Annotated in this window: 58 protein-coding genes and 3 pseudogenes; 26 read left to right on the top strand and 35 right to left on the bottom strand. The window is 64.1% G+C overall.

All coding sequences use genetic code 11. From position 1 onward, the window contains the following. Positions 1–105, bottom strand: a pseudogene (locus tag HYH07_RS36480) (transcriptional regulator); the annotation flags it as partial. A 525-nt stretch (positions 106–630) separates the two neighbouring features. On the opposite strand from HYH07_RS36480, the gene rpsF reads away from it, so the two are divergent. The 4 genes from rpsF (at position 631) to rplI (ending at position 3,119) form a co-directional block, all read left to right on the top strand. Then, the gene (gene rpsF, locus HYH07_RS32820; protein ID WP_092234635.1) at positions 631–1,125 is read left to right on the top strand and encodes a 30S ribosomal protein S6; all 495 of its coding nucleotides are present in this window, start codon (positions 631–633) and stop codon (positions 1,123–1,125) included. 5 nt (positions 1,126–1,130) lie between these two features. Next, entirely contained in the window at positions 1,131–1,370 is a 240-nt protein-coding gene (gene rpsR / locus HYH07_RS32815; RefSeq protein ID WP_007592020.1) for a 30S ribosomal protein S18, read from the top strand. A 128-nt stretch (positions 1,371–1,498) separates the two neighbouring features. Beyond that, a complete protein-coding gene (locus tag HYH07_RS32810) occupies positions 1,499–2,473 on the top strand; it encodes a DUF2232 domain-containing protein (RefSeq protein ID WP_220006343.1) in 975 nt (324 codons plus the stop codon). A gap of 46 nt (positions 2,474–2,519) precedes the next feature. After that, entirely contained in the window at positions 2,520–3,119 is a 600-nt protein-coding gene (gene rplI / locus HYH07_RS32805) for a 50S ribosomal protein L9 (protein WP_220006342.1), read from the top strand. Positions 3,120–3,235: 116 nt separating this feature from the next. On the opposite strand, the gene HYH07_RS32800 is transcribed toward rplI, so the two are convergent. Next, entirely contained in the window at positions 3,236–4,240 is a 1,005-nt protein-coding gene (locus tag HYH07_RS32800; protein ID WP_220006341.1) for a hypothetical protein, read from the bottom strand. A gap of 277 nt (positions 4,241–4,517) precedes the next feature. Between HYH07_RS32800 and HYH07_RS32795 the strand changes: the two genes are divergently transcribed. Next, positions 4,518–5,768, top strand: coding sequence for a cyclopropane-fatty-acyl-phospholipid synthase family protein (locus HYH07_RS32795; protein ID WP_220006340.1), 1,251 nt, complete (start codon positions 4,518–4,520; stop codon positions 5,766–5,768). Between the two features lie 3 nt (positions 5,769–5,771). On the opposite strand, the gene HYH07_RS32790 is transcribed toward HYH07_RS32795, so the two are convergent. Beyond that, the gene (locus tag HYH07_RS32790) at positions 5,772–5,978 is read right to left on the bottom strand and encodes a transcriptional regulator (RefSeq protein WP_220006339.1); all 207 of its coding nucleotides are present in this window, start codon (positions 5,976–5,978) and stop codon (positions 5,772–5,774) included. Positions 5,979–6,524: 546 nt separating this feature from the next. Between HYH07_RS32790 and HYH07_RS32785 the strand changes: the two genes are divergently transcribed. Together HYH07_RS32785 and alr are read left to right on the top strand one after the other, a co-directional pair. Continuing rightward, complete coding sequence (locus HYH07_RS32785) at positions 6,525–8,036, top strand: replicative DNA helicase (protein ID WP_220006338.1); 1,512 nt, start codon at positions 6,525–6,527, stop codon at positions 8,034–8,036. A gap of 47 nt (positions 8,037–8,083) precedes the next feature. Further along, the gene (alr, locus tag HYH07_RS32780; protein WP_220006345.1) at positions 8,084–9,361 is read left to right on the top strand and encodes an alanine racemase; all 1,278 of its coding nucleotides are present in this window, start codon (positions 8,084–8,086) and stop codon (positions 9,359–9,361) included. Between the two features lie 12 nt (positions 9,362–9,373). Here alr and HYH07_RS32775 read toward each other — a convergent pair whose 3' ends face one another. After that, positions 9,374–9,592 carry a cysteine rich repeat-containing protein gene (locus HYH07_RS32775; protein ID WP_057758000.1) on the bottom strand — a complete coding sequence of 73 codons (219 nt, stop codon included), beginning with the start codon at positions 9,590–9,592 and terminating at the stop codon, positions 9,374–9,376. A gap of 40 nt (positions 9,593–9,632) precedes the next feature. Between HYH07_RS32775 and HYH07_RS32770 the strand changes: the two genes are divergently transcribed. Further along, positions 9,633–10,403, top strand: a complete 771-nt coding sequence (locus HYH07_RS32770) for an exodeoxyribonuclease III (RefSeq protein ID WP_220006337.1) — start codon at positions 9,633–9,635, stop codon at positions 10,401–10,403. A gap of 152 nt (positions 10,404–10,555) precedes the next feature. Here HYH07_RS32770 and HYH07_RS32765 read toward each other — a convergent pair whose 3' ends face one another. Both HYH07_RS32765 and HYH07_RS32760 read right to left on the bottom strand, forming a co-directional pair. Continuing rightward, positions 10,556–11,368 (bottom strand): DUF4886 domain-containing protein, encoded by an 813-nt coding sequence (locus HYH07_RS32765; protein WP_220006336.1) that lies wholly within the window; start codon positions 11,366–11,368, stop codon positions 10,556–10,558. 99 nt (positions 11,369–11,467) lie between these two features. Continuing rightward, positions 11,468–11,836, bottom strand: coding sequence for a GFA family protein (locus HYH07_RS32760; protein ID WP_220006335.1), 369 nt, complete (start codon positions 11,834–11,836; stop codon positions 11,468–11,470). Between the two features lie 251 nt (positions 11,837–12,087). Between HYH07_RS32760 and HYH07_RS32755 the strand changes: the two genes are divergently transcribed. Further along, entirely contained in the window at positions 12,088–12,813 is a 726-nt protein-coding gene (locus HYH07_RS32755; RefSeq protein WP_220006334.1) for a sulfite exporter TauE/SafE family protein, read from the top strand. A 121-nt stretch (positions 12,814–12,934) separates the two neighbouring features. Here HYH07_RS32755 and HYH07_RS32750 read toward each other — a convergent pair whose 3' ends face one another. Together HYH07_RS32750 and HYH07_RS32745 are read right to left on the bottom strand one after the other, a co-directional pair. After that, positions 12,935–14,968 (bottom strand): bifunctional diguanylate cyclase/phosphodiesterase, encoded by a 2,034-nt coding sequence (locus HYH07_RS32750; RefSeq protein WP_228749905.1) that lies wholly within the window; start codon positions 14,966–14,968, stop codon positions 12,935–12,937. Positions 14,969–14,985: 17 nt separating this feature from the next. Next, the gene (locus HYH07_RS32745; RefSeq protein WP_220006333.1) at positions 14,986–16,143 is read right to left on the bottom strand and encodes an ABC transporter substrate-binding protein; all 1,158 of its coding nucleotides are present in this window, start codon (positions 16,141–16,143) and stop codon (positions 14,986–14,988) included. A gap of 330 nt (positions 16,144–16,473) precedes the next feature. On the opposite strand from HYH07_RS32745, the gene radA reads away from it, so the two are divergent. From radA to HYH07_RS32720, 5 genes are all read left to right on the top strand, one after another. Beyond that, complete coding sequence (gene radA, locus HYH07_RS32740; RefSeq protein ID WP_220006332.1) at positions 16,474–17,922, top strand: DNA repair protein RadA; 1,449 nt, start codon at positions 16,474–16,476, stop codon at positions 17,920–17,922. A 169-nt stretch (positions 17,923–18,091) separates the two neighbouring features. Beyond that, a complete protein-coding gene (locus HYH07_RS32735) occupies positions 18,092–18,721 on the top strand; it encodes a CvpA family protein (RefSeq protein WP_220006331.1) in 630 nt (209 codons plus the stop codon). 28 nt (positions 18,722–18,749) lie between these two features. Then, complete coding sequence (gene purF, locus HYH07_RS32730) at positions 18,750–20,261, top strand: amidophosphoribosyltransferase (protein ID WP_220006330.1); 1,512 nt, start codon at positions 18,750–18,752, stop codon at positions 20,259–20,261. A gap of 137 nt (positions 20,262–20,398) precedes the next feature. Continuing rightward, positions 20,399–21,139 (top strand): SDR family NAD(P)-dependent oxidoreductase, encoded by a 741-nt coding sequence (locus HYH07_RS32725; RefSeq protein WP_220006329.1) that lies wholly within the window; start codon positions 20,399–20,401, stop codon positions 21,137–21,139. Positions 21,140–21,362: 223 nt separating this feature from the next. Continuing rightward, complete coding sequence (locus HYH07_RS32720; RefSeq protein ID WP_057758017.1) at positions 21,363–22,589, top strand: ABC transporter substrate-binding protein; 1,227 nt, start codon at positions 21,363–21,365, stop codon at positions 22,587–22,589. A 173-nt stretch (positions 22,590–22,762) separates the two neighbouring features. Here the strand turns inward: HYH07_RS32720 and der are convergent, their stop codons facing one another. The 7 genes from der to HYH07_RS32685 all read right to left on the bottom strand — a co-directional run bounded on the left by der (position 22,763) and on the right by HYH07_RS32685 (position 30,357). Next, positions 22,763–24,145 (bottom strand): ribosome biogenesis GTPase Der, encoded by a 1,383-nt coding sequence (der, locus tag HYH07_RS32715; protein ID WP_220006328.1) that lies wholly within the window; start codon positions 24,143–24,145, stop codon positions 22,763–22,765. 52 nt (positions 24,146–24,197) lie between these two features. Then, a complete protein-coding gene (locus tag HYH07_RS32710) occupies positions 24,198–24,755 on the bottom strand; it encodes a hypothetical protein (RefSeq protein WP_220006327.1) in 558 nt (185 codons plus the stop codon). Between the two features lie 49 nt (positions 24,756–24,804). Further along, positions 24,805–25,458, bottom strand: coding sequence for a tetratricopeptide repeat protein (locus HYH07_RS32705; protein ID WP_220006326.1), 654 nt, complete (start codon positions 25,456–25,458; stop codon positions 24,805–24,807). Positions 25,459–25,626: 168 nt separating this feature from the next. Continuing rightward, positions 25,627–27,213, bottom strand: coding sequence for a class I adenylate-forming enzyme family protein (locus HYH07_RS32700; RefSeq protein ID WP_220006325.1), 1,587 nt, complete (start codon positions 27,211–27,213; stop codon positions 25,627–25,629). Positions 27,214–27,286: 73 nt separating this feature from the next. Next, positions 27,287–27,868, bottom strand: a complete 582-nt coding sequence (locus HYH07_RS32695) for an NnrU family protein (RefSeq protein ID WP_220006324.1) — start codon at positions 27,866–27,868, stop codon at positions 27,287–27,289. Between the two features lie 71 nt (positions 27,869–27,939). Beyond that, positions 27,940–28,518: a hypothetical protein gene (locus tag HYH07_RS32690; protein WP_220006323.1), complete on the bottom strand. Its 579-nt coding sequence runs from the start codon at positions 28,516–28,518 to the stop codon at positions 27,940–27,942. A 216-nt stretch (positions 28,519–28,734) separates the two neighbouring features. Continuing rightward, entirely contained in the window at positions 28,735–30,357 is a 1,623-nt protein-coding gene (locus HYH07_RS32685; RefSeq protein WP_220006322.1) for a peptide chain release factor 3, read from the bottom strand. A 273-nt stretch (positions 30,358–30,630) separates the two neighbouring features. Between HYH07_RS32685 and sugE the strand changes: the two genes are divergently transcribed. Next, positions 30,631–30,945 (top strand): quaternary ammonium compound efflux SMR transporter SugE, encoded by a 315-nt coding sequence (sugE, locus tag HYH07_RS32680; protein WP_220006321.1) that lies wholly within the window; start codon positions 30,631–30,633, stop codon positions 30,943–30,945. Here the strand turns inward: sugE and HYH07_RS32675 are convergent. The 7 genes from HYH07_RS32675 to HYH07_RS32645 form a co-directional block, all read right to left on the bottom strand. Continuing rightward, entirely contained in the window at positions 30,938–31,942 is a 1,005-nt protein-coding gene (locus HYH07_RS32675; protein WP_220006320.1) for an inorganic phosphate transporter, read from the bottom strand. The genes sugE and HYH07_RS32675 overlap by 8 nt on opposite strands. A 12-nt stretch (positions 31,943–31,954) precedes the next feature. Then, on the bottom strand, positions 31,955–32,599 hold the full coding sequence (locus HYH07_RS32670) for a DUF47 domain-containing protein (protein ID WP_220006319.1): 645 nt from the start codon (positions 32,597–32,599) through the stop codon (positions 31,955–31,957). A gap of 156 nt (positions 32,600–32,755) precedes the next feature. Further along, positions 32,756–33,724: a branched-chain amino acid ABC transporter permease gene (locus tag HYH07_RS32665; RefSeq protein WP_220006318.1), complete on the bottom strand. Its 969-nt coding sequence runs from the start codon at positions 33,722–33,724 to the stop codon at positions 32,756–32,758. Position 33,725: 1 nt separating this feature from the next. Then, positions 33,726–34,589 (bottom strand): branched-chain amino acid ABC transporter permease, encoded by an 864-nt coding sequence (locus HYH07_RS32660; RefSeq protein WP_057758041.1) that lies wholly within the window; start codon positions 34,587–34,589, stop codon positions 33,726–33,728. A gap of 72 nt (positions 34,590–34,661) precedes the next feature. After that, positions 34,662–35,885, bottom strand: coding sequence for an ABC transporter substrate-binding protein (locus HYH07_RS32655; RefSeq protein ID WP_220006317.1), 1,224 nt, complete (start codon positions 35,883–35,885; stop codon positions 34,662–34,664). 35 nt (positions 35,886–35,920) lie between these two features. Beyond that, positions 35,921–36,667, bottom strand: a complete 747-nt coding sequence (locus tag HYH07_RS32650; protein ID WP_220006316.1) for an ABC transporter ATP-binding protein — start codon at positions 36,665–36,667, stop codon at positions 35,921–35,923. Further along, positions 36,660–37,415, bottom strand: coding sequence for an ABC transporter ATP-binding protein (locus HYH07_RS32645; protein WP_220006315.1), 756 nt, complete (start codon positions 37,413–37,415; stop codon positions 36,660–36,662). Before HYH07_RS32645 ends, HYH07_RS32650 begins: the two co-directional genes overlap by 8 nt. A gap of 341 nt (positions 37,416–37,756) precedes the next feature. Between HYH07_RS32645 and HYH07_RS32640 the strand changes: the two are divergent. Beyond that, positions 37,757–38,405, top strand: a pseudogene (locus HYH07_RS32640) (hypothetical protein). Here the strand turns inward: HYH07_RS32640 and HYH07_RS32635 are convergent. Continuing rightward, positions 38,402–38,767, bottom strand: a complete 366-nt coding sequence (locus tag HYH07_RS32635; protein WP_220006314.1) for an ArsC family reductase — start codon at positions 38,765–38,767, stop codon at positions 38,402–38,404. The pseudogene HYH07_RS32640 and the gene HYH07_RS32635 overlap by 4 nt on opposite strands. 107 nt (positions 38,768–38,874) lie before the next feature. On the opposite strand from HYH07_RS32635, the pseudogene HYH07_RS32630 reads away from it, so the two are divergent. From HYH07_RS32630 to HYH07_RS32620, 3 genes and pseudogenes are all read left to right on the top strand, one after another. Next, positions 38,875–39,231 (top strand): annotated as a pseudogene (locus HYH07_RS32630) (tRNA-binding protein); the annotation flags it as partial. A 201-nt stretch (positions 39,232–39,432) separates the two neighbouring features. Further along, positions 39,433–40,065 (top strand): TetR/AcrR family transcriptional regulator, encoded by a 633-nt coding sequence (locus HYH07_RS32625; protein ID WP_220006313.1) that lies wholly within the window; start codon positions 39,433–39,435, stop codon positions 40,063–40,065. 3 nt (positions 40,066–40,068) lie between these two features. Next, positions 40,069–40,845 (top strand): sulfite exporter TauE/SafE family protein, encoded by a 777-nt coding sequence (locus HYH07_RS32620; RefSeq protein WP_220006312.1) that lies wholly within the window; start codon positions 40,069–40,071, stop codon positions 40,843–40,845. Between the two features lie 2 nt (positions 40,846–40,847). Here HYH07_RS32620 and HYH07_RS32615 read toward each other — a convergent pair whose 3' ends face one another. The 3 genes from HYH07_RS32615 to HYH07_RS32605 form a co-directional block, all read right to left on the bottom strand. Continuing rightward, the gene (locus tag HYH07_RS32615) at positions 40,848–41,552 is read right to left on the bottom strand and encodes a glutathione S-transferase family protein (protein ID WP_220006311.1); all 705 of its coding nucleotides are present in this window, start codon (positions 41,550–41,552) and stop codon (positions 40,848–40,850) included. Positions 41,553–41,655: 103 nt separating this feature from the next. Further along, positions 41,656–41,799 carry a hypothetical protein gene (locus HYH07_RS32610; protein ID WP_164934179.1) on the bottom strand — a complete coding sequence of 48 codons (144 nt, stop codon included), beginning with the start codon at positions 41,797–41,799 and terminating at the stop codon, positions 41,656–41,658. 115 nt (positions 41,800–41,914) lie between these two features. Then, positions 41,915–42,580: a DUF429 domain-containing protein gene (locus tag HYH07_RS32605; protein ID WP_220006310.1), complete on the bottom strand. Its 666-nt coding sequence runs from the start codon at positions 42,578–42,580 to the stop codon at positions 41,915–41,917. Positions 42,581–42,991: 411 nt separating this feature from the next. On the opposite strand from HYH07_RS32605, the gene HYH07_RS32600 reads away from it, so the two are divergent. Next, the gene (locus tag HYH07_RS32600) at positions 42,992–43,153 is read left to right on the top strand and encodes a hypothetical protein (protein ID WP_220006346.1); all 162 of its coding nucleotides are present in this window, start codon (positions 42,992–42,994) and stop codon (positions 43,151–43,153) included. A gap of 219 nt (positions 43,154–43,372) precedes the next feature. Here HYH07_RS32600 and HYH07_RS32595 read toward each other — a convergent pair whose 3' ends face one another. The 4 genes from HYH07_RS32595 to HYH07_RS32580 all read right to left on the bottom strand — a co-directional run bounded on the left by HYH07_RS32595 (position 43,373) and on the right by HYH07_RS32580 (position 47,434). Continuing rightward, entirely contained in the window at positions 43,373–44,065 is a 693-nt protein-coding gene (locus HYH07_RS32595; protein ID WP_220006309.1) for a GNAT family N-acetyltransferase, read from the bottom strand. Between the two features lie 4 nt (positions 44,066–44,069). Further along, entirely contained in the window at positions 44,070–44,417 is a 348-nt protein-coding gene (locus tag HYH07_RS32590; protein ID WP_220006308.1) for a Lin0512 family protein, read from the bottom strand. 206 nt (positions 44,418–44,623) lie between these two features. Further along, on the bottom strand, positions 44,624–46,288 hold the full coding sequence (locus HYH07_RS32585; protein ID WP_220006307.1) for an acetolactate synthase large subunit: 1,665 nt from the start codon (positions 46,286–46,288) through the stop codon (positions 44,624–44,626). A 252-nt stretch (positions 46,289–46,540) separates the two neighbouring features. Then, positions 46,541–47,434 carry a LysR family transcriptional regulator gene (locus HYH07_RS32580; protein WP_220006306.1) on the bottom strand — a complete coding sequence of 298 codons (894 nt, stop codon included), beginning with the start codon at positions 47,432–47,434 and terminating at the stop codon, positions 46,541–46,543. 102 nt (positions 47,435–47,536) lie between these two features. On the opposite strand from HYH07_RS32580, the gene HYH07_RS32575 reads away from it, so the two are divergent. From HYH07_RS32575 to HYH07_RS32565, 3 genes are all read left to right on the top strand, one after another. After that, positions 47,537–48,277: an SDR family oxidoreductase gene (locus HYH07_RS32575; RefSeq protein ID WP_220006305.1), complete on the top strand. Its 741-nt coding sequence runs from the start codon at positions 47,537–47,539 to the stop codon at positions 48,275–48,277. A 32-nt stretch (positions 48,278–48,309) separates the two neighbouring features. After that, a complete protein-coding gene (locus tag HYH07_RS32570; protein WP_220006304.1) occupies positions 48,310–48,525 on the top strand; it encodes a 4-oxalocrotonate tautomerase family protein in 216 nt (71 codons plus the stop codon). A gap of 65 nt (positions 48,526–48,590) precedes the next feature. Beyond that, positions 48,591–49,463: a helix-turn-helix domain-containing GNAT family N-acetyltransferase gene (locus tag HYH07_RS32565; RefSeq protein WP_220006303.1), complete on the top strand. Its 873-nt coding sequence runs from the start codon at positions 48,591–48,593 to the stop codon at positions 49,461–49,463. 14 nt (positions 49,464–49,477) lie between these two features. Here the strand turns inward: HYH07_RS32565 and HYH07_RS32560 are convergent, their stop codons facing one another. Beyond that, on the bottom strand, positions 49,478–50,203 hold the full coding sequence (locus tag HYH07_RS32560) for an SDR family oxidoreductase (protein ID WP_220006302.1): 726 nt from the start codon (positions 50,201–50,203) through the stop codon (positions 49,478–49,480). A 106-nt stretch (positions 50,204–50,309) separates the two neighbouring features. On the opposite strand from HYH07_RS32560, the gene HYH07_RS32555 reads away from it, so the two are divergent. Both HYH07_RS32555 and HYH07_RS32550 read left to right on the top strand, forming a co-directional pair. Continuing rightward, positions 50,310–51,200, top strand: coding sequence for a LysR family transcriptional regulator (locus HYH07_RS32555; RefSeq protein WP_220006301.1), 891 nt, complete (start codon positions 50,310–50,312; stop codon positions 51,198–51,200). Positions 51,201–51,217: 17 nt separating this feature from the next. After that, complete coding sequence (locus HYH07_RS32550) at positions 51,218–51,604, top strand: ester cyclase (RefSeq protein WP_220006300.1); 387 nt, start codon at positions 51,218–51,220, stop codon at positions 51,602–51,604. Positions 51,605–51,622: 18 nt separating this feature from the next. Here the strand turns inward: HYH07_RS32550 and HYH07_RS32545 are convergent, their stop codons facing one another. Further along, positions 51,623–52,849, bottom strand: a complete 1,227-nt coding sequence (locus HYH07_RS32545; RefSeq protein WP_220006299.1) for an MFS transporter — start codon at positions 52,847–52,849, stop codon at positions 51,623–51,625. A 236-nt stretch (positions 52,850–53,085) separates the two neighbouring features. Further along, on the bottom strand, positions 53,086–53,628 hold the full coding sequence (locus HYH07_RS32540) for an alpha/beta hydrolase (RefSeq protein ID WP_220006298.1): 543 nt from the start codon (positions 53,626–53,628) through the stop codon (positions 53,086–53,088). Between the two features lie 136 nt (positions 53,629–53,764). Between HYH07_RS32540 and HYH07_RS32535 the strand changes: the two genes are divergently transcribed. Further along, positions 53,765–54,214 (top strand): Lrp/AsnC family transcriptional regulator, encoded by a 450-nt coding sequence (locus HYH07_RS32535; protein ID WP_228749902.1) that lies wholly within the window; start codon positions 53,765–53,767, stop codon positions 54,212–54,214. 20 nt (positions 54,215–54,234) lie between these two features. On the opposite strand, the gene HYH07_RS32530 is transcribed toward HYH07_RS32535, so the two are convergent. Beyond that, positions 54,235–54,825 carry a DUF308 domain-containing protein gene (locus HYH07_RS32530; protein WP_220006296.1) on the bottom strand — a complete coding sequence of 197 codons (591 nt, stop codon included), beginning with the start codon at positions 54,823–54,825 and terminating at the stop codon, positions 54,235–54,237. 89 nt (positions 54,826–54,914) lie between these two features. Continuing rightward, a partial coding sequence (locus HYH07_RS32525) for a TetR family transcriptional regulator C-terminal domain-containing protein (protein ID WP_409363930.1) occupies positions 54,915–55,241 on the bottom strand: 327 nt, incomplete at its 5' end.

The raw sequence follows: 55,241 nt of genomic DNA, 5'->3' as shown, positions 1-55,241 counted from the left end.
CAGCAGCAGGGACCGCATCTTGCGCCCCGCCGAGCGCGTCGCCCGCGCCGCATGCTTGGGGTCGCCTGCCGCCTCGAGCGCGTCCTGGGCCGGCTTTTCCGCCATTGGGGTCCTCTCCCTGATTTATTTGTATGACATACAAACAAATAGATCAAGCCGGATATGGAATTGAAGAACCCGGGGTCGCCCCGACGCCGGTCTAGCCATCCCCACCACCGTCATGCCCCGCGCAGGCGGGGCATCCAGTACGCCGCGCCCCTTCGGTTCAACTATAACCGCCTCGGAGTACTGGATCGCCCGGTCCTAGTACGCAATCGCGCACTGGCCGGGCGATGACCCTGAGTGTGTGGCGAGCACATTCGACCTCCCTGCGCCGGAACCGTCCGAGGCCCAAAACATCGGCCGCAAACCTTGCCAAGCCGGCCAAAATCCGTATAACGCGCGCATCCGCAGACCCCGGCCGGGAGCTGAACGGACGGTCTCAGCAAATCCTCAGTGATTTTGGTGTGGCAGGGCCAGTCGGCCCGTCGTCCCGTGTTTCCGCCTTCTGAGCTTAATCCCAGAGTCCTTTCCGAAGGTCTCTTAAGGGCTTGACGCCGGGCAATGCGCCAACACGAGGAAAGGACTGATATGGCTCTCTATGAGCATGTTTTTCTCGCGCGCCAGGACGCGAGCACGCAGCAGGTCGAAGAGCTGACTGCGCAGATGACCGGCATCGTCGAAGGTCTCGGCGGCAAGGTCACCAAGACCGAGAATTGGGGCGTTCGCTCCCTCACCTACCGCATGAACAAGAACCGCAAGGCGCACTTCGTGCTGCTCAACATCGACGCGCCCTCCGCGGCGATCGCCGAGATCGAGCGCCAGGAGCGCATCAGCGAGGACGTGATCCGCTATCTCAGCGTCCGCGTCGAGGAGCTCGAGGAAGGCCCGTCCGCGATGATGCGCAAGGCCGACCGTGATCGCGAGCGCGACGATCGTGGCGGTGGCTTCCGCGGCGAGCGTGAAGGCGGCTTCCGTGGCGACCGCGAAGGCGGTTTCCGCGGTGGTGATCGCGACGGTGGCTTCCGCGGCGATCGCGGTCCGCGCCGTGGGCGCGACGAAGCTGAAACGACGGATGGGGAGTAAGAACAATGGCTGAAGCTGGTGCACGCCGCCCGTTTTTCCGTCGCCGCAAGAGCTGCCCGTTCACGGGAGCCAATGCGCCGAAGATCGACTACAAGGACTCCAAGCTGTTGATGCGTTACGTCTCCGAGCGCGGCAAGATCGTGCCGAGCCGCATCACCGCGGTGTCCGCGAAGAAGCAGCGTGAGCTCGCCCGCGCCATCAAGCGCGCGCGCTTCCTGGGCCTGTTGCCCTACGTCATTCGCTAACACGAATTCGGCCGGCGGCGATTGTACCGCCGGCCGCACTCCTTGAAATTCATAAGGCTTCCGGGTCGTCCGGTCGCCGATGGTTGGGGCAAGACGCCTCTAACCGCTCGAAGGGAGCGGGACAGCTGATGATGGTATTTGGACTGATAGCCCTGATCGCCGGCGCTGCGTCGGCCCTGATGTTCGCCTCGATCGTGTCGGGCGCGCTGATCTCGCTTGTCCTGTTCTATCTCGCACCGTTGCCGCTGATGGTCGCCGCGATCGGCTGGGGGCCGCTCTATGCGAGTCTCGGCGGTATCGCCGCGGCGGTCGGCCTCGGCGCGATCTTCGGCCTGCCCTATTGCATCGCCTTTGCAGTCACCATCGCCCTGCCGGCCTGGTGGCTCGGCCATCTTGTCCTGCTCGGCCGGCACGTTGCGGGCGTGACGGCCGTGGACGTCGCTGCGCCCGTCGAACCCGAAATCGAATGGTATCCGGTCGGCCGCATCCTGTTGTGGATCGCGGGCTTCGCAGTGCTGACCACGCTTGCGGCCCTGCTCACGCTCGGCGCCGACGCCGACACCATCACCGCTACGCTACATCGCGGCTTGATGCGCATCCTCCGCGCCACCGATCCGCAGGCCGCTGGTGAGGCCGACCAGTTCATCGATGCGCTGGTCCGCATCGCGCCGGCTGCCGCCGCCATCGTCTCGATGATGACGCTCACGCTCAACCTTTGGCTCAGCGCCAAAGTGACGGCGACATCGGGCCGGCTGCGCCGTCCCTGGCCCGATCTGAAGACGGCCGAATTGCCGGCGATGACGCTCGCGGTGCTCTGCATCGCGCTTGCCTTCTGCTTCACCGGCGGCCTGCTCGCGATCGTCGCGCAGATCACCACGGCGGCATTGATGATGGCTTACGCGCTGACCGGCTTCGCCGTGCTGCATACGCTGACGCTCGCGCTGAAGAGCCGTACCTTCTGGCTCGGTTCAACCTATGCCGTCGTCGTCGTGTTCGGCTGGCCTGTCATCGCGATGGTGATCCTTGGGCTTGCGGATGCCGTGTTCGGCTTCCGCGAGCGCTTTCTGCGTAACCGGCAGCCGCCGCCATTGCCGATATCTTGAGTTCAACCCGAAACTGAAAACCAGAGCACTTCAAAGGAGAACGAATATGGAAGTCATTTTGCTGGAACGCGTGAGCAAGCTCGGCCAGATGGGCGAAGTCGTGAAGGTTCGCGACGGCTATGCCCGCAACTTCCTGCTCAAGCGCGGCAAGGCGCTGCGCGCCACCGCCGACAACCGCGCCAAGTACGACGGCATGAAGGCCGAGCTCGAGGCTCGCAACCTTGCCTCGAAGGGCGAGGCGGCCAAGGTCGCCGAGAAGATCGAGGGCAAGAACATCATCGTGATCCGCCAGGCCTCGGAAGCCGGCCAGCTGTTCGGCTCGGTCAACGTGCGTGACATCGTCGTCGCCTTCGAAGCCGACGGCATCTCGCTGGCCCGCCCGCAGATCCAGCTCGACGCGCCGATCAAGACCATCGGCAAGCGCTCGATCACCGTCGCGGTCCACCCCGAGGTCGAGGTCGAGATCACCGTCACCGTCGCGCGCAGCCAGGACGAGGCCGAGCGCATCAACCGCGGCGAGGACATCTCCACCCGCAACGAGGACCGCGACGCCGCCGCCGAGGCGATCGCCGCTGCCGGCGAGTTCTTCGATCCGGAAGCCCAGCACGAAGACATCGCGCCGGCTCCGGCCACGGAAGAGAAGTAAGCTTCGCGCTCAGGCGCAAAGCTAAGCCCGGTCGCCTCAGGCGGCCGGGCTTCTTATTTTGGGCGCGACGTCCTCGCCGAGCATCGCAATCGAGATGAGTGCCGTTGCGGTCCTGCTTAGCGCGAGATCGGCGCCGTCGGCGGGCCGGACGACTCGGCCGGTGCTGGCGATGGAGCCGCGGCGGGCGCCATCGGCGCCGGCTCGACCGGCTTGGCCGCTGGCTCGGCGCTTGACGCGGGCTCGGCCGGTTTGGAGATGACAGCTTCCGCGGGCTTGGGCGCAGCCGGTTCAGCCGGCTTGGCGGCGGCCGGCGGAGCCGGCGTCACCTGCGGCACCGGATCGGGGCGCAAGGCCGGCGTCTCGCTGGCGCTCGGTTCGACCTTGGCGCTCTCAGGCCTAGTCTCTGCCGGCTTCTCGGCGGGCTTGCCGCTGTCGGGCTTGGACTCGGTATCGGCCTTGGCGCTCTCGCTCTTCGGTTCGCTCTTCGGTTCAGTTTTGGGTTCGGTCTTGGAATCGACCTTCGGCGCGGCGGCGTCTTCCGTCTCCGGCTTGGCACGCTTGCTCATGCGCTTGCCCTTGCGACCCTCGCGCGGTTGTTCGGTGGCGGCCTCGGGCTTCACGCCTTCCTTGGCACCTTCCTTGGCCCCTTCCTCGCTCGGCCGCGCCGCGCGCTTCTGACGGCCCTCAGGCGCGGCGGTAGAGGCGCCCTCGCCTTCCGGCTTGGCGGCGTCCTGACGCTGCCGTCGGCCCTGATGCTCAGGCGACTGTCCCGGGGGCGAGTTGGCGTCCTTCTCCTTGGAGGCGTCCTTCTTGTCCTTGCCGCCGTCCTTGGATTGATAGCGGGCGTCGGTGGCACCGTTGGAGACGAGGTAGGAGGCCAGCACACCGGCCATGTCGGGGCTGGTGGTGTAGTGCTGACGCAGGAAGCCCGGCAACGAGCCCGGCGCCACTGTCTTCAACAGCCCCCGCGGGCTCTTGTGGCAGGCATTGCAAGTCTGCGCGAAGATCTGGGATGGGGCCTTGCCGGCCTCGAGGTTCGTCGCCTGCGCCAGAACGGCATCGGAGGCGCCGAAGCCAATCAGAAACAGCACCGTGGCGAGGCTGAGCGCTCGGCTCGACATTCCCATCATCTCCATTGAAATCCGACAGATACGGCCGGCACCCGGCGCGGCGGCGGTCACCTTTTAGCCGATTGCGCTGCGAATGGAAGCAGGCTCCGGCGCAAGGATGGGGTTAAGCGCCTTAGGAATATCTGCCGTGAACATGACGCAATGGCGGGACCCAAACGCCCTCCCCAGATTTAGATGCAAACGCATAGGAACCCGAGCGGGGACCTGAGCGTCAGAATCGAAAGGCCGGGTTAGTCGCATCTCTTGTCCGCTCGAGAGGAAGGTGTGGATGGACCGCTTGTTGCGTAGCTTCCTGTCGCAATTCATTCGCCGGGGGTCGCTGACGGTGACCACGGCAAATGGATCGAAATTCACTGTCGGCGACGGCACGGGCGAGCCGATCGCCGTGCGCTTCGTGACATCAGACGCAGAGCGAAAGATCCTCATCAATCCCGAGCTCGGGCTTGGCGAGGCCTATATGAACGGGGAGTTCGTCGTCGAGCGCGGCAACATCGCCGATGTCCTCGCCATCCTGCTCGATCAACCCGAACTGTTGCCTCACTGGGCAAAACCCTGGTGGCACCTGCGCTATCTCGTCCGACATATCAGACAGTTCAATGCGCGGGCGCGCTCGCGCCGCAATGTCGCGCATCATTACGATCTCGACGCGCGGCTTTATTCGCTCTTCCTCGACGCCGACAAGCAATATAGCTGCGCCTATTTCGAGACGCCGGACGCCACGCTCGACGACGCGCAGCTCGCCAAGAAGCGGCATGTCAGCGCAAAGCTGCTGGTCAAGCCCGGCCAGCGCGTGCTCGACATCGGATCGGGCTGGGGCGGGCTCGGCCTCTATCTGGCCGAGATCGCAGGCGCCGACGTGACCGGCGTGACGCTGTCAACGGAGCAGTTGCAGATTGCCAATACGCGCGCCGCCGAGAAGGGTCTGACGCATCAGGCGCGCTTCCTGCTTCAGGACTATCGCGATATCGCGGGGCCATTCGACCGCATCGTGTCGGTCGGCATGTTCGAGCATGTCGGGGCGAGGTTCTACGACACTTATTTCCAGCGCTGCGCCGAGCTGCTCAGCGATGACGGCGTCATGTTGCTGCATTCGATCGGCCGCTCGCAGGGACCGGACTCGACGAACCCCTGGATCGCCAAATACATCTTCCCCGGCGGCTACATCCCCTCGCTCTCGGAGGTGCTGCCCGCGATCGAGAACGCCGGGCTATTGGTCTGCGACATCGAGATCCTGCGGCTGCACTACGCCGAGACGCTGAAGGCCTGGCGGGAGCGCTTCATGGCGCGGCGCGAGGAAGCCGTGCAGCTTTACGACGAGCGCTTCGCGCTGATGTGGGAATTTTATCTCGCAGCCAGCGAGATGACCTTTCGCAAGCAGGGCATGATGAACTTCCAGGTCCAGCTGACCAAGCGCCAGGGCGTGGTGCCGATGACCCGCGACTATATGGCCCACGAGGAAGCCCGGCTGCGCGCCCTCGAGGGCGGCGCCAAGCCGAAGTTGAGGCTCGCTGGTGAATAGGCTCTAGTGACGCTGGGTCGAGATATGGGAGGCGCGGTAAGAGGCTGCCAACGCCAGTTGCGCCCTCAGCTCGATGACGATCTCGGGTGCGACCGGCTGGCGCCGGATTTCCGGCCGCTCGGCGTGCTGCATGGCGGCGATCAGACCGGACAGCCACAGCCGGCTGCCTGTCTCGCTTCGCCAATCCTGGTGCTGCCGTTCTGGCGGCATCGCTTGCCTCGTTTCCCGTGAGGGGTTCGGGATAATCCCCGGCCCCACCCGCCTGTTCCCTGCCTACCCCCGAAAGAAACCGAAGAGATGTGATCTGCTTCACATTCCCGAGGTCGGAGCTGGCCTAGACCGTCGCCATGAGAAAGCAGACCCAAACCTCATTCGACGTCCAGGACGAACTTCGCACCGACTACGCCCTGATCGCCACCGGCGTCGGCGCGGCCCTGGTGGCGTTGGTTTATCTCCTGCTGGTCTGATCCCGCACCGGAAAACGCCCGCGCACCGCTTCACGCGCTTTCAAATAGGTCTGCGCCTCAATTCATTAGGTTCACCCTGTCCGGATTTTTCCGTGGCGCGATCGCGGCCACTTCCGGTCCGGCCTTGAGTTCCGCGAAAATCCGTCAAGCGCGGCGAATAAAGACGCCGCCAATCATCCACCGCTTTTAAGATCGGTTGATAGTGACGAAGTTTTAGCTTCCGCTTTGGCCTGGAGCGGCGCTTTATCCCGGCCCCGCATCCGCCCCAGAAACTTGCTATCGCTCGACCATGGCCCTGACTGATTCGAACGTCCTCAAACTTGCGCCCGAGCCCGGAACGCCCTCCTATCGGAGCGCGCCGCACAATATCGAGGCGGAACAGAGCCTTCTGGGCGCGATCCTGGTCAACAACGACGCCTTCTACCGGGTCTCCGACTTCCTGGAGGCGAAGCATTTCTTCGAGCCGTTGCACCAGACCATTTTCGAGACCGCCGGCAGCCTGATTCGGATGGGCAAGATCGCCACGCCCGTCACGCTGAAGACGTTCCTGCCCGCGGACACCGACGTTGGCGGCATGACCATCGGCCAATATCTGGCGCGGCTGGCGGCCGAAGCGACCACGATCATCAACGCCCAGGATTATGGGCGCACGGTCTACGACCTTTCCTTGCGCCGCGACCTGATCGGCATCGGCGAGGACATGGTCAATGTCGCCTATGACGCCCCGGTCGATTTCCAGCCGCGAGCCCAGATCGAGGACGCCGAGCGAAAGCTCTACGAGCTTGCCGAGTCCGGCCGTTACGACGGCGGCTTCCAGAAATTCTCGCAGGCGCTCGCGGTCGCGGTCGACCTCGCGGCCAAGGCGTTCCAGCGCGACGGAAAGCTGTCCGGCATCTCGACCGGCATGCGCGACCTCGACACCAAGATGGGCGGATTGCAGCAGTCCGACCTCATCATCGTCGCGGGCCGTCCCGGCATGGGCAAGACCTCGCTGGCGACCAACATCGCCTACAATGTCGCACGAGCCTACGTTCCGGAACTCCAGGCCGACGGCACCACCAAGGCCGCCAATGGCGGCGTCATCGGTTTCTTCTCCTGCGAAATGTCGGCCGACCAGCTCGCCACGCGTATCGTGGCTGAGCGCACCGGCGTTCCCTCCTCCCACATCCGGCGCGGCGGCATCTCGGAAGCCGATTTCGAGAAGATCCGGGAGGTCTCGATCGAGCTGCAATCGCTGCCGTTCTATGTCGACGCGACCGGTGGCCTGTCGATCGCGCAGCTGATGGCGCGCGCGCGCCGGCTGAAGCGACAGAAGGGCCTCGACCTGCTCGTGATCGACTACATCCAGCTGCTGTCAGGCTCGAGCAAGCGCGCCAGCGACAGCCGCGTGCAGGAAATCACGGAGATCACGACCAGCCTGAAGGCACTCGCCAAGGAACTCAATGTTCCCGTCATCGCGCTGTCCCAGCTCTCACGCCAGGTTGAATCCCGCGACGACAAACGGCCGCAGCTCTCGGACTTGCGTGAATCCGGATCGATCGAGCAGGACGCCGACGTCGTCCTGTTCGTGTACCGCGAGGAATATTACCTCGCGATGAAGGAGCCCCGCCCAGGCACGCCGGAACACGAGAAGTGGCAGCTCGACATGAGCCTTGCGCACGGAAAAGCCGAGGTCATCATCGGCAAGCAGCGCCACGGCCCGACCGGCACCGTCGATTTGGCGTTCGAAGCTTCGGTCACGAGGTTCGGCGACCTTGCACCGGACAGTCAGGTGCCGGCTCGCGGCGGCGACGACTACTGAGTTCCTTGAACCGGCCCGGCCTCTTCGCGTAAAACGACGCCATGACAATGGTGTCCGACCCGAACATGATCCCGCAATCCGGCCTTCTCTCCGCGGAGGCCAATCAGGCTGCCGCCCTCGCTGCCTATGGCGGCGTGCTCACCATCGACCTCGACGCCATCATCGCCAACTGGCGCAAGCTCGAGAAGACTGCCGTGCCGGCCGAGTGCTCCGCGGTGATCAAGGCCGACGCCTATGGCTGCGGCACCGCGCAGGTGGCGCAGGCGCTCAACAAGGCCGGCTGCAAGACCTTCTTCGTCGCCACCATCGAGGAGGCCCGCACGGCGCGCGCAGCCGTGCCCGATGCCACCATCTACGTGCTCGGCGGCTATTTCCAGAACACCGGCGAGCACTACGCCAAGATCAACTGCCGGCCCGTCATTGGCGACCTCAACGAGCTCGCCGAATGGGACGTGTTCTGCCGCCGCTCCGGCTGGTCCGGCGGCGCCGCCATCCATATCGATACCGGCATGAACCGGCTCGGGCTGACGCTGTCGGAGGCGCAGGCCATCATCCCCCGCATCAATGCCGGCGATCACGGCATCACGCTGGTGATGAGCCATCTGGTCTCGGCCGAGCAGCTCAACAATACGATCAACGCGAAACAGCTCGCGGCCTTCCGCGCCATCGCCAGCGAATTCTCCGGCGTGCCGGCGGCGCTCGCCAATTCCTCCGGCATCTTCCTCGGCGCGCCGTTCCAGTTCGACCTGGTGCGGCCGGGCGCCGCGCTCTACGGCGTCAATCCGACACCGGAGGCCGACAATCCGATGCAGCCGGTCGTCGACCTCAAGGCGCGCATCGTGCAGACCCGCTCGATCGAGCGCGGAGAGACCGTCGGCTATGGCGGCACCTGGTCGGCACGGCGGCCGACCAAACTCGCGATCATCGCGGTCGGCTATGCCGACGGCTATTTCCGCGCCGCCAGCTCCAATGACGGCACGCGCGGCGCCGAGGTGATCGTCGCCGGCAAGCGCTGCCCGGTCGCGGGGCGCATCTCGATGGACCTGATCGCGATCGACATCACCGATCTGCCGCCGAACGCGGCGCGCCGAGGCCATATGGTGACGCTGCTCGGCGAAGGCATCACCGTCGACGAGCTCGCCCATCATTTCGGCACGATCGGCTATGAGGTGCTGACCAGCCTCGGCCGCCGCTACGCCCGCGTCTACAAGGGCGGCAATGTGGTCGAGCCGCTGGTGAAGCCGGAGCCCGCGAAGGCCGCAGAGCAGCCGCCCTCCCCGCCGCCGCTTGCGCAGCCGGCAAGCCCGCCGCCGCTGCCGAGCTGAGCGGTCAGCCGCTTACTTCTTCTTCCTGCTGTCCAGCGCGGCCTTGCAAGTCGTGCTGAGCTGATCGCGCTTGCCGTTGAGGCAGGCCACGATGCCGCCGCCGGGCGCGATGCCGGCGCAGAATTTGTCGTAGTCCGCCTTGCATGCGCCGCGCGTATCGGCCGATTGTGCTGAAGTGGCCCCGGAGAGTGCGACGACGAATGCGATGGCGGCAAAGCTCAACTTGGACATTGTATCTCCGGTGACGGAATTCAGGAGCCGGTAGCTCTACATGAAGATTGCGACATTCAACATCAATAACATCAATCGCCGCCTGCCCAATCTGCTCGCATGGATGCGCGCGGCAAAGCCCGATATCGTCGCGCTTCAGGAACTGAAGGCCAGTGATGGCGAATTTCCGGCGGAAGCGATCGAGAAAGCCGGCTACGGCGCAGTTTGGCGTGGACAAAAGACCTGGAACGGCGTCGCCATCCTCGCCCGCAACGCCGAGCCTGTGCTGACGCGCGACCGCCTGCCGGGACGGCCTGATGATCACGAGGCGCGCTACATCGAAGCTGCCGTGCGCGGCATCATCGTCACCAGCATCTACCTGCCGAACGGCAATCCGCAGCCGGGCCCGAAATTCGACTACAAGCTCGACTGGTTCGCGCGGCTGAGGCGCCACGCCAAGACCTTCCTCAAGCAGGATCTGCCCGTGGTGCTCGCCGGCGATTACAATGTTGCGCCCACCGAGATCGACATCTATCCGACGCGCTCATGGGACAAGGATGCGCTGATCCAGCCGAAGAGCCGCGCGGCCTTCGCCTCGCTGGTCGAACAGGGCTGGTGCGATGCGATCCGCGAGCTTCATGGGGAGGAGCGCATCTACACCTTCTGGGATTACAAGCGAAACCGCTGGCAGCGCGATGCGGGCCTGCGGCTCGATCATCTGCTGCTGAGCCCTGCCCTCGTCCCACGCCTGGCCAAGGCCGGCGTCGACAAGACGGTTCGCGGTGAAGACGGTGCGAGCGATCACGCGCCGGCGTGGGTGGTGCTGAAATAAGTGAGGTGCCGTAGGGTGGGCAAAGCGACTTGTCCGCCGTAGCTCGAAGAGCGAAGGCGGAACCGTGCCCACCAAAATTCGCTTACGGAGATAGGTCCTGGGCACGGCGCAAGCGCGCCTTTGCCCACCCTACGATTGATCGCCCAGTCCGATCACCGCCCGTAATACTCCTGCACCGTGTCCCACGCCGCCTTCTGCAGCAGCTGCGCCGTCTCCGGATCAATCCCCATGGTGTAGGAATTCCCAACCGGCGAACGTCCCGTCAGCGCGGCGAGCGTGACGCAGGCGGCGAGATAGGTGCCGGCCGGGCTCGGATGCCGCCGGTCCGGCGCATAGAGGTTGAGCTCCGGCTGCAGCTTGCGCACGCGCGCGAAAGCGAGGCCTGCAGGAATGACCAGCGCATCATTGGCATTGCCGGCGGTCGTATAGGCATCAGCCAGCCCTTCCGTCATCTCAGGCTTGTCGAGATAGGCCCAGGACATGAACAGCACCGGCCGCATGCCGTGGGCGCGGACGATCTCGCTGTCCTTCTTGGCGAAGATGGTGAAGGCGTCCTTCAGCTGCGGATGGATCGGGCACTGGCTGCAATCCATCATCACGACCGTGTCGTACTGCTTGCCCGGCTTGTTGAAGACGACATTGTTGTCGTCGTCGAAGGAATAGGCGCCGAGGCCTCCCGGCCGCAGCAGATTGTCCATGTCGTGCCAATCGAGGCCGGAGCCGCCGATCGTGACCATGGTGTTGCGATAGGCCATCTTGTCGGTATCGATGGCCCGCTCCATGAGCGAGAGGCGGCCCGGCATACCGTTGTTGTAATAGAAAAAGCTGTTGCCGACGAACAGCGTGGCCTTGGGAAAGTCGGGCCCGAGCGTCGTGACCTTCGGCTTGGTCTGCGCTTGCGCATTGAAGCTGGCCGCAACGGCTAGAGACATTGCGACCATCACTTGCGCAAAAACACGCATCATCGATTCCTCCCTTTATTATCGGCCCGGAATCAAATCAGCTTTCCCAGCCAGCCTCAAGGGGATGCGCATGCACGCAGATATGCGTGGGGCGCCGCCTGCTCACCACAGATTCTTGCCGTCGATCATATTGACCGGAACCGTCTCCAGGTCGAAATCGTCGAACAGGCGTGCGTTCACCGCGACCTTGGGATTGTCGAAATCCGGCTTGCCGGTCGACCAGTCCGGCGACTCCGAATAGGTGCCGCAGCCGCAATTGGCGCAGTAATGATGCTTGACGGTGCGGCTCCCCCAGAGATAGGTCGCAACGTTGTCGGGGGGCGAGAGCAGGCGAAATTGCGCCGGTGTGTAATAGGCCCACAGCGCGCCGCGCTTGGCGCAGAGCGAGCAGGTGCAGCGCGTTACGCTCGCAGGCGCCTCCGTCACCTCGAACACCGTCTCTCCGCAATGACAGCTTGCCTCGACCGGCATGATCCGCTCCCGTTTTGTCAGGAGGTGGTCATAGCCCGCCCCTGCTGCCAACATGCTGTCAGCAGCGAGGCCACTCAAACGAAATCACGAAAACAACCCCATGCACAGTAGACGGCTCGGCTGAATCCCTGCCCTACCGTTATTCCGAAATTGCGTTTGACTTGTCGGGCAAAACACTGGCAGAATGTCACCATGGACGAACTCCCCGTGCGCCGCGATCGGGAATCCGTCAATGTCCCGGAGCTCCGCCTTTGGCCTTCCTCTTCGTCCTCTGTGTTGGCCTGATCGCAGGCACCATTTCCGGCATCGTCGGCACGGGCTCGTCGATCATGCTGATGCCGGTGCTGGTCTATGCCTATGGGCCGAAGGAGGCCGTGCCGATCATGGCGGTTGCTTCCGTCATGGCAAACTTTTCGCGGATTCTGGCGTGGTGGCGCGAGGTCGATTGGCGGGCCTGCGCGGCCTATTCGGTCACGGGCATTCCGGCCGCGGTGCTGGGCGCGCGGACGCTGCTCGCCCTGCCCGCGCACGCCGTCGACCTCGCCATCGGCATCTTCCTGATCGCGATGGTTCCGGTGCGGCACTGGCTGGCGCGGCACGACCTCAAGGCCAAGCTCTGGCACTTGGCGATCGGTGGCGCGATCATCGGCTATCTCACCGGCATTGTGGTCTCGACCGGTCCGCTCAGCGTGCCCCTGTTCCTGTTCTACGGTCTCTCCAAAGGCGCATTTCTCGCGACCGAAGCCGCCTCCTCGCTCGGGCTGTATTTCGCCAAATCGGTCACGTTCGAGCGCTTCGGCGCGTTGACGCAGGAGGTCTTCATCAAGGGCCTGATCGCAGGTTCCTCGCTGATGGCAGGCGCCTTCGTCGCCAAGCGCTTCGTGCTGCACCTGAAACCGGAGATGTTTCGCCTGGTGATGGATGCGATCATGATCGCAGCCGGGCTTTCGATGCTCTGGAATGCGACGCGGCCGTAAAGCGCGATGAGATTGTCATCGCGCTTTAGCTCTTTGTTTGAGCATGATCTCCGCGCAAGCGCGTTCCGCCGATGTCGCGAGGGAAAACCGCTTCACACTTTTCCGGATCATGCTCCGGCGCTCAAACCGCGAACTCGGGCGCGATCGACGGGCTGTCGACCAGCACGCGGTCTTCGCCGCCGCATTCTGCAAGCTGGCGCAGCACCGCATCGAGCGGCTGCGGCTTGTGGAACAGAAAGCCCTGGCCGAGCCTCACGCCCATCTCGCGCATGGCCTGCACCTGCTCGGCCCGCTCGATGCCTTCCGCAACCAGGGTGAGCCCCAGCGTGCCGGCGAGCGAGGCGATGACGCCGACGATGGCCCTGTCCTCGGCGCTTTCGGGGATTTCGTGGATGAACGCCTTGTCGATCTTGACCTTGTCGAGCGGAAATCGCCTGAGATGCGCAAGCGAGCTGTAGCCCGTCCCGAAATCGTCGAGTGCGATGGTGGCGCCGAGGCGCCGCAGCCGGCGCAACGTGTCAGATGCGCTGGCAATGTTGTTGATCAGCGACCCCTCGGTGATCTCGAGTTCGAGCAACGAGGGCGCAACACCGAACCGCTCGCAAGTCTCGCGCAAGCAGGCTGCGAGCGAATGGTCGGCAAGCTCGGACGGCGGCAAATTGATCGCGATGCGTATGTGCGGCGTGCCGGCAGCCGCAAGGCGTTGCAGCGCGCGGCAGGCGTCGGTCAGCACGTAGCGCGTCAGGCGGGCATTGTTGCCGCTACGCTCGATCAGCGGCAGGAATTCACCGGGGTTGATCACGCCGTGCTCCGGGTGACGCCAGCGAATGAGCGCCTCCAGGCCGATGACGTCCTGGGTCTCGAGGTCGACCTGGCTCTGATACCAGACCTCGAACTGGCCCTCGGAGAAGCCGGAGGGAACGGCAAGCTCCAGCTCCCTGCGGCGGCGATAATCGTGTTGAAGCGCTTCATCCAGCACCGCAACAGTGCCGGGCGCCTTGCTCTTGGCGTGGTAGAGCGCGATGTCGGCGAGCGCCGGCAAGTGCGACAATTCGGGATCGCCGGCATGGCGCACGGCCAAGCCGATGCTGGCGCGCGGCACGACCTGCTTGTCATGCAGCATGATCGGCGCGGAGATCGCCTCCAGCAATTGCCGCGCGAAAGCCTGTGCGGCCGCCTCGTTGCTGACTTCAGGGCGAATGACCACGAACTCGTCGCCGCCGAGCCGCGCGACCCAATCCTCGGGCTCGACCGTGCCACGTAGCCGCTCGGAGATATGGACCAGGAACTTGTCGCCGGCATCGTGACCAAAAGTATCGTTGATGCCCTTGAAGTCGTCGAGATCGATGAAGCTGAAGGCGATCAGTGCATCCGGCGAGCCGGCATCCCTGCTCAAGGTCACCAGACGCTCGGATAGCGAGCGACGGTTGGGTAGCCCCGTGAGAGGATCGTGATCGGCCATATGGCCGAGCCGGTCGAGCGCGCCTGATGTCGTGTGCTGCATCGCGTTGAAGGCGATCGCGAGCTGGCCGAATTCGTTGGATGATTTGACATCGGCCGGATAGGCGCGGCCGTCCTGCTTGCTGCGCTGGATCGCCGACATCATCGCAGCCAGAGGCTTGCCGATGAAGATGTTGGCGGAGATTCGCATCGCGATCACGGTCGCAAGCGTTCCGAGCAGTCCGACGACGAGAAGCAGCCCCAGCCTGCTGCCGGCGCCCATATAGAGGCTCGCGTAGGAATAGGCGATCGCGATGCGACCGGCCTGAACGGCCATGTTGCCGTTGCTGTAGTTGATCGGCCGCGAGACTTCCGTGAGCGCCTGTACCACGGGCCGCGCCACCACACGGGCGATCACGACGCCGGTGTCATCGTAGACCGCGGCAGCGGCGATGCTCTCGTCGTGCATGATCTCGTTGAGCACGCCCGTGACCTGGTCGTAGCGCATCTTCCACAGCGGCTCGGCGATCAGCTCGGCGCGGCTCTCGGCGACGCGGGCAATGCGGGCATCGAGCTGCCTGATCTGCACCCAGAAGCTCGAGATCTCGACGCCGGCCGAAGCGAGCAGCTGCACCAGCAGCAGCACGGGCACGGTCGCCCAGATCATCGCGCGAACCACCGAGCGCGATGGTGCGGGCTTGTTCGAACCTTTCATCCCGTCAGCGTCCCGCATCATTCACCGGCGCCGCGTGACGGCGATATTGAGGACATCAGAGCCTCCACGGAGAAGTCGTATTGGCCGCAACGTCCCGCCTTGGCCCTGAACTGCGCAAAGTCGATCCGGTCGAAGGCGCGCGTGGCGATCAGCGCCGCGACGGAAGCGAGATTGTCGCGCGTGATCGCCGACGTCTTGACCTCGACATGCGGCGAATTGGCCGCGAAATCGCAACCATCGGCAAAGTCGCGCAGCAGCACGATCGACCAGCCGCCAAGCAGGAAGTGGCCGCCATCGCTCAGCAGCAGGCGGCCAGCCTTGATTTCGCGCAGCGCGTCCTCCGACCAGTTGAGGCCGACCACCTGAATCTGCTCGCCCGGCGTGATGCCGGCGGCCGCGACCGCCCTTAGCGCGCCCAGCGCCATGGGGTCGTTGCCGGCCCAGATCCCCGCTGGACGAATGCCCTTGCGCTGCGCCCAGCCGAGATAATTCGCAGCGACCTGCTCCGCCTCGGACTGCGTCCAGTTGGCGAACAGCATCCGGTCCAGCACCACGTCGGGCGCGGCTGCGACCGCGAGTTGCAGGCCGACATTGCGAGCGATCGACGCCGGCGTGATCTCGTCGCCGCCGATCGCGAGCAGATGGATCTTGCCGTCGGGACTCTGCCGTTTTTCGTTGCGGGCGGCGCCGATCAGTGCATTGGCCATCCGCGTGCCCGCGGTCGTCAGATCGGTCGTGATGTCGCCGAGCCAATTCTTGAGAACGTGGCGCGGCGGTCCAAGACGCTTCGCATCCTCGCCAATCAACGAGTTCGACAGCAGCAGCGTCTTGATGCCCGCGACTTCGGCGGCCTCCAGGATCGGAACGGCGGCAGACTCTTCGTTCGAGAGAATGAGGAAGTCGGGCTTATCGGCGCGCGCGACCACACCGAGGCCGAGCTCCTGCATGGTGCGGTAGTTGCGCTCGCTGGTCAGCACCTCGACCTTGGCGTCAAGCTTGCGGCCGGCGGCCTGCATGGTCTGCGCGACCATGTCCCAATAGATCTCGCCGATCTTGCCGGGGCTTACGAAGACGATGTTGAGCGGTTTGGCATCGGCCGCAACAGTGTAGCCGCCGGGCGCAAGAACACCGCAGGCGATGCTCATGGCGAGCCACATACGCAAGATTATCGTCATTCGTTCCGTCACTCCGTCTTGGTTCCGACGCTGGACCCGCGTCCGCTAACATTTGGCAAAGTCCGGCGTGACGCGGCGGCGTAGAGCTAACAAAGGGTGTATCGGCTGCGCGGAATTGGGCTAAAGCGCGATGAGATTGGGTTGAATCGTCATCGCGCTTCAGCTCTTTGTTTGAGCATGATCTCCGCGCAAACGCGTTCCGCTGATGTCGCGAGGGAAAACCGCTTCACACTTTTCCGGATCATGCTCTATTGGAAGCGCTCACGGACGCCCGCGCTATCCACCGTTCCGTGCTATCAGCGCATTGGTAACCTCCGACTCACCATACCCATGGCCAAGAACACGCTTTCCTTCGTCTGCCAGAACTGCGGCGCGGCCTATAACCGCTGGCAGGGCAAATGCGAGTCCTGCGGCGAGTGGAATACGCTCGCCGAGGAAGATACCAGCGGCAGCGTGCCGGTCTCGATCCGCTCCAAGCGCAAGGGCCGGACCTTTGCGCTGGAGAGCCTGGCCGGCAAAAGTCCCGATGCACCGCGCATGTCCTCTGGGCTGACCGAGCTCGACCGCGTCACCGGCGGCGGCTTTGTCCGCGGCTCGGTGCTGCTGGTCGGCGGCGATCCAGGTATCGGCAAATCGACGCTGCTGACGCAGGCGACCAGCATGATGGCGCGCGCCGGCCACCGCATCGTCTACATCTCCGGCGAAGAAGCCATCGCCCAGGTGCGCTTACGCGCCGAGCGGCTCGGGCTGTCGGATGCACCGGTGCAGCTTGCGGCCGAGACCTCGGTGGAAGATATCGTCTCGACACTGTCCGAAGGCACGGTGCCGCGGCTGATCGTGATCGACTCGATCCAGACCATGTGGACTGACACGGTGGAATCCGCCCCCGGCACCGTCACGCAGGTCCGCGCGTCGGCGCAGGCGCTCATTCGTTTCGCCAAGAAGACGGGTGCGGCCATCATCCTGGTCGGCCACGTCACCAAGGACGGCCAGATCGCCGGCCCTCGCGTGGTCGAGCACATGGTCGATGCCGTGATGTCGTTCGAGGGCGAAGGTTCGCAGCAATTCCGCATCCTGCGCGCCGTCAAGAACCGCTTCGGTCCGACCGACGAGATCGGCGTGTTCGAGATGACGGGCCTTGGCCTGCGCGAGGTCACCAACCCCTCCGAGCTGTTCCTGTCCGAACGCGATCTCGGCACGCCCGGCACGGCAGTCTTTGCGGGCATCGAAGGCACGCGGCCCGTCCTGGTCGAATTGCAGGCACTGGTGGCGCCGACCTCGCTCGGTACCCCACGCCGTGCCGTGGTCGGCTGGGACCAGAGCCGGCTCTCGATGGTGCTGGCGGTGCTGGAGGCCCATTGCGGGGTCAAGCTGTCCGGCCACGACGTCTATCTGAATGTCGCGGGCGGCCTGCGCATCCACGAGCCGGCAGCCGATATGGCCGCCGCGGCGGCGCTTGTGTCGTCGCTGGTTAATGCGCAGTTACCCACCGATGCCGTTTATTTCGGCGAGATTTCGCTCTCTGGCGTGATCCGCCCGGTGGCGCAGACCCCTGCCAGGCTCAAGGAAGCGGCCAAGCTCGGCTTCAAGCGCGCGGTGCTGCCCGAATCGGCCCGCGGGGGCGAAGCGAGCGGTGACGCCGGATTGGCCCTGAACGCGGTCAACAGCCTCACGACCCTGGTCGCAGAGATCGCCGCCAAGGGCTCTCGCCGCGGCGATTCACCCCCGCCTGCGGAGAAAAATGCCACACCGGCAAGATTCCGCCGCGGGGAGGGTTAGCTGGAGGTGACGCCAAGCGCCCCCGCCGCTATACAGCCGTCACAAAAGCAGCATGGGATTGCGTGGTTGCGGCCTTGCCGGGAACGTCGTCCGGCCTTCAGTTAGGGGCGGCGGCCAAACACCGATTCGCTGAGCACCCTTTGAGCGTACGAGCGGACCAGACCAGCCGATGCCAGTTACACTCCTCGACCTGATCCTGCTCGGCGTGATGCTGATCTCGGGCCTGCTCGCCATGGTCCGCGGCTTCATGCGCGAAATCCTCTCGATCGCAGCCTGGGGTACGGCGGCAATCGTGACGCTGTACTCGTTTTCCAAGCTGCTGCCGACGGCCAAGACCTATTTCAACAACGACACCGTCGCGAGCGTGGTCGTGGTCGCCGGCGTGTTCGTCGGTACCCTGGTCGTGGTTTCCGTCATCACGGTCCGGATCTCCGACATGATCCTGGATTCGCGCATCGGCGCGCTGGACCGCACCCTCGGCTTCCTGTTTGGCCTGGCTCGCGGGCTTTTGATCGTCGTGGTCGCCTTCCTGTTCTTCACCTGGCTGGTGCCGGACAAGCAGCGCCCGGACTGGGTCAGCGGGGCCAAGTCCCGCGTGGTGCTCCAGGGAACCGGGGATTGGCTGATGGCCCTCTTGCCTGACGACCCCGAGAACACCATCTTGAAGAGATTCAAGAAAAACAAACCAGATGATGATCAAGCTGAAACCGAGCAGCAGCCTTCGGGCAGTGGCGACGGCTACAGCAAACCGGCTCGTGACAGCCTGAAAAAGCTGATCGAGAAACCTGCGGCGCGTTGATTGCCCTTAACAGAGAGGCGCGGACGAGATGCGACACCCTGACCAGGACGCCCACACTGAACTCGATCCCGGCTCCGCCGCGCTAGAGCTTCAGGACGACCTGGACGGAGACACAGTTCGCGAGGAATGCGGCGTCTTCGGCATCTACGGACATCCTGAAGCTGCCGCCATCACGGCGCTCGGCCTCCACGCCCTCCAGCACCGCGGCCAGGAAGCAGCCGGCATCGTCTCCTACGACGGCAGCCGCTTCCACAGTGAACGGCGCCTCGGTCTCGTCGGCGACACCTTCTCCCGCCGCGAGGTGATCGACCGCCTCCCCGGCACCGTGGCGGTCGGCCACGTCCGCTACGCGACGACCGGCGCCACCATCCTGCGCAACGTGCAGCCGCTGTTCGCCGAGCTCAATGCGGGCGGCCTCGCGGTCGCTCACAACGGCAACCTGTCCAACGGCCTGACGCTGCGCCGCGAACTCGTCAGAAGCGGCGCCATGATGCAGTCGACCTCCGACACCGAGGTGATCCTGCATCTGGTGGCGCGCTCCAGGCGCGCCCGCTTCATCGAGCGCTATATCGATGCGCTGCGCGAGATCGAAGGCGCCTATGCGCTGGTCTCGCTCACCAACAAGAAGCTGGTCGGCGCGCGCGATCCGCGTGGCATCCGCCCGCTGGTGCTGGGCGAGCTCGACGGCTGCCCGATCCTGACGTCTGAGACCTGCGCGCTCGACATCATCGGCGCGCGCTTCGTGCGCGACATCGAGCCCGGCGAAGTCATCGTGTTCGACGAGAACGGCCAGGACATCCACAAGCCGTTCCCGCCGATGGCGCCGCGTCCCTGCATCTTCGAATACATCTACTTCTCGCGTCCTGACTCCGTCGTCCACGGCCGTTCGGTCTACGAGGTGCGCAAGGCCTTTGGCGCCCAGCTCGCGCGCGAGAGCCATGTGCCTGTCGACGTCGTGGTCCCGGTGCCGGATTCCGGCGTGCCCGCGGCGGTCGGCTACAGCCAGCATTCGGGCGTGCCGTTCGAGCTCGGCATCATCCGCAACCACTATGTCGGCCGCACCTTCATCCAGCCAACGCAGGCGATCCGCGAATCCGGCGTGCGCATGAAGCACTCGGCCAACCGCGCCGCGATCGAAGGCAAACGCATCATCCTGATCGACGACTCCCTGGTGCGCGGCACCACGTCGAAGAAGATCGTGCGCATGATGCGCGATGCCGGCGCCAAGGAAGTGCACTTCCGCCTCGCCTCGCCCCCGATCCTCTACCCCGATTATTACGGCATCGACCTGCCCGACCGCGGCGGCCTCTTGGCCGCGACGCATTCGCTGGAGGAGATGCGCGAGCTGATCGGCGCGGACTCGCTCGCCTTCCTGTCGATCGACGGCATGTACCGCGCCATGGGCGAGCCCGGCCGCGACCCCGCCAATCCGAAGTTTGCCGATCACTGCTTCACCGGCGTCTATCCGACCCACCTCACCGACCAGACCCAGACCGAGCCGCAACCGCGGCAGCTGTCCCTGCTGGCGGAGGCGAGCTGACGAAAGGTCGTTCCCGGGGCTGATCCGAGGCCCTTTTCGTCATGGCCGGGCTTGTCCCGGCCATCCACGTCTGTAATACCCGCCGCAAAGAACGTGGATGCCCGGGACAAGCCCGGGCATGACGGAAGCATTTGACGATGACCAAACCCCTCGCCAACCGCATCGCTCTCGTCACCGGCGCCTCGCGCGGCATCGGCTTTGCCACGGCGCTGGCGCTGGCGAAGGCCGGCGCGCATATCGTGGCCACCGCGCGCACGCAAGGCGGGCTCGAGGAGCTCGACGACGAGATCCGCAAAGTGGGCGGCAGCGCCACCCTGGTGCCGCTCAACCTGACCGATTCCGACGGCATCGCGCGGCTCGGCGCGGGACTGCACGAGCGCTATGGCAAGCTCGACGTCCTCGTCGGCAATGCCGGCGTGCTCGGCCCCTCCTCGCCGGTCGGCCATATCGAGCTGAAGACGTTCAACGAGGTCATGGCCGTCAACGTCTCCGCGAACTTCCAGCTGATCCGCTGCATGGAGCCGCTGCTGAAGCAGTCCGATGCGGGGCGCGCCGTGTTCATCACCTCGGGCGCCGCCAACAAGGCGACCGCCTATGTCAGCCCCTACGCCGCCTCCAAGGCCGCGCTGGAGACGCTGGCGCGCGCCTGGGCGCAGGAGACCGCGAACACCGCAATCCGGGTTAATCTGTTCAACCCCGGCCCGATCCGCACCCGCATGCGCGCCACCCTGATGCCGGGCGAGGATCCCGCAACGCTCGACACGCCCGAACAGGTCGCCGAATTCATCGTTCCGATGTGCGCGCCTGATTGGACCGAGACCGGCAAGTTCTATGACTACAAGACGCGCAGCCTGTTGAGCTTCCGCGCGCCGGCCTGACCGAAGCATGGTCGGTCCACCCCGCGGCCGCGCGACCGATTGATGAAATTTGGGTCAATGCCAGGTTGCTCGAGTTAACCGACCGCCCTGACCGCTACGATTAGCGCATTGCCGCAAGCACCGAGACACGCTATCGGGAACATCACGATCATTACCGATCGCGCCGACGGTCAAAAGCCCCATCAAAGAGGGCTGTCCCGGCATACCATTTGGAGGGAATACAATGAGGAATTTGCGCGCGTGGCGCTACGCCGCGCTGTTGACCTGTGCCGGCCTCGGCTTTGCGACGTCGGCGTCTGCCCAGGACAAGACCATCAAGATCGGCGTGCTCAACGACATGTCGAGCCTCTACGCCGACATCGGCGGCCCGAACTCGGTCGCAGCCGTGAAAATGGCAGTCGAGGATTCCGGCCTGAAGGCCAAGGGCTGGACCATCGAGGTCCTCTCCGGCGACCACCAGAACAAGCCCGACATCGGCGTCAACATCGCGCGGCAATGGATCGACGCCGAGAAGGTCGACGCCATCGCCGACACGCCGAGCTCGGGCGTTGCGCTCGCGGTGAACAACCTCGTCAAGGAAAGGAACTCGGTGCTGCTCAATTCGGGTGCGGCGACCGCAGACCTCACCGGCAAGGCCTGCACGCCCAACACCATCTCCTTCACCTACGACACCTACATGCTCGCCAACGGGACCGGCAAGGCGCTGACCAAGGCGGGCGGTGACAGCTGGTTCTTCCTGACCGCGGACTACGCGTTCGGCCATGCGCTGGAGCGCGACACCGGCTCCGTCGTGACGGCCACTGGCGGCAAGGTGCTGGGTGGCGTCAAGCACCCGCTGAACACCGCGGACTTCTCCTCCTTCCTGCTCCAGGCCCAGTCGTCGAAGGCAAAGATCATCGGCCTTGCCAATGCGGGCGGCGATACCACCAATGCGATCAAGCAGGCCGCCGAGTTCGGCATCGTCTCCGGCGGCCAGAAGCTCGCGGCGCTGCTGCTGTTCATCAACGACGTGCATTCGCTCGGCCTGAAGACCGCCCAGGGCCTGACCTTCACCGAATCCTTCTACTGGGATCTCAACGACCAGACCCGCGAATGGTCCAAACGCTTCCAGAAGGTTTCGCCGAAGGGCTCGATGCCCTCGATGACGGTCGCAGGTCTCTATGCCGAGATCCTGCATTACCTGAAGGCGATGGAGGCACTCGGCGGCAATCCGCATGACGGCGCCAAGGTCGTCGCCAAGATGAAGGAGCTGCCCACGGACGATCCGCTGTTCGGCAAGGGCCCGCTGCGCGCCGACGGCCGTCGCCTGATCCCGGCCTATCTGTTCGAGGTGAAGAAGCCGGAGGAATCGAAAGGACCGTGGGATTATTACAAGCTGATCGCCACCATTGCGCCTGAGGATGCGGCCAAGCCGCTCGAAGCCAGCGACTGCCCGCTGGTGAAGAAATAAGTTCGTAGGGTGGGTTAGCAGGCGGCTGCGCAACGCGCAGTCCGCTGGCGTAACCCACCTCTTCTGTCTCCGCGGAAATGAAAGAGGTGGGTTACGCCGCGCGGTTTGCGCTTCGCGCCATCCGCGCGGCTAACCCACCCTACGGCACTTCATTTCGGAAACTGCCCAGCCGCTCACGACGGACGCTTGCGCTTGTGGGCGAACGGATTGGCCTTCTCGCGCAGGGTGATGCGCACCGGGGTGCCCGGCAGGTCAAAGGCCTCGCGCATCGAGTTGATGAGATAGCGCAGATAAGATTGCGGCACCGCATCCGCGCGCGAGCAGAACAGCACGAAGCTCGGCGGACGCGCCTTGGTCTGGGTGATGTAGTTCAGCTTCAGCCGGCGGCCCGACACGGCGGGCGGCGGATTGGCCTGGATCGCCTGCTCGAACCAGCGATTAAGCGCGGAGGTCGGCACGCGTTTGTTCCAGAGCGCATAGGCATCCTGGATCGCCTGCATCAGGCGATCAATGCCCTCGCCCATCAGGCCGGAGACGGCCACGATCGGCACGCCCTTGAGCTGCGGCAGCCAATGATCGGCATCGCGGCGCAGACCGGAGATGGCGCCGCCGCCCTTGGTCTCCATCAGGTCCCATTTGTTGACAGCAAGCACGACCGCGCGGCCCTCGCGTTCGATCAGGTCGGCGATGCGCAGATCCTGCTCCTCGAAGCGATTTTGCGAATCCATCATCATCACGACGACTTCGGCAAAGCGCACCGCACGCAGTGCATCTGCGACCGAGAGCTTCTCCAGCTTCTCCTCGATGCGGGAGCGCCGGCGAAGGCCTGCGGTGTCGAACACCCTGAACTCGCGGCCCCTCCAGTTGATCTCGACTGCGATGGAATCGCGGGTGGTACCGGCCTCCGGGCTCGTCAACAGACGCTCCTCGCCGAGCAGATGGTTGATCAACGTCGACTTGCCGGCGTTGGGACGGCCGACGATGGCCACCCGGATCGGACGCGTCGCAGCCTCTTCCTCCGAGATCGGCTCGTCGTCCTCGGCCTCGTCCTCGCTGGCAGGCTCCGGCATCAGCTTGGCGAGCGCGTCGTAGAGCTCGCCCATGCCTTCGCCATGCTCGGCGGAAATCTGGATGGGATCGCCGAGGCCAAGCGCAAAGGCTTCCATCGCACCGGCATCGCCATGCCTGCCTTCGCTCTTGTTGGCGACCAGCAGCACCGGCTTGTTGGCCTTGCGGGCGAAATCGGCGAAGGCGCGGTCGGTGGGAGTAAGGCCGATGCGGGCATCTATCACGAAGAACAGCGCATCGGCCTGCGCGATTGCGGTCTCGGTCTGCTCCTGCATGCGGGCCGTCAGCGAGCCCTTGGCGCCCTCGTCGAGACCGGCGGTGTCGATGATGGTGAATTCGAGATCGCCGAGCCTGGCCTCACCCTCGCGGCGGTCGCGGGTGACGCCGGGCAGATCATCGACGAGCGCGAGCTTCTGTCCGACCAGGCGGTTGAACAGCGTCGATTTGCCGACATTGGGCCGGCCGATGATGGCGATTGTAAAGGACATCGATCATTCGTGCGCCGCGGAGGCTGCGCCTGTCAATTCAGGGAAAAAAATATCAGCGCGAGAAAGTGCCGCTGGGCAGCGGAGCCGGGAACGCTCCCTGCGTCTGCTGTTGCTGGGTGGTCTGCTGCGCCGGTGGCGCCGGCTGCTGGGCGGATTGCTGGTCCGGCGGCGCGGTGGTGCGCTTGCGGACGATCTTGTGCTTGGGCGCCGGGGCAGCGGGCGCGGGCGCTGCATCGGGCTGGACCTCGCCGTCGACCTCGCCGGTCGGCGCAGCGGCGTTGGGGGCCGACTGCCTGGTCTTCTTGCCCTTGGCGGACTTCGCCGATTTCGGTGGCTCGGCGGGCGCCGGCTCAGCCGGCAGCGCCGCGACGGCCGGCGCATTCGGGTCCTGCTGCTGCTGCGCTCCCTTGTACATCTCCTTCGGCACGCCCTGCTCGAGGCCAGGCACGCCCTCGGGGAAGACAGGCTTGCGCTCGCCCGGCAGCTTCTTCTTCGTATCGAGGAAGTCCATCAGGTCGCTCGGATCGAATCCGCCGCTCGAGCAGCCGCCCAGGAGGCCCGTGAAGGCGATCAGGACGGCGACTGCAATCAAACGTGGCGTGCGGCGCATATCGATATCTCGTCTAGCTCTCAGGACCGTCAGCTCGGCTGTTCTCAGTTCAGCTCTTGGCGACGGGCGGCAGCAGGGCCTGGAGCGCCTCGGCGCGCGAGCGCAGGCTAGGCGGCGTTTCGCCGTCCTCGGCGATCGCGTCGACCCATTTGCGGGCTGCGGTCATGTCGTTGTTGCGCCAGGCCGATAGCGCCAGCAATTCGCGGGCGCTGTGGCGGAAGGTCGATTTGGGCTCGGCGGACGTTTCCAGCCGCTGCTGGATATCAGCGTAGCTTGCGCTGTCCACCAGCAGGCTCGCCGCGCGGATCTTCGCAAGATCCTGCCACTCGCTGCCGACGCTGCGGTCGGCGACGATGTCGTCATACATCTTTGCCGCAGCCTTGGGATCGCGGGCCGATGCCTCCCCCGCGGCGCGGAGGCGCGCCAGCGTGCGGTAACCAAACGGGGCCTTGGCGGCGAGATCGGCAAAGGCCGACTCGGCCTCGGCGTGCTTGCCCTGCTCCGAGAGTTCGACAGCCTTTTCGAACGTGGCGCCCGCCTCGGCGGCCTTCTTGGCCTCCAGGTATTGGTAGCCGCGCCAGCCACCCACGGCCGCCACGATCAGCACCATCAGGGCGATGAAGTAGAGCGAATATTTGTCCCACAGCTTTTTGAGCTGTTCGCGACGTACTTCCTCGTCGACTTCGTCAAATAATTCAGACACTTAAGATAATCCCATGCCCGGCCGGGAGCACGCGCCAGATCGCGCGCGTCGAAAGCCCGTCCCCATTTGGCGGCGGCGATACCCTATCGATATGGCGGTGGCAAGGCAAAGCAAGGCCGATCAAGGCGTTAACGCCCAATCCAGGATAATCCGCAGCTGCAGGAGACCCTACCAGAGCTCCCGCAGCTGTCGCTTCAGGACCTTTCCGTTGGCGTTGCGCGGCAGGGGCTCGGCGGTGATCACCATTGTCTCCGGCACCTTGTAATCAGACAGTCGCTCGGCGCACCAGGCCCGCAAGTCGTCGCTGCCGACCTGTGCGCGCGTGACCACGACCGCGTGGACGCGCTCGCCCAGCACAGGGCATGGCTTTGCGATGATCGCGCTCTCGACCACGGCGGGATGGCCCGCCAGCACGGATTCCACCTCGGCTGAATAGATCTTGAGGCCGCCGCGATTGATCATGTCCTTCTGCCGGTCGAACACGCGGACGAATCCATCGGCATCGACTGAACCCAGATCGCCCGAATGCCAGAAGCCGGCGGTAAAGCTTTCGGCCGTGGCCTTCGGATTGTTCCAGTAGCCCTTGATGACAGAGGCACTCTGAATCCAGAGCTCGCCGATCTGGCCGGGTGGAAGTTCGCGGCCATCCGCCCCCATCGCGATGATCCGCGCACCCGGACACGGCAGGCCGACGCTGTCGATATGGCTCGCCGTCAGCTCGCCCGGCATGATGGTCGACGGCGACGTCGTCTCGGTCGCGCCGTAGCAATTTGCGAGCTTCAGGCCAGGAATTGTTGCCTTGAGCCTCTCGATGGTCGCCACCGGCATCGGCGCGCCGCCGAAGCCGCCAATGCGCCAGCTCGAGAGATCATAGCTGTCGAAATCCGGCTGCAGCAGGCAGAGATTGTACATCGCCGGCACCATCACGGTGTAGGTGACGCGCTCGCGCGCCGCGAGCTTGAGGTAATCGGCCGCCTTGAATTCCGGCATGATGATCAGAGCGCCGCCGCAGCAGATCATCGTTGTGATGTTGGCGACGACGCCGGTGACGTGACCGAGCGGGACGGCTGCGATCGAGCGGTCGGCCGCCGTCAATTCCAGGCAGGAGACGAACACCATCGAGGAGTGCACGATGTTGCAATGGGCCAGCATGGCGCCTTTCGGCTTGCCCGTCGTACCCGAGGTATAGAGGATCATCGCGGTGTCCTCCTCGTTCGTCTCGATCGGCGTTGGAGCCGGCGCGTTGTCGGAGAGCAAGGAGAAGCGCGAAAGCTTGGTGTCATCATCGATCGCGATGCGGTGGATCATTTCGGGGACATCGCGCGCATCCGGCAGCCGTTCGGTGAGCGCCGCCTCGTGGATCAGGATCCTGGCGCCGCAATCGGCGAGCACATAAGCGATCTCAGGTTTCTGCTGGCGCGTGCTGAGCAGCACCGTAACCAGCCCCTCATGCGCGGCGGCGAACAGCAACAACGGAAATTCGATGCGGTTGCCGAGCAGGATCGCAATGCGCTCACCGCGTTGCAGGCCGAGCTTGCGAAAACCTGATGCAATCCGCGCCGCCTGCTCCGCAGTTTGCCGCCAGCTCAGCCGGACATTGCCGCAGACGAGCGCTTCGCTGTCGCCGTTGCGCGCGGCGGTCTCCGCAATCATTGCCCACAAGCTCGAAGGCCGATCGACGAAGGCCGGCACCACCCGGTCGCCAAAGCGCGCCTCGAGGTGCATCGGCGGAATCTGAGATTGCGACCAGTCCATCGGCAGGCCCTCATCTTCTTGCTCTTGTCTCCTTCCGCACATGAGCGCGGAGGCGATGTCTTGCGTTCACCGGCTAGCCCATCACGGGAACACCGATCACGACAGGATGGAATGCAAAGGCCAGCGCCAGATAGGCGACAATGCCGACGGCGACTGCAATCAGATCATTGGTGACACCGCCCACCGGAATCGGCGGCCCGCCGCTATCGGTGCGATGCTTCAGCGAGATGCGGTCATACACGCCCCAGCCCAGGAACGAGCCGAACAGGATGATGGAGCCGAGATCGCCGTTGGCGAGCAGATGCGCAAACGCCCAAAGCTTCACGCCGGCGAGCATCGGATGCTGCAGCGTCGCATAGATGCGCCCGCGCAAATAGGAGGCGACCACCAGGATGACGGCAGGCAGCATCAGCGCGACCGTAATGTGCTTCAGCGCCTTGGGCGGATACCAGACATCGATCCAGCCGGTCGAACGATAATGGCCAAAGCCCCAGACGATCAGCGCCAGCCCTGCAAGCGAGACGACCGAATAGAGGATCTTGTAGGTCCCCTCACCCAGCTGCGCGATCGCCTGCGCGCGTGCGTCTCGCTTCGTTGTGAAAACATGGGCGGCGAAAAACAGCACCAGCCCCAGGATCATGACCAGCAGACCCACGACATCCTCCCCTTAACCCAGCGCCCCGCCTCTGAGGTATCATCCATTGGCCGCCGATCGCAACTGACGCGCTACTTTCCGGGCTCTCGATTGTCGACATAGCGGATCGCAATTGGCCGTCCGGCCAAAGCGCCACCGAGGCCGCTGGTGAACTTCAGCGGCAGACAGGCGTTCAGAGACGAATTGATCGCGTTGAGGTAGGTGGTTCTGATATCGGCGGGGACGCCAGCGGTCGCAAAGGTCAGCCGCGGCGGGCCGATCAGGCCGCCGGCTTTGTTGAAGCTGAAGCGGACGGCCATCTGCATGCCTGCGCGCACATTGTCTGACGGCGGCGACCAGCACGTGCGCAGCTCGGCAAAGAGGTCGCCGATCGTATCGAGATCGTGATCCGGCTTTTGATACTTGGCCCGATCAGCCTCCGCCGGCACGCTCTCGATCGTGAGCTGAAGGTTCTCGCCGTAGGGATAGTCGATCTCGGGAATGCAGGGACCAGGCTCGAGCGGACTGCAATAGGACGGCGTGCACGGCCGGCCATCGAGCACACTGCACGGCTCATGCGCAAACGGGATCGGATTGATCTGGCGACGCTGCGCGTCGGCCGCGACGGTCGAGATCGCCAATAGCAGGAAAAGGAGGATGCCGCGCCACATGCTTTCAGCTCGCGATGTCATGTGAGCGAAACGTGATACCGTCTGTGGGAGCGTCAAGCCCGCGGCGTTCACATGCTCGCGCTCAAACAACGGTGTCGTCGCCCGGCTCGACCGGGCGACCCAGTACTCCGAGACGGCAGTGTTTGAATCGATGGGCTGCGGCGCACTGGATGCCCCGCCTTCGCGGGGCATGACAGCGGGGTACGGAGCGGCATGCTACCCCTTCTTCTTGACGTCCTTGACGTTGGTGAACTCGATGCCCTCGGCGCGCTCCTTGGTATAACCGAGATAGAACTCGTTCCGGGCGAGGTACACGGGATCACCGTCGACGTCATCGGCGATGCTGGAGGTATTGGCGGCGATGAAGGCGTCGAGTTTCTTGCGATCCTCCGAGGAGACCCAGCGCGCGAGCTGGAACTCGCTGACCTCGAACTCGACCGGCAATGAATATTCCGCCTCCAACCGCGCCTTGAGCACGTCGAGCTGCAGCGCTCCGACCACCCCGACCAGCGCCGGAGCGCCGTCGCGCGGACGGAACACCTGCACGACGCCCTCTTCCGACATCTGCTGCAGCGCTTCCTTCAGCTTCTTCGCCTTCATCGCGTCGGTGAGACGGACGCGGCGAACGATTTCGGGTGCGAAGCTCGGCACGCCGACGAAATTGAAGTCCTCGCCTTCGGTCAGCGTATCCCCGATGCGCAGCGTGCCGTGATTGGGAATGCCGACGACGTCGCCGGCAAAGGCCTCGTCGGCCACCGAACGGTCCTGGGCAAAGAAGAATTGCGGGCTCGACAGCGGCATGCTCTTGCCGGTGCGTACCAGCTTGGCCTTCATCCCGCGGCTGAGCTTGCCGGAGCACAGGCGCGCGAACGCGATGCGGTCGCGGTGGTTCGGATCCATGTTCGCCTGGATCTTGAACACGAAGGCGCTCATGCGCGGATCGGTCGCCTCGACCTTGCGCTGGTCGCTATCCTGCGCGCGCGGCTCGGGAGCGAACTTGCCAAGGCCTTCGAGCAGGTCGCCGACGCCGAAATTGCGCAGCGCACTGCCGAAATAGACCGGTGTCAGATGGCCCTCGCGGAATGCCTCGAGCTCGAACGGCTTCGAAGCCTCGGTGACGAGCTCGAGCTCCTCCTTCACGGCAGACGCATCGAGATTGGCGTTGAGCTTGGCGAGCTCGGCAATCTCGATCTGCTGCGCAGCGCCAGTCTTGGCGCCGCCGCCTTCGAGCAGGCGGACACCGCCATTGATGACGTCATAGGTACCGAGGAAGTCGCGTCCCCGGCCGACCGGCCAGGTCATGGGCGTGGTGTCGAGCGCCAGCGTCTTCTCGATCTCGTCGAGCAGCTCGAACACGTCCCGGCTTTCCCGGTCCATCTTGTTGATGAAGGTGATGATCGGGATATCGCGAAGGCGACAGACCTCGAACAGTTTTCGCGTTCGCGCCTCGATGCCCTTGGCGGCGTCGATCACCATGACCGCGGAATCGACCGCGGTGAGCGTCCGGTAGGTGTCTTCCGAAAAGTCTTCGTGGCCCGGCGTGTCCAGCAGGTTGAAGACGAGGCCCTCGAACTCGAAGGTCATGACCGAGGTCACGACCGAAATGCCGCGCTCGCGCTCGATCTTCATCCAGTCCGAGCGGGTGTTGCGCCGCTCGCCCTTGGCCTTGACCTGGCCGGCGAGATTAATGGCGCCGCCAAACAGCAGCAGCTTTTCGGTCAGCGTGGTCTTGCCGGCGTCCGGATGCGAGATGATCGCAAAGGTACGCCGCCGCGACACTTCAGCGGCAAGCGGGGAACGGGCCGGCGATTCGGCTGCGGTGGCGGCAATGTCGGACATGGCGGGAGCGTTTGGCAGGGAAAATCGGCCGGATCAAGCCTCATTTGGTGATTGCATAGCCCTTCGGCCAGCCCCATATCGGCCGCGGCCATACCGGCCTTGGGGGAGGACGGCGTCCCTGCTTATCGGCATCAGCCTAAAGCGCGATGAGATTGGGATGAATCGTCATCGCGCTTTAGGTTATTGTTTGAGCATGATCTTTTCGGAAAACCGCTTCGCACTTTTCCGGATCATGCTTTAGCGGGGACGGCCCTGCCGTGAATGGAGGGCGTCATGGCCTGGAGCATCCTGTTCGTCGCCGGTCTTCTCGAGATCACCTGGGCGATCGGCCTGAAATACACCGAGGGCTTTACCAGATTGGTTCCCTCACTCATCACGATCGCGGCCATGGCCGGCAGCGTGATCCTGCTCGGCATCGCCCTGAAGTCCCTGCCCGTTGGAACTGCCTATGCGGTCTGGACTGGCATCGGCGCGGTCGGCACGGCGACGCTTGGCATCTTCCTGTTGGGGGAGCCGGCCACAGTGCTTCGCCTCGCCAGCATCGGGCTGATCGTGGCGGGCATCGCCGGGCTGAAGCTCGTTACTTGAAGAGCTGGACGGCCCACCAGCTCAGTGCCGCGACGATGGCCGAAGCTGGGATCGTAATGACCCAGGCATAGACGATCGAGCTCGCCACGTTCCAGCGCACCGCCGAGACGCGGCGCGCGGCACCGACGCCGACGATGGCGCCGGTGATGGTGTGGGTGGTCGAGACCGGCACGCCGAGGAACGTCGCCATGAACAGCGTCGCCGCGCCGCCAGTCTCGGCGCAAAAGCCCTGCATCGGCGTCAGCTTGGTGATGCGCAAGCCCATGGTGCGGACGATACGCCAGCCGCCCATCAGAGTGCCCAGAGCCATCGCGGCCTGGCAGGACAGCACCACCCAGAACGGCACCGAGAATTCGCTGCCGAGTTGCCCCTGCGAATACAGCAGCACGGCGATGATGCCCATCGTCTTCTGAGCGTCATTGCCGCCGTGGCCGAGTGAATAGAGCGAGGCCGAGGCGAATTGCAGGATGCGGAAGGCGCGGTCGACCGCGAACGGCGTCGAGCGTACCGAGAGCCATGACACGACCGCGACCAGCATCATTGCGAGCAGAAAGCCCACCAGCGGCGATAGCACGATCGCAAGCACGGCCTTGGACAGACCGCTCCACACCGCCGCCGAGATTCCCGCCTTGGCCATGCCGCCGCCGACAAGGCCGCCGATCAGCGCATGCGAGGACGAGGAGGGAATGCCGAGCCCCCAGGTCACGAGATTCCAGACGATGGCGCCGACCAGCGCCGCAAAGATCACCTGGGCGTCGACGATAGCGGGATCGATGATGCCGGTACCGATGGTTTGGGCGACGTGAAGGCCGAACACCATGAAGGCGACGAAATTGAAAAAAGCGGCCCAAAAAACCGCGAATTGCGGCCGCAGCACCCGGGTCGAGACGATGGTCGCGATCGAATTGGCGGCGTCGTGCAGGCCGTTCAGGAAGTCGAACAGCAGCGCGACGGCGATCAGTCCGACCAGGACCGGAAGACCCAACGCAACATCCACGGCCGCCCTGCCCTATACCTGCTCGATAACGATGCTGTTGATCTCATTGGCGACGTCATCGAAGCGATCGGCCACTTTCTCAAGGTGGTCGTAGATCTCGACGCCAACGATAAAATCCATCGCGTTGCCGTTGCGATGCTTGAGGAACAACTCCTTCAGGCCGATGTCGTGGAGATCGTCGACGCGGCCCTCGAGCTTGCCGAGTTCTTCCGTGATCGCGGTCAGCATGGCAACGTTCTTGCCGATCTCCTGCATCAGCGGCAGCGCCCGGCCGACCAGATTGGCGCATTCGATCAGCAGCCCCCCGATCTCGCGCATCGGCGGCTCGAAGGAACGAACCTCGAACAACATCACCGCCTTGGCGGTCTGCTGCATCTGGTCGATGGCATCGTCCAGTGAGGTAATGAGGTTCTTGATGTCGCCGCGGTCGAACGGGGTGATGAAGGTGCGTCGCACCGCCGTCAGCACCTCGCGGGTGATGTTGTCGGCATCGTTCTCGAACTGGTTGACGCGCTGGCAATAGACCGGCGTCTCCTCACCCCCGTTCAGCATCCCCTGGAGTGCGACCGCGCCCTGGATCACCGTCTGGGCATGGCGGTCGAACAGGTCGAAGAACCGTTCTTCCTTGGGAAGGAAAGCGCGAAACCAACGCAGCATGGGGATAGTCTACCTGATGGAAATGGCCCGGCCCGGGTGGGCCGTCATGAAACTGTCATAGACCATTTTCGATCCGCGCGCGTGCCACCTCACGGCCGCGGAGCCGGATCATCCACCGCTTTCGTGCGCCAATGAAATTGATGCAATATCAATAGCTTAGAGCGATCTTCGGAAGTAATGTGCGATTTCACCGATGACGCCGCGCCGGAAGGTGAGCACGCAGATCACAAAGATCGAGCCTTGGATCACCGTCACCCACTGGCCGAAGCCGGCCAGATATTGCTGCATGGCGATGATGACGAAGGCGCCGACCACGGGACCGAAAATGGTCCCGAGACCGCCGACCAGCGTCATCAGCACGACTTCGCCGGACATCGACCAGTGCACGTCGGTGAGCGAGGCGTTCTGCGCCACGAACACTTTCAGTGCACCGGCGAAACCCGCCAGCGTCCCCGACAGGACGAACGCCAGGAACTTGTACTGGTCGGTGCGATAACCGAGTGAGATCGCACGCGGCTCGTTCTCGCGGATCGACTTCAAGACCTCGCCGAAGGGCGAGTTGATGATGCGGTAGATCAGCAGGAAGCCGCCGAGGAAGCCGACCAGCACGACATAGTAGAGCACAGTCGGCTTGGACAAATCGAGCACGCCGAACATGTGCCCTTGCGGAATGCCCTGAATGCCGTCCTCGCCATGGGTGAACGGGGCCTGGAGATAGATGAAATACAGCAGTTGCGACAGCGCCAGTGTGATCATCGAGAAGTAGATGCCCTGGCGGCGGATCGAGATATAGCCCGTGACGAGCGAGAGCGCGAAGGCCGCGATAACGCCGACGAGGATGCCGAGTTCCGGCGGCAGTGCCCACACCTTCAGGGCGTGCGCGCTGCAATATCCGGCGGTGCCGAGGAACATCGCGTGTCCGAAGGACAGCAAGCCGCCGTAGCCGATCAACAGGTTGAAAGCGCAGGCGAGCAGCGCAAAGCACAGCGCCTGCATCACGAAGAACGGATACACGCCCGTGAACGGCACCGCAGCCAGCAGCAGCGCCATCACCGCGAACAAGACCATCTCGTCACGCATGGCGCGCGGCGTGACCGGCAGCCTATCGTCCGTCAAGGCCGTCATCTCAGGCTGCCCTTCCCGTCAATCCCGTTGGCTTCACCAGGAGCACAAGCACCATCAGCACGAACACCACGGTGTTGGAGGCCTCGGGGTAAAAATATTTGGTCAGGCCCTCGATCACACCGAGCGCAAAGCCGGTGATGATGGAGCCCATGATTGATCCCATGCCGCCGATCACCACCACCGCGAACACCACGATGATGAGGTCGGCGCCCATCAGCGGCCGCACCTGGTTGATCGGCGCCGAGAGCACGCCGGCGAGCGCGGCAAGGCCGACGCCGAGGCCGTAGGTGAGCGTGATCATGCGCGGCACGTTGATGCCGAAGGCGCGGACCAGTGTCGGATTTTCGGTTGCGGCGCGCAGGTAAGCGCCAAGCCGCGTCTTCTCGATCAGGAACCAGGTGGCCAGACACACCACCAGCGAGAAGATGACGACCCAGCCGCGATAAACGGGTAGGAACATGAAGCCGAGATTCATGCCGCCCTTGAGCTGGTCCGGAATGGCGTAAGGCAGGCCGGAGGAGCCGAAATAGTTCTGGAACACGCCCTGCACGATCAGCGCGATGCCGAAGGTCAGCAGCAGGCCGTAGAGGTGATCGAGCCCGGTCAACCACTGCAGCATGGTCCGTTCCAGGATCATGCCGAAGATGCCGACGATGACAGGCGCCAGCAGCAGCGCCCACCAGTAACTGATGCCGCCGATGTTCAGCAGGAAATAGGCGACGAAGGCGCCCATCATGTAGAGCGCGCCATGGGCGAAATTGATGATGTTGAGCATGCCGAAGATCACGGCAAGCCCGAGACTGAGCAGCGCGTAGAACGAGCCGTTGATCAGTCCCACCAGTAGCTGTGCGTAAAGAGCCTGCATCGATCTCGCACCCGGTCCCTTCGGCGTTCCCAAAGTAGCGCCCGCCGGCTCACGGCCGGCGGGCTGTTGGTCTTACTTCTTGAGCAGCGCGCACTTGCTTTCGGAGAGCGGCGTGAAGGCCTGATCGCCCGACACCGTGCCGACGAGCTTGTAGAAGTCCCACGGTCCCTTGGACTCGGAGGGCTTCTTCACCTCGAACAGATAGGCATTGTGGATGGTGCGGCCGTTGGGCTGGATCTCGCCCTTTCCGAACAGATCGTCCTCGGTCGGCATCGACTTCATCTTCTCGACGACCTTGACGCCGTCATGCGGATTGCCGCCGAGCGCTTCCAGCGCCTTGAGATAGTGGCGTACGCCGGCATAGACGCCTGCCTGCACCATGGTCGGCGGAGCGCTGTTCTTCATCTTTGCGGCAAAGCGCTTGGAGAAGGCGCGGGTCTTGTCGTCCATGTCCCAGTAGAACGTCTCGGTGAAGTTCAGGCCCTGCGCGGTCTCCAGACCGAGCGCCTTGACGTCGGTGAGGAACAGCAGCAGCGCTGCGAGCTTCTGGCCGCCCTTGCCGATCCCGAACTCGGCGGCCTGCTTGATCGTGTTGGTGGTATCACCGCCGGCATTGGCAAGACCGATGATCTTGGCCTTGGAGGCCTGCGCCTGGAGCAGGAACGAGGAGAAGTCCGGCGTGTTGAGCGGATGCTTGACCCCGCCGACCACCTTGCCGCCATTGGCGGTGACGACCGCGGTGGTGTCGCGCTCCAGCGCCGCACCGAAGGCGTAGTCCGCCGTCAGGAAGAACCAGGTGTCGCCGCCGGCCTTCACCAGCGCCTGGCCTGTGGTGTGGGCCAGCATGTAGGTGTCGTAGGTCCAGTGCACGGTGTTCGGCGAGCACTGCGCGTTGGTAAGGTCCGAGGTCGCCGCACCGGAATTGATGTAAACGCCGTTCTTTTCCTTGACGACGTTGTTGACGGCGAGCGCCACGCCGGAGTTCGGCACGTCGACGATGACGTCGACCTTGTCGACGTCGAACCACTGCCGCGCGATCGCGGTGCCGATGTCCGGCTTGTTCTGGTGATCGCCCGAGATCACGTCGATCTTCCAGCCCTTCGCGGCCAGGCCGGAATCTTCAACTGCCATCTGCGCGGCGAGCGTCGAGCCGGGGCCGCCGAGGTCGGCGTAGAGACCGGACTGATCGGACAGCGCGCCGATCTTGACGGCCTTGTCCTGTGCGGACGCGACGCCTGCTGCGGCGAAGGTGAGCGCGGTGGTCAGCAGCAATGACGCAATCGACCTGGTCTTCATGCAACTTTCCTTTTTGAATTTTCTCGTTGGCAGTTCTAGACACCGAGATAGGCGTGGAGCTTGTCCATGTTGGCGGCGAGCTCCGAATTGGAAAATCCGTCAATGATCTTGCCGTGCTCGACCACATAATAACGATCGGCGACGGTGGACGCGAAGCGGAAGTTCTGCTCGACCAGAAGGATCGTGAAGCCTTCCTTCTTGAGCCGCGCAATGGTGTGACCGATCTGCTGGATAATGACGGGCGCCAGGCCTTCGGTCGGCTCATCCAGCATCAGAAAGCTTGCGCCCGTGCGCAGGATGCGCGCGATCGCAAGCATCTGCTGCTCGCCGCCGGACAGCTTGGTGCCCTGGCTGCTCAGCCGCTCCTTCAGGTTCGGAAACAGGTCAAAGATCTGCTCGAGCGGCAATCCGCCTGCTCGAACCACCGGCGGCAGCAGCAGGTTCTCCTTCACATCGAGGCTGGAGAAAATTCCCCGCTCCTCCGGGCAAAACGCGATTCCCATGCGCGCGATCTTGTCGGAGGTCGCGCGGATGATCTCCTGATTGTTGAATTTGATCGAGCCGGTCCGCTTGCCGATGATACCCATGATCGACTTCAGCGTGGTGGTCTTGCCGGCGCCGTTGCGCCCGAGCAGCGTGACGACCTCGCCCGCATTCACGTCGAAATTGATCCCGTGCAGGATGTGGGACTCGCCGTACCAGGCCTCCAAGTTGCGGACCTGGAGGATATTGCCGCCGGTTGCACCCTTCATTGGGGCCTCAGCCATTGCAGTCTCAGGCATGACCGGCCCCCAGATAGGCTTCCTTGACGCGCTCGTCCTTGGTTAGCTCGGAATAATGCCCCTGCGCGAGCACCTGCCCGCGCGTCAGCACGGTGATGATGTCGGAGAGATTAGCGACGACGCTCAAATTATGCTCGACCATCAGGATGGTATATTTCGCCGAGATACGCTTGATCAGCGCCGCGATCTTGTCGATGTCCTCATGGCCCATGCCGGCCATCGGCTCGTCCAGAAGCATCATTTCCGGATCGAGCGCGAGCGTGGTTGCGATCTCGAGCGCGCGCTTGCGCCCATAGGCCATCTCGACCGCAGGCGTATTGGCGAACTCGCTGAGGCCGACATCGTGGAGCAGCTCGCGCGCCCGGTCATTGAAGCGGTTGAGCACGGACTTGGAGCGCCAGAAATCGAAGGAGGAGCCATGCTGGCGCTGAAGCGCGACACGAACATTCTCCAGCGCGGTGAGATGCGGAAACACCGCCGAGATCTGGAACGAACGCACCAGCCCCAGGCGTGCCACGTCAGCGGGCGCCATCGCCGTGATGTCCTGTCCCTTGTACAGGATTTTTCCGGCAGACGGTTTGAGGAACTTGGTCAGAAGATTGAAGCACGTCGTCTTGCCCGCACCGTTCGGGCCGATCAACGCGTGGATACTGCCACGGCGAACCTTGAGCGCAACGTCGCGGACGGCGAAGAAGCCCGCGAACTCCTTGGTCAAGCCTTCCGTTTCGAGAATGAACTCATCGGCCAAACAGATTTCCCCCTGCCCGCACAATGTGCGTGGCTATCCTTGTTGCTTCGGCTTTCCGCCAGGCCTTGGAGCCTGTCCCGGAACGCCGCCTCCGGGCGCGGAATATGCCGGAGGTGACGGGGGTTAGGCAAGGCGGAAAGCTGAGCAGGTCAGGCCTTTGGAGGGGAGCCTTATGCTCCCTTAGTTGGAGGCTTCGTGATGCCGCCCTGCCGGCTTCCCGGCTCGCAAGACACCGGTCATCAAGTCGTCGATAACGGTCTTTGCTTCCGCGCGCCAGCCTTCATCAAAAATTTTCCCGCGAGCGAGATCATGCGCCGGTTTCATTCGCCGGGACTATTGTTTTGGATTTCTCCAGCGCTGCTCCCTCCGTCGTCAATTCAATCAAGCAACGTGACCTGCTCAACACGTGGCTGCGACTGTATGCGCGCCATCAGACTGCACCTGCGATCTGGGAGTATCAGCCCGCGCGGCTCGAGGAAGAACTGTCCGATCTCCTACTACACGGCGGACCATTCGACGTCGACGCCGCGCCTGACCATCCAGAGCGAAGGCACACGGATCTCCCGCGCCTATGGCCATACCGGCAAGGGAGTTCTGCTCGACGACCATGTCGGGCCGCGTCTCGCGCCATTCGTGATGCCGGTCCATCACGAATGCGTCGCGCGCGGATTTCCGGTCTACAGCATCGCCGATGTCGACGACATCTACGGCCGCGTCGTGGCCTATGAGCGGCTGCTGCTGCCCTTCCTGACCGGCGACAAGGTCAGCCACGTCATCGCCTCGCTCAAGACCTTCTGCGAGGACGGCGGCTTCGAGATCAAGAATCTGATGCGCGGAAATGACGCGCCACCGCGGCCTAAACTGGGCACGGTAATGGATCGCGCCCTGTTTCACCGCGCCCCTGGCCGCATCGCGGCCGCCGACGTCGTGGAATTTGCCGATCGGCCCGGCGCGCCCGGGGTCACCGCCGAGATCATCGAGCTGAATTAGCTCTTGCGCGCCTTTGCGCCGACTTCCTTGTCGTAAATGTCAGGCTTGAACCCGACCAGGAGCTTGCCGCCGATTTCGAGCACCGGCCGCTTGATCATCGATGGTTGCGCTAGCATCAGCGCCAACGCCTTCTTTTCCGTCAGGTCCTCCTTATCGGCGTCCGGCAACTTCTTGAAGGTCGTGCCGGCGCGATTGAGCAGCGTCTCCCAGCCGAGCTTGTCGCTCCATTGCTTCAGCTTGTCCTTCTCGACGCCTGCGGCCTTGTAGTCGTGGAACTCGTAGGCGACGCCATGGCTGTCGAGCCAGGTTCGCGCTTTCTTCATGGTGTCACAGTTCTTGATACCGTAGATGATGTTAGGCAAGACGGTCCTCGCGCATGTGTCGTGACGTGCTGTGGCGTTGTACGCAACTCCTGATCGCGCGACAATCTTGCGGACGACGCTTTCGACCTCTTCCCAATGGATACACCATGCACGTCACGCACGATCCCACTGCTGCCGCCGCGCCGACCATCGACTTCAATACATTCCTCGCAGTCGATATCCGCGTCGGCACCATCGTCGACGCGAAACCGTTTCCTGAGGCGCGCAAGCCGGCCTGGCGGCTGTGGATCGACTTCGGCGCGGCCATCGGCGTGCGCAAGAGCTCGGCTCAGATCACCGAAAACCATCCGCTCGAAACGCTGGTCGGGCAGCAGGTCGCTGCCGTCGTCAATTTCCCGCCGCGCCAGATCGGACCTGTCGTCTCGGAGGTGCTGACGCTCGGCTTCCCCGATGCCGACGGCAAGGTCGTGCTGATGCAGCCGAGCAAGCCGGTGCCGAACGGCTGTTCTAGCCGGAGACGCCTTCGCAAGCCGCCTATCGCTTCATCCTCCTCATCTACGGCCCAGCGGCCGGGCTTGACCCAAATCCTCTTCGCCAATATAAGTGACTGACTGATCGTTTTTTATCTTGATTGATTGGATTTTGCTTAGCTCCTGGCACGTTCTTAAAACGATCGATCTGTCAGTTATTTATGGACCGGACGGATGCCCAAGATCAGCGACAAGAAGCGCGAGGACCGGCGACAGCAGATCCTCGAAGCGGCCCTTTCCTGCTTCTCCGAAGACGGATTTCACCAGACCGGCATGGCCGACATCGTGAAGCGGTCGGGACTGAGCCATGGCGCGGTCTATCTCTACTTCCAGAGCAAGGACGATCTGATCGAGGCGCTCGCCGACGACCGGCATCGCCGCGAGGCCGTCCTCAACTCGGTCGCGCAAGGGTCTGGCGATCCGATCGAGGGACTGCACGCGTTGGTGCGCGTCTATGCGCAATGGCTCACCGATCCCGCAGGCGAAGCACGGCGCCGTGTCGGCATCCACGGTTGGGCCGAGGCGCTGCGCAACCGCCGCGTTCGCGCCAGCGTCGTCGAAGGCATCGACCTGCCGCGCGCGCTGATCATAGCCCTGGTTGAGCGCAGCCAGCACGACGGCCTGATCAGGCGCGATATCGGCGCGGATGCGATCGCGCGCGTGCTGATCGCAATCTTCCAGGGTTTCGTCCTGCAAAAATGCTGGGACGAGGATTTTGACATCGCAGCCTGCATGGCGGCCGTCGCCACGGTGATCGACGGCTTTCGCACGGCCAAGCCCGACATCAAGCGGCGGACGAGGGCGTGAACGATGTCCTGGATTCACGAGCTGCTCGCCGGCGGCGGTGTCGGCCTTGTCGCGGGACTGGCTTCGGGCTTCAGCGGCACGAGTCCCGGCGGGGGCCTCGTCATCTTCAGCGTGTTGCTGCTCGGCGCCGAGCAGCACGTCGCGCAGGGCACCTCGCTCCTCACCCAGATTCCGCCGACGGGCCTCGCCGGCGTGCGCCGCTACTGGCAGAACGGTAACCGCAGCCCCCTGCCATGGGTCATCTGGATCGGCATCGGATTTCTGATCGGCGCTGTGGGCGGCGGCCATGCCGCTGCCGCCGTCTCCGATGCGGCGTTGCAATGGACTTATGTCGGCTATCTCGTCGCGCTGATCGCGCTTCTGATCCTGCGTCGCGACCGCAAGGACGCTGGCGCCGGTGATCGCGACCGTTTGCCCTGGCCTGCCCTGCTCCTCATCGGCGGACTTGCGGGCTTTTCCTCCGGCTTCATGGGCATCGGCGGCGGTCTCGCGATCACGGTCGGCCTCGCCGCGGGCTTGCGCGTGCCCCAGCATCAGGCGCAACTCGTCAGCCTGATCTTCTCGGTCATCCCGACCAATATCCCGGCAGCCTGGATCTACTGGAGCAAGGGTCTGATGGTCGGCTGGCCCGCCATCATCGGCATCGTTGCCGGCCTCTGGGTCGGCACCGATCTCGGCGCCCGTGCGGCCAACGGCGTCAGCAAGACGGTGCTGCGCCGGAGCATGGTCGCCCTCGTCGCCCTGATGGCCCTCTACATGACCTACAAGGCGCTGAGCTAGCTTCAAGGGCGCTTCGGAATGTTCAAGCCACGCTGCACGGCCGGACGTGCCAGCCCGCGCTCGAGCCAGGCACCGACCGACTTGAACTGGCTGAATTCAACCAGGTCGCCGGCGCCATAGAAACCGATGAGGTTACGCACCCACCCGAGCATCGAAATGTCGGCGATGGTGTAATCGTCATCCATGAACCATTGCCGGCCGGAAAGATGCGCCTCCATCACGCCGAGCAGGCGCTTGGACTCGCTGACGTATCGCTCCAGCGGCCGCTTGTCCTCGAAATCCTTGCCGGCGAATTTGTGGAAGAAGCCGACCTGGCCGAACATCGGCCCGATCCCGCCCATCTGGAAATGCACCCATTGGATGGCCTCGTAGCGCCGGGCGGCATCCTGCGGCAGCAGCTTGCCGGTCTTCTCCGCGAGATATTGCAGGATCGCACCAGACTCGAACAGCGGCAGCGGCTTGCCGCCGGGACCGTTGGGATCGAGGATCGCAGGGATCTTGCCGTTCGGATTGAGGGAAAGGAATTCCGGAGCCTTCTGATCGTCCTTGCCGAAGTCGACGAGATGGACCTCGTACGGCAATCCGATCTCCTCCAGCATGATCGAAACCTTCACGCCGTTGGGCGTCGGCAGCGAATAGAGCTGAAGCAATTCGGGATGCTTGGCAGGCCAACGCTTGGTGATCGGAAAGGCGGATAAATCAGACATCGTGGCCCCGGCCGCTTGCGTGAGATTCTGATTAATCTAGGCGGGCCGGGACATGGCGCAAGGCCGGATCGTCGTTACACCGATCTCTGTCGAGGAATCCCGATCACAATGGCCGCAGCAAATGGCTGGTGGCGTAGACCGCGTCGCGCTGGGCGCGCTGCTCGATGAAGAGCTGCCCCGTGACGAGCAATGCTCCGACGAAAACGAGCGCGAGCATGGCGGTCGCGAACTGACTGGCATCATTCATCGCACGAGCTTCTCCCAATTCGGTTCGCACGGGGAACGCGGACCGGCCGTCGCCAGTTCCTGTGTGGTTCAAATAATTTGCCTATTTTTCCCGGATGCATGAGCCGCCAGCCGCTTCAGTAGTTGATCTCCATCCGCAGACCACGCGGATCGATCTCATCGCCGCCCAGGCGCTCCGTGCTGTCGCGCGCCGCGACCGCGCAAGCGCAGGCATCGATGAGATCGTCGCGGCCCATGCCGGTGCCATGGCGTTGCGTCAGCCATTTCGGCAGGCGGGCGAAGCCGCGCTGCACCAGCAGAGCAATGCGCTGCTCGCGGCCTTCCGCCGACGTCTTCGTCGCAAGCCGGACTCCCCCGGCGAGATTCCGGAAGATCAATTCCGGATGCGCCTCGCCGATCGACGCCTGCCGTGCCGGCGTCATGATCTCGTCGACGTCCCTGATCTTGTCCCTGATATTCCAGAGCTGCGCAGAGACGCCCCTGCCCTTGCCTTCGCGCTCCCAGTAATGCCTGTTCGCCGCCGCCATGTCGGGAAATGTCCAGAGATCGCGGCGGGCCCCTAGAAACACGGCGGGGCCGATCAGTTCGCGCGCATGCAAATCGCATGTCCGATAGCCGCTCGGCATCAGCCCAATCGGCATGTCGATCATCGCGCGCGCATGCGGCATCGCGAGCAGACGCGCCAGGCCAGGTGCATAATCAAATCCATGCTGGCCGTGGTCATCGATCCACGCAGCAACCCAGCCGAACCGAAATCCATCGAGACCGAGATAGTTTGGCACGTCACGCGTCCACGTCTTGCAAACTCTCACATTCGCATCGCTTGACATCCGCAAGTTGCGGGCGTATGTCCCGCGCCCTCGCGAACACTTCCGTTCGTGAAAGCATGAACCCAGTGATGAAGCACAGCTACGAAAGATTGGCGCGACTGTCGAATGGCCTCCGGCCAATCGATTGCACATGCCCGGCTCATGGAAGCGATCTTGCCTGACCGCAAGATCGACAGTCCGCTTCTCACGGACCCTCCCGAGCCTGCCGCTCCGGAGGGTTTTTTGTTGCCCACCGCGCGGCCCGTTCGAACATCCCGGCCTTGGCCGGAACGAGAGACCCGGATCTCGGGGCTCGCGCAATCGATGCGCGTGCCCAAGCGCGCGGGGCCTGCCGGAGGGAACGAGGCGATGAGCCGGACACCGATGGCAGAGCGAACCCCGAGGGTTCGCAATTGGCGGCGCGTCACGATGGTGAACGTGGCCTCGTATCAGCACGGTGTCGGCTATGGCGCCTGGACCCGCGTCAACGGCTTCTCCGAGGCCGTGGTCGCGTGGATCGCAGCGTCAGAAACGGCATTGAACTGATGCCCGAAGACAACGGCCCCGGACGCAAGACATCGCGCCGGGGCCATCGAAATAACTGAAACGATCCGTCCGCCCCGGCTATGGTGATGGGCTGCATCCGCATTGGTTACCTTTCTTTCCCACTCTCACGCTGCTCAAACAGCCGCTGCGCCAGCAGTGCATGGCCGAGCGTGGATATAGCGCGCATTCGCCGGAAATGATGGCCATCACTGCGGATGTCTATTCCAGCTTCATCAGCGCCGTCACGTGCAGGCGGCGACGGAGGCGCATCCCCTGCCGCTGATAGAGCGCGATGGCGGATGTATTGTTAGAGAACACGTGCAGGAACGGAATCTCGCCGCGCGCCTCGATCCGGCGCGCGACGGCTGCGAGCAGCGCCTGCGCGTAGCCGCGCCCGCGATAATCGGGGTGGACGCAGACCGCGGTCATCTCGACGAACTTGCCCGGCTTCATCCGCTCGCCCGTCATCGCGACCAGCTCGCCGCCGGCGCGAATACCGAGAAAGGTGCCGAGCTCGTGCGTGCGCGCGGCGAACGGCCCTGGCTTGGTCAGCGCCGTCAGCGCCATCATCGCGGGAACGTCGGCTTTGCCCAGCGTGACGATTTCGGCGTCCCGGAGCGCACTGTCGGCGGGCGAGCCGATCATCTGGTCACCGCTCTCGGCCAGCACCACCTTGAAGCCGGCGGGCACGTCGACCGCATCAGGCGTGAACAGCGCGACAACCTGCGAAGGCGACATGAGATCGCCAAGCGCTGCAAAGCTCTCCGCGGACATGTCGACCATGTCGGCGAACGGGGTCATGTCCACGGGATAGCGCCGCGCCCGTGGACCGCCTTCGGCCAGATGTTGATGGCTCGTCGTCAGCGCGCTCCAGATCGGACGATCCAATAACGCCTCGTCGCTGAAGGACACCGGCTTACTCCTTGTCGAAGCTGACGATGACGGCGGCGTTGGCGATGAGGATGGGATCGTTGGCCACTTCGGTGGCCGAGGGAATCTCCAGCCCGCCCTTGACCGCGGTCACGGTGACGGTGCCGTAAGGCAGCTCCTTGGCGACCGCCTCCTTGTCGACGGCTTCGGGGTTGGGCACACCGATGGTGACATCGACAAACATGTCGTTCGCGGTCTTGCCGATCATCCGGAAGAAGCCGAGGCTCGAATGCCTGATGGCATCCGACACCGCCCGCTTCGCCGCCTTGGTGGCGTCGCGGCCGTGAACGTCGACGCCCATGCCCATCTCGGTCACACAACGAACGCGAGTCATTTCATATTCCTGTGGCTGGTTGGATGCTCAGTGTCGGCGATCGGGGATCGCGGCACAAGTGCAGTTATCATACTCAGGCGCGGACTTCGCCACATGCTCCGTCATTGCGAGCGCAGCGAAGCAATCCAGAATCTTTCCGCGGAGACAGACTGGATTGCTTCGCTGCGCTCGCAATGACGATCTGGAGATAGCTTCGCCTTATCAATTCACGCCTTCGCCTTCTCATGCGCGCGCAGCTCATCGACCAGCACGCGCACGTTCTCCGAATAATCGATCGGGATCGAGACGAGGTGCACGCCCCCCTCCTTGAAGGCGGCATCAAGCGTCGGGCCAAAGCTGTCGATGCTTGCGATACGATGCCCCTTGGCGCCATACGCCTTGGCGTAGAGTGCGAAGTCGGGATTGCCGAAGGTCATGCCGTAATCAGCAAAGTGATCGACCGCCTGCTTCCAGCGGATCATGCCGTAGGCGTTGTCCTCCAGCACCAGCACGACCAGATTGAGCTTGAGGCGGACGGCCGTCTCCATCTCCTGGCTGTTCATCATGAAGCCGCCGTCGCCGGCCACTGCCAGCACGCGGCGGTCGGGATAAAGCATCGCGGCCATCATCGCCGACGGCAGGCCCGCGCCCATCGTCGCCAGCGCATTGTCGAGCAGCAGCGTGTTGGCGACGCGGGTGCGATAGTTGCGCGCGAACCAGATCTTGTACATGCCGTTGTCGAGCGCGACGATCCCGTTCTCCGGCATGACCTGACGGATGTCGTGCACGATCCGCTGCGGCGTGGGCGGCCAGCGCGTCTCGGTGGCGCGGTCGGCGATGTGGTTGAGGATCCCTTCGCGCAGCGGCAACAGCGCGGCAGCCTGCGGCAGCTTGCCTTCGAGCCGGTCGGCCAGAAGCTCCAGGCTCGGACCGACGTCGCCGACCACTTCGGCATCAGGGAAATAGACCAGTTCGACGCTGGCCGAGGTATAGCTGACGTGAATGACCTTCGGCCCCGACGGACCCATGATGAAGGGCGGCTTCTCGATCGGGTCGTGGCCGATCGCGATGATCAGGTCGGCGGCATCGATGGCATCGTGGACGTAGTCGCGCTCCGAGAGGGCCGCGGTGCCCATGTAGAGATTAGTGCCGCCGGGCACGGTGCCCTTGCCCATCTGGGTGGTGAAGAACGGAATGCCGGTCCTCCGCACGAAGCTCGCGATGCCGTGCGTCGAACGCGGCCGGCTGGTCGCGGCGCCCATCATCACCAGCGGACGCTTTGCGGCCAAGATCATCTCGGCGGCGCGATCGAGCGCGGCGCGATGCGCGACGGGGATCTCGATCGGATGGACCGGGATCACCGCAACAGTCTCGACCTCGTCACCGGCGATGTCCTCGGGCAATTCGAGATGCACCGGTCCCGGGCGCTCCTCCATCGCCACACGGAAGGCATCGCGCACCACGGTGGGGACGCTGGAGGCGCTGACGATCTGCCGCGACAATTTTGTCAGCGGCTTCATGGTCGCGACCACGTCCACGATCTGGAAGCGCGCCTGCCGGCTGCTCATGATCGGTTTCTGCCCGGTGATGAGGATCATCGGCATCGCGCCGAGATTGGCATAGGCCGCACCGGTGGAGAGATTCAGCGCGCCGGGGCCCAGTGTGGAGAGGCAGACGCCAGGCTTGCCGGTCAACCGGCCATGGGTCGCGGCCATGAACGCGGCGGCCTGTTCGTGCCGGGTCAGGACCAGTTCGATCTTCGAGGTCCGCAGCGATTCGACGAGGTCGAGATTCTCCTCGCCGGGCACGCCGAAGATGCGGTCGACGCCTTCGTTCTCCAGCGCCGCGACGAACAGGTCCGATCCCCTGACTTTGCGTTCCTGCCCACTCATCTCGCCTCCCGCCTGCTGCTGGCTCCCGCGTTCCAGGAGCGGCCGCATGGTAGCGGCTGGCGGCGCAAGCACAACTCACAAGGAAGCGTGGTCCGTTTTGGGTCGTGCGCTCCCGCACACTCCACTGTCATGCCCCGGCTTGACCGGGCATCCCGTACGCCCCGGCGTCTCGATTCTAACCTCGCTGTCTCTGGAATACCGGATCGCCCGATCAAGTGTTTAGACTGAATGTCTCAATCCGGCTGAATGAGTTCAGAGCTTCGCCTCGGCAAAAATGCCCGAAATCCAGTCGAGGAAGACGCGCAGGCGCAGCGCTAGTTGGCGGTTTTGCGGATAAAGCGCGGAGAGCGGCGTCGGCGATGGCGGGTGATCGGCGAGCACCTCGACCAGCGTGCCGCTGGCGAGGTCCTCCGCGAAGCGATAGCGCGGGGCCTGCGCGAGGCCGAAGCCGAGCCGGGCGAGGTCGGCCATGGTGTCGGAATTGTTCACCCGGACCCGGCTCGGCAGCACGATGTGGCGCAGCGCGCCCGTAACGGAAAATTCCAGCGGCAGCACATCGCCCGTCCGTGACGAGACGAACCCGACCATCTGATGGCCGTCGAGCGCATCCGGCGTCGCGGGCATGCCGTGCTTCGCAATATAGGACGGACTGGCCACCGTGATTTCCGCGAGAGTCCCGAGGCGGCGCTGAATCATGCCGCTCTCATCGGGCTCGCCCGATCTGATCACGCAATCGACGCCTTCGCGCACGAGATCGACCAGCCGGTCGCCCTGCCCGATCTGCAATTGGAGCTGGGGATGCCGCGCCAGGAATGCTGGCAGATGCGGCAGGATGAAGGTGCGGGTCAGCAAGGGATGCGCGTCGATGCGGAGCAGACCGCGCGGCTCTGAATCGCGCATCGCCGCTTCCGCTTCCTCGACCTCGGCGAGGATGGCGACACAGCGGCGGTAATAGTCTTCACCGTCGAGCGTTGGCGTGACATGCCGCGTCGTGCGCTCGAGCAGACGCGCGCCGAGACGCGCCTCGAGGCCGCGCAAGACCTCGCTTGCGGTGGAGCGGGGAATACCGAGGTCCGCGGCGGCGGCCGTAAAGCTCTGCCGCTCGACGAGGCGGACGAAGAGGCGCATGGCGTCAAAACGGTCCATGGCGATTGTTCACCACAGCCGACAGGTGATGGCAAGTTCGGGATGATTATCCGACGAGAGCGATCAGCTATCTCGTGGGCCGCAAGCATTATGGAGGTCCACATGACCACTCAACAGCAGCGCGCCGCCATCGTCACAGGTGGCTCCCGCGGCATCGGCGCGGCCATCGCCCGCCGGCTGGCGCAAGACGGCATCGCGGTGGCAATCAACTACGCCACCGGCAAAACGGCTGCCGACGCGCTCGTCGAAGAAATCCAGGCCGCCGGCGGACGCGCCCTGGCGGTGCAGGCCGATCTTGCCGGCCCAACGACCGCGGTACAGCTGTTCGATGCGGCCGAGAATGCCTTCGGCAAGATCGACATCCTCGTCAACAATGCCGGGGTGATGGAGCTCGCCCCGCTCGCCGAAATGAGCGATCAGGCGTTCGCCAGACAGATCTCGATCAACCTCGAAAGTGTGTTCCGATCATTGCGCGAAGCGGCGCGGCGGCTCCGCGACGGCGGCCGCATCGTCAACTTCTCCTCCAGTGTCGTCGGACTGTATCAGCCGACCTACAGCGTCTATGCCGCGACCAAGGCAGCGGTCGAAGCCATGACACACATCCTGGCCAAGGAGCTCGGCAGCCGGCGCATCACCGTCAATGCGGTCGCGCCCGGACCGGTCGAGACCCGGCTGTTCCTCGACGGCAAGAGCGAGCAACAGGTGCGCGCCATTGCAGCGATGAACCCGTTCGGCCGGCTCGGCCAGCCCGACGAGATCGCCGGCATCGTCGCCTTCCTCGCCAGCCACGATAGCGGCTGGATCAACGGCCAGATCATCCGCGCCAATGGCGGCGTGATCTGACGCGACACGGATTTTTCACACGGAGAGACCTCATGCCTTTCGCCAACATCAAGATCCCGCAAGCCGCGCTGTCGCGGAGCCAGAAGACCGAGATCGTGCACCGCCTCACCGCACTGTTCGCCGAGTATTTCGGTGAAGTGGCGCGGCCGCACACGATGGTCCTGATCGAGGAAGTCCCCGACGGTGGCTATGGCCGCGCCGACGAGGTGTTCATCGTTCCCGACGCCTATCGCGCCAGCGACGCATGACAGGCAGTCACTTCGTCAAGCGAACCCAGGTTGACCGCGATACGATATCTGACTAAAGTCAGATAATGCTCGATCCGGTTTCCCGCGTCCGCCGCTTCAACCGCGCCGTGACCTCCGCCGTTGGCGCGCTCGATACGTCCTTCCTCGGGCGCGGGCGGCCGCTCGGAGCGGCGCGTGTGCTCAACGCGATCGGACATGGGCGCTCCGAAATCGGCGAGATCCGCGATTATCTCGGCCTCGATTCCGGGCTGATGAGCCGGCTGTTGCGCAGCCTGGAAGACGAAGGCCTGATCGAGACGCACGCGCATGAGGATGATGCGCGGCGCCGCGTTGCGAGCCTGACGCGCGCGGGCAAGCGCGAGTTCGCAGCCTATGAAGACTTGTCGAACAGTCAGGCCGAAGGGTTTCTGGCCCGCAACTCGCAGCGCGAGGCACTGCTGGCGGCGATGGATCTGATCGCCTCCGCGCTGACACGCGACCGCATCGCGCTCACCGAAATGGACCCGCGCAGCGACGAGGCGCGCTATTGCCTGGCCGAGTATTACGCCGAGCTCGGCCGCCGCTTCAAACAGGGTTTTGACGTTTCGCTCTCGCGCGATCCTGACGCCAAGGACATGCGCCGGCCGCGCGGCAGCTTCATCGTCGCGCTGTCGGACACGCTGCCGATCGGCTGCGTCGGCCTGAAGGGCACCGATCACGGCTACGCCGAGATCAAGCGGCTCTGGGTCGCCCCTTCCGCGCGCGGCCTGGGGCTAGGCAAACGCCTGATGGATGCAACTGAAGATGCCGCGCGCACGCTCGGCATCGGTCTGTTGCGGCTCGACACCAACAGCGCACTGCCGGAGGCCGGCCGACTCTACCGCACCACCGGCTGGCGCGAGATCCCGCGCTTCAATGACGATCCCTATCCGGATCTGTTCTTCGAAAAAACGCTTTGAAGCCGAACATATGCTCATGTGGTCCGCATGGGGCGTATCACGATCTCATTGACATCGACATCATCGGGCTGCGCGATGGCGTAGCGCACCGCGCGCGCAATGGCGTCGGGCTGAAGCGCGATCGCGCGGTAGCTCTTCATCGCTTCAGCCGCGACCGGATCGGTGATCGAGTCGGCAAGTTCGCTCTCGACCACGCCTGGATGAATGCAAGTGACCCGGATGTTATCGTGCTCCTGCCGCAAGCCGTCCGAGATCGCCCGCACCGCATATTTGGTCGCGCAATACACCGCCGCCGTCGGAGACACCCTCAACGCCCCGATCGAGGCGATGTTGATGACATGGCCTGCGCCGCGCGCCACCATCTCCGGCAGCACGGCTGCGATGCCGTAGAGCACGCCCTTGATGTTGACGTCGACCATCCGGTCCCACTCATCCACCTTGAGCGAGGCCATCAACGACAAGGGCATCACGCCGGCATTGTTGACGATGACGTCGACACGGCCCCAGACGCCACGCGCAGCGTCGGCGAAAGTGGCTACGCTGGCGCGATCGGTCACGTCGAGCGGATGCGCCAGCGCCGTGCCTCCTGCGGCCTTCAACTCGGCCGCGAGATCCTTCAGCCGATCCACGCGCCGTGCCCCCAGCAGGACCTTTGCGCCGGCCGCAGCAAGTTCGCGCGCGATCCCGGCGCCGATGCCGCTGGAGGCACCGGTGATGAGAACGATTTTATCCATTGGCATGAACGGGTCCTTCCTCGCATTCGCTGTGATGACGCAGACCATGGACCCGGCTCGTTGTCGTGATAAGACGACGATCCCTAATCAACTTGGTAAGCCAGACTAACCAATGGAACCGGATCTCAATGCCCTCGCCGTCTTTGCACTGGTGGCCGAAGAACGGAGTTTTCGTGCCGCCGCCGACCGGCTCGGCGTGACCCGCTCAGCCGTGAGCCAGACCATCCAGCGGCTGGAGGAAGGTCTCGGCATTGCGCTGGTCCAGCGCACGACGCGCAGCGTCAGCCTGACCGAGGCCGGCGAACGGCTGAATGCCGAGGTCGTGCCCGCCATTGCGGATATGCGCGCCGCGCTCGATGGAGCGCTGGCATTGCGCGGGCAGCCGCGTGGATTGCTGCGCCTTGCCGTCTCTTCAATCGCCGAGCATTTTCTCTCGGGCCCGTTGCTTGCGTCCTTCGCCGAAGCGAATCCGGAGGTGCAACTCGACATCACCGTAACCGATGCGGAATTCGACATCGTCGCCGCAGGCTTTGATGCCGGCGTCCGCCTCGGCGAGGTCATCGAGCAGGACATGATCGCAGTGCCGATCGCCGGAGACGAGCGCCAGCTCGCGGTCTGCGCGCCGTCGTTTCGCGACCGCTTCGGCGTTCCCTCGCATCCATCCGAGCTCGCGTCGTTTCGCTGCATCGGCTGGAGGCCAGCGCCGAAGCTCAGCCCCTATCGCTGGGAGTTCGCCGATGGCGCCAAGGAGTTCAGCGTCGCGGTCACCCCTGACATCACGACCAACGACATGGCGCTGATGATCAAGCTGGCGATCGCCGGTGCCGGCATCACCTTCGGCATGGAGGCGAGCTTTCGCCCTGCGATCGAGCGCGGCGAGCTGGTGCCGATCCTCGAAGACTATTGCCCCGTGTTCGCCGGCTTCTATCTCTACTACCCGAGCCGCCGCAACGTTGCGCCGAAACTGCGAGCGCTGGTCGAGCATTTGCGGCGGCGCGGATGAGGCGGAAGGAACATGCCATGGCACGGGAGGAACTTGCCGATATCTATCGCGACTACATCGCCTGCTTGAATCGGCAGAATTGGGCCGCACTCGGCCAGTTCGTGCATCATGACGTCGCTCACAATGCGCGGCCGCTGGGGCTATCAGGCTATCGCGCGATGCTTGAGCAGGATTTTCGCGACATTCCGGATCTGCATTTCGACATCGCGCTGCTGATCTCCGAGCCGCCGCGCATCGCCGCAAGGCTGAGATTCGACTGCAGACCGGCCGGGACATTTCTCGGGCTTGCCGTCAACAGCAAGCGGGTGTCCTTCTGCGAGAACGTGTTCTACGAATTCAACGGTGGCAAGATCCGGCAGGTTTGGTCGGTCATCGACAAGGCGGCGATTGAGGCGCAGCTCTGAGGCTGCGCCTCAATCTCGTCACGCCGCGACCGGTGCCGGCTCAGGCTCGGCTTGCGGCTTCGGGAACGGGCGGAACGTCATCGCCATCAGGAACGCACCGAGGCCCATCGCCCAGGAACCGATATAGAGCCAGGCGTAGCTGGAGAACGCGTCGTAGATCATGCCGCCGGCGAGCGGGCCGGTCGCCATGCCGAGGCTGCCGGCCATCGCGGTGCCGCCGATCACGGTGCCCATCATGCGCAGCGGAAAGTTTTCGCGGACGATCACCGCATAGAGCGGCATGGTGCCGGCATAGATGAAGCCGAACACCATCGCGACCGCGTAGAAGGTCGTGAGCTGATGGGCGAAGACATAGGCGAGCGCGCCGAAGGCTTGCGCGAGCAGGCCCGAGACCAGCACGCGCTTGGCACCCAAACGATCGCCCATCAGGCCGAAGGCGATGCGGCCACCGAGGCCGGCGAGACCCTCGACGCTGTAGATCGTCACGGCCGAGATCAGCGGAATGCCGCAGCTCACGGCATAGCTGACGGTGTGGATGATCGGGCCGGAATGGGTGGCGCAGCAGAAGAAATTGGTGGCGAGCAGGATCAGGAATTGCGGCGAGCGCAGCGCTTCGCTCCTGGTCATCTCGGCCTGCGCCCCGCCCCCGCCTGCTGCCGCCATCGGCGGATTTGCAAGCGCGGGCGGACGGCGCACCAGCAGCGCGGCCGGGATCATGATGGCGCCCACCACCAGCGACACGATCTGCATCGCGGTGCGCCAGTCATGATGGGACACCAGCCAGGCCGCGAGCGGCGCCATCGTCATCGGCGCCACGCCCATGCCGGCCGACACCAGCGACACCGCAAGGCCGCGATGGGTGTCGAACCAGCCGGTGACGGTCGCCATCATCGGTGCGAAGATCGCGGCACAGGAGGCGCCGACCAAGAGGCCGAACACGAACTGGAACGCGATCAGCGAGGTGGCGTGGCTCGCGGCGAACAGGCTCAACGCCAGGACCGTCGATCCGGTCAGCACCACCGGCAGCGGCCCGAATTTGTCGGTCAGCGTGCCCCAGATCATGCTGCTGAATGCCATCGCCAGGAAGCCGATGGTCATCGCGCTGGAGATGCCGGTCACCGACCAGCCGGTGTCCTTGGCGATCGGCTGCAGGAACACCGGCAACGAAAACATGCCGCCGATGGCGACGCATCCGAGCACGCCGCCGGCGGCGACGATCACCCAGCGATAGTTGGAAGCGGACATTTTTGTCTCCCGTCAGGTCTGTCTGGGTGGAAGACGATTGGGAACGGCGAAAGCAGACAGGGCGAGCCTAATTTATTTCCCGGGTTCTCGCGAGCTGTGACCGCGTACAGTTCCGCAACAAGCACTTTTGGCCCGCCCTGCCCGCACGGAATAGGGGCTGGCGGCAGATGTCAGGAAGGTCCCCGACGCCGAAAACAACCCCATGCACAGTAGACGGCCGCAGCGGGATCAGTGACTTACGAACCAGTCATCTGCGCGCAAAATTCCTCGAGGATCCGACGCCCTTCCGGCCAGTCACCGAGGTTACTCGCGCCATTGATGTGGCCGCTGGCACCGATGTTGACGAGCTCGCTGCCCCATTGCGCGGCCCTCGCCTGCACGTAGGACAGCGACGCGTAGGGATCGTTGGTGCTGGCCACGATCGTCGAGGGAAAGCGGAAGCGGTGTTCCGGCACGGAGGCGAAGGCTGCGGCTTCGGCGGGAAACGCTAGAGATCGCGGATCGGGCACTGCCACCAGAAGCGCGCCCTTCACCGCTGTGGTCGTTTGCTTCTGCCAATGCGCGACGAGCAGGCAGGCAAGACTGTGGGCTACGAGCACCGGCGGCGTTGTCGCCGCGCCGACGGCCCGGTCCAGAGCCGCGATCCAGTCGGCCAGATCGGGCTGGTCCCAGCTCGCCGGACTGAAGCGGCGGATGCCGGGATCGGCGAGCTCCCACCGGCTTTGCCAATGTGCTTCGCCTGAATTGCCGATCCCGGGCAAATGGATGAATTCCGTCACGCCTCACCTCTCGTATTCGCTTCGCTGTCGCGCAGCATGGCGATTTACAAGCGCAAACGGAATTGGCATTCATCGGAAAGCGAGGCGCAATTCCGATAGATTAGAGGTCATGACGCGAAGCCGGGACTTTCAGCCGATGCTCGATCCGACAGACATCGCGATCATCGAAACGCTCCAGGACGATGGCCGCATCAGCGTCTCGGAATTGGGACGCCAGGTCGGCCTGTCGCAGCCGGCCACCTCGGAGCGGCTTAAGCGGCTTGAGGAGCGCGGGATCATCAGGGCGTATCGCGCGGTTGTCGATCCCGCCGTGGTCGGCCTCAACATGATGGCGATCATCCGCCTGCGGACGACGCACGAGCACATCAAGGCCTGCCTGAAGCAATTCGCCGAGATGCCCGAGATCATCGAAGTGCTCAGGCTGACGGGCGAGGATTGCTTTCACCTCAAGGTGATCGTGCCTTCGCCCGCGGAGCTCGAGGGCATCGTCGATGCGATCGCCCGATACGGTTCTGTCACCACCGCCATCGTGCTGCGGAGCGAACCGCCGAAGCGGATCGGGCGCGAGCTGATCCAGAGAGGCTAGCGCTCGACACTTCGATCGCATCACCCCTGCTGCATCCGCCTGACGCGGCGGCGCCAATCGCCGACGGTGAGCCAAGCCGCCGAGACCAGGAAGTAGAGCGCGCCGACTGCGGCATACCCGGCGACGTCAGCGATCGACGGAGCTGCCGGCATCGTTGCCTGAAAGATGAAGAAGCCGCCCGCCAGGGCTGACTGACCACCGCTGAGCAGCATGGCCCACTGCGCACCAAAACGTCTCCAACGATGGAGCGCGGTTCCCAGCTGGAGCAATCCGGACAGAATCGCCCAGGCCCCGAAGACGCCGAGTACCCCGTTCATGCTCATCTGCAATGCGACGAGGACCGCGACAGTGGTCGCGAGGCTGACCAGAACGTTCAGCGCCTGCGTGCGATTTTGAGCGAGCCCGCCACTGCGCAATACATCGACGAAGTTGGCCGCGGCGTCCCATGCCGGATAGAGCACGAACAAGGTGCCGGAGATCAGTGACGACGATGGCACCACGGCAAGCGCAGCAACCACCCAGGCGACAGAGAATGCCGCCCGGATGAAATAGTATTGTTTGAGCCATTGCTGGTGATCGTCGCGAACCAGATCCGTTTGATGATGAGTCACTGACCTCTCCTTTACCTACTAGTTGGTAGTCTCGCGCACGACAAAGAGCGCTCACCCGTCATGCGTGCCGGGCGCCTCGCCGATCTCTCTCAGCGCTTTGTGGACAGCCGCTCCAGCAGCGGCGTGGTGATCACACCGAACATTTTGGGATCGCCATAGGCGCGCGCCGACAGCATCGCGCCGTGAATGGTCGCCATGAATCCTTCAGCCTCGATCTTCGCTGTGCTGGCGAGATGCAACTGCCCCTTCCGCTTGCCGCGCTCCATCACCGAGGCCAGCCACGACGCCAGCGCACGGAAATGCGCGCGGACCTCCAGCGCAACCTCCTCCGGCAGGATCGGGAGCTCGCTGGCCAACAGCGCACAGACGCAGAAGGGTGCCGTCGCATCGCTGATGCACGCCGCCCAGTACTCGAC

Source organism: Bradyrhizobium sp. BR 10261, assembly GCF_019455395.1.
Classification (GTDB): domain Bacteria; phylum Pseudomonadota; class Alphaproteobacteria; order Rhizobiales; family Xanthobacteraceae; genus Bradyrhizobium; species Bradyrhizobium manausense.
This window is presented reverse-complemented; position numbering and strand designations above follow the sequence as displayed.

Excerpts from the sequence above, each read along its gene's own strand:
- rplI (WP_220006342.1), top strand. The coding sequence starts at position 2,520 with ATGGAAGTCATTTTGCTGGAACGCGTGAGCAAGCTCGGCCAGATGGGC.
- HYH07_RS32700 (WP_220006325.1), bottom strand. The coding sequence starts at position 27,213 with ATGGACTGGTCGCAATCTCAGATTCCGCCGATGCACCTCGAGGCGCGC.
- HYH07_RS32710 (WP_220006327.1), bottom strand. The coding sequence starts at position 24,755 with ATGCGCCGCACGCCACGTTTGATTGCAGTCGCCGTCCTGATCGCCTTC.
- HYH07_RS32760 (WP_220006335.1), bottom strand. The coding sequence starts at position 11,836 with ATGCCGGTCGAGGCAAGCTGTCATTGCGGAGAGACGGTGTTCGAGGTG.
- HYH07_RS32610 (WP_164934179.1), bottom strand. The coding sequence starts at position 41,799 with ATGAATGATGCCAGTCAGTTCGCGACCGCCATGCTCGCGCTCGTTTTC.
- HYH07_RS32570 (WP_220006304.1), top strand. The coding sequence starts at position 48,310 with ATGCCTTTCGCCAACATCAAGATCCCGCAAGCCGCGCTGTCGCGGAGC.
- HYH07_RS32795 (WP_220006340.1), top strand. The coding sequence starts at position 4,518 with ATGGACCGCTTGTTGCGTAGCTTCCTGTCGCAATTCATTCGCCGGGGG.
- HYH07_RS32575 (WP_220006305.1), top strand. The coding sequence starts at position 47,537 with ATGACCACTCAACAGCAGCGCGCCGCCATCGTCACAGGTGGCTCCCGC.
- rpsR (WP_007592020.1), top strand. The coding sequence starts at position 1,131 with ATGGCTGAAGCTGGTGCACGCCGCCCGTTTTTCCGTCGCCGCAAGAGC.
- HYH07_RS32720 (WP_057758017.1), top strand. The coding sequence starts at position 21,363 with ATGAGGAATTTGCGCGCGTGGCGCTACGCCGCGCTGTTGACCTGTGCC.
- HYH07_RS32620 (WP_220006312.1), top strand. The coding sequence starts at position 40,069 with ATGTCCTGGATTCACGAGCTGCTCGCCGGCGGCGGTGTCGGCCTTGTC.
- HYH07_RS32590 (WP_220006308.1), bottom strand. The coding sequence starts at position 44,417 with ATGACTCGCGTTCGTTGTGTGACCGAGATGGGCATGGGCGTCGACGTT.
- der (WP_220006328.1), bottom strand. The coding sequence starts at position 24,145 with ATGTCCTTTACAATCGCCATCATCGGCCGGCCCAATGTCGGCAAATCG.
- HYH07_RS32770 (WP_220006337.1), top strand. The coding sequence starts at position 9,633 with ATGAAGATTGCGACATTCAACATCAATAACATCAATCGCCGCCTGCCC.
- HYH07_RS32800 (WP_220006341.1), bottom strand. The coding sequence starts at position 4,240 with ATGTCGAGCCGAGCGCTCAGCCTCGCCACGGTGCTGTTTCTGATTGGC.
- HYH07_RS32535 (WP_228749902.1), top strand. The coding sequence starts at position 53,765 with ATGCTCGATCCGACAGACATCGCGATCATCGAAACGCTCCAGGACGAT.
- HYH07_RS32735 (WP_220006331.1), top strand. The coding sequence starts at position 18,092 with ATGCCAGTTACACTCCTCGACCTGATCCTGCTCGGCGTGATGCTGATC.
- HYH07_RS32660 (WP_057758041.1), bottom strand. The coding sequence starts at position 34,589 with ATGCAGGCTCTTTACGCACAGCTACTGGTGGGACTGATCAACGGCTCG.
- HYH07_RS32775 (WP_057758000.1), bottom strand. The coding sequence starts at position 9,592 with ATGTCCAAGTTGAGCTTTGCCGCCATCGCATTCGTCGTCGCACTCTCC.
- HYH07_RS32790 (WP_220006339.1), bottom strand. The coding sequence starts at position 5,978 with ATGCCGCCAGAACGGCAGCACCAGGATTGGCGAAGCGAGACAGGCAGC.
- HYH07_RS32810 (WP_220006343.1), top strand. The coding sequence starts at position 1,499 with ATGATGGTATTTGGACTGATAGCCCTGATCGCCGGCGCTGCGTCGGCC.
- HYH07_RS32560 (WP_220006302.1), bottom strand. The coding sequence starts at position 50,203 with ATGCCAATGGATAAAATCGTTCTCATCACCGGTGCCTCCAGCGGCATC.
- HYH07_RS32655 (WP_220006317.1), bottom strand. The coding sequence starts at position 35,885 with ATGAAGACCAGGTCGATTGCGTCATTGCTGCTGACCACCGCGCTCACC.
- radA (WP_220006332.1), top strand. The coding sequence starts at position 16,474 with ATGGCCAAGAACACGCTTTCCTTCGTCTGCCAGAACTGCGGCGCGGCC.
- HYH07_RS32670 (WP_220006319.1), bottom strand. The coding sequence starts at position 32,599 with ATGCTGCGTTGGTTTCGCGCTTTCCTTCCCAAGGAAGAACGGTTCTTC.
- HYH07_RS32545 (WP_220006299.1), bottom strand. The coding sequence starts at position 52,849 with ATGTCCGCTTCCAACTATCGCTGGGTGATCGTCGCCGCCGGCGGCGTG.
- HYH07_RS32550 (WP_220006300.1), top strand. The coding sequence starts at position 51,218 with ATGGCACGGGAGGAACTTGCCGATATCTATCGCGACTACATCGCCTGC.
- HYH07_RS32750 (WP_228749905.1), bottom strand. The coding sequence starts at position 14,968 with ATGAAAGGTTCGAACAAGCCCGCACCATCGCGCTCGGTGGTTCGCGCG.
- HYH07_RS32690 (WP_220006323.1), bottom strand. The coding sequence starts at position 28,518 with ATGTGGCGCGGCATCCTCCTTTTCCTGCTATTGGCGATCTCGACCGTC.
- HYH07_RS32585 (WP_220006307.1), bottom strand. The coding sequence starts at position 46,288 with ATGAGTGGGCAGGAACGCAAAGTCAGGGGATCGGACCTGTTCGTCGCG.
- purF (WP_220006330.1), top strand. The coding sequence starts at position 18,750 with ATGCGACACCCTGACCAGGACGCCCACACTGAACTCGATCCCGGCTCC.
- HYH07_RS32565 (WP_220006303.1), top strand. The coding sequence starts at position 48,591 with ATGCTCGATCCGGTTTCCCGCGTCCGCCGCTTCAACCGCGCCGTGACC.
- HYH07_RS32615 (WP_220006311.1), bottom strand. The coding sequence starts at position 41,552 with ATGTCTGATTTATCCGCCTTTCCGATCACCAAGCGTTGGCCTGCCAAG.
- HYH07_RS32665 (WP_220006318.1), bottom strand. The coding sequence starts at position 33,724 with ATGACGGCCTTGACGGACGATAGGCTGCCGGTCACGCCGCGCGCCATG.
- HYH07_RS32745 (WP_220006333.1), bottom strand. The coding sequence starts at position 16,143 with ATGACGATAATCTTGCGTATGTGGCTCGCCATGAGCATCGCCTGCGGT.
- alr (WP_220006345.1), top strand. The coding sequence starts at position 8,084 with ATGGTGTCCGACCCGAACATGATCCCGCAATCCGGCCTTCTCTCCGCG.
- HYH07_RS32765 (WP_220006336.1), bottom strand. The coding sequence starts at position 11,368 with ATGATGCGTGTTTTTGCGCAAGTGATGGTCGCAATGTCTCTAGCCGTT.
- sugE (WP_220006321.1), top strand. The coding sequence starts at position 30,631 with ATGGCCTGGAGCATCCTGTTCGTCGCCGGTCTTCTCGAGATCACCTGG.
- HYH07_RS32600 (WP_220006346.1), top strand. The coding sequence starts at position 42,992 with ATGGCAGAGCGAACCCCGAGGGTTCGCAATTGGCGGCGCGTCACGATG.
- HYH07_RS32725 (WP_220006329.1), top strand. The coding sequence starts at position 20,399 with ATGACCAAACCCCTCGCCAACCGCATCGCTCTCGTCACCGGCGCCTCG.
- HYH07_RS32625 (WP_220006313.1), top strand. The coding sequence starts at position 39,433 with ATGCCCAAGATCAGCGACAAGAAGCGCGAGGACCGGCGACAGCAGATC.
- HYH07_RS32580 (WP_220006306.1), bottom strand. The coding sequence starts at position 47,434 with ATGGACCGTTTTGACGCCATGCGCCTCTTCGTCCGCCTCGTCGAGCGG.
- HYH07_RS32685 (WP_220006322.1), bottom strand. The coding sequence starts at position 30,357 with ATGTCCGACATTGCCGCCACCGCAGCCGAATCGCCGGCCCGTTCCCCG.
- HYH07_RS32650 (WP_220006316.1), bottom strand. The coding sequence starts at position 36,667 with ATGCCTGAGACTGCAATGGCTGAGGCCCCAATGAAGGGTGCAACCGGC.
- HYH07_RS32785 (WP_220006338.1), top strand. The coding sequence starts at position 6,525 with ATGGCCCTGACTGATTCGAACGTCCTCAAACTTGCGCCCGAGCCCGGA.
- HYH07_RS32555 (WP_220006301.1), top strand. The coding sequence starts at position 50,310 with ATGGAACCGGATCTCAATGCCCTCGCCGTCTTTGCACTGGTGGCCGAA.
- rpsF (WP_092234635.1), top strand. The coding sequence starts at position 631 with ATGGCTCTCTATGAGCATGTTTTTCTCGCGCGCCAGGACGCGAGCACG.